53 protein-coding genes (1 of these 53 running past the window's edge) are annotated in these 57671 nt (G+C 62.8%); 23 read left to right on the forward strand and 30 right to left on the reverse strand.

Annotated elements, in window-relative coordinates; genetic code table 11:
- The first annotated feature begins 374 nt into the window (after positions 1-374).
- On the forward strand, positions 375-635 hold the full coding sequence (locus E4680_RS14630) for a ZIP family metal transporter (protein ID WP_422666676.1): 261 nt from the start codon (positions 375-377) through the stop codon (positions 633-635).
- Between the two features lie 337 nt (positions 636-972).
- Here E4680_RS14630 and E4680_RS10355 read toward each other — a convergent pair whose 3' ends face one another.
- Complete coding sequence (locus E4680_RS10355) at positions 973-1911, reverse strand: DUF72 domain-containing protein (RefSeq protein ID WP_135282340.1); 939 nt, start codon at positions 1909-1911, stop codon at positions 973-975.
- Between the two features lie 367 nt (positions 1912-2278).
- Between E4680_RS10355 and E4680_RS10360 the strand changes: the two genes are divergently transcribed.
- Positions 2279-3550 carry an APC family permease gene (locus E4680_RS10360; RefSeq protein ID WP_135282341.1) on the forward strand — a complete coding sequence of 424 codons (1272 nt, stop codon included), beginning with the start codon at positions 2279-2281 and terminating at the stop codon, positions 3548-3550.
- A gap of 159 nt (positions 3551-3709) precedes the next feature.
- Here E4680_RS10360 and E4680_RS10365 read toward each other — a convergent pair whose 3' ends face one another.
- The 3 genes from E4680_RS10365 to E4680_RS10375 are packed head-to-tail and all read right to left on the reverse strand — an operon-like array spanning position 3710 to position 7802.
- A complete protein-coding gene (locus E4680_RS10365) occupies positions 3710-6022 on the reverse strand; it encodes a putative bifunctional diguanylate cyclase/phosphodiesterase (protein ID WP_205688891.1) in 2313 nt (770 codons plus the stop codon).
- The gene (locus E4680_RS10370; protein WP_135282342.1) at positions 6019-6453 is read right to left on the reverse strand and encodes a type 2 periplasmic-binding domain-containing protein; all 435 of its coding nucleotides are present in this window, start codon (positions 6451-6453) and stop codon (positions 6019-6021) included. The genes E4680_RS10365 and E4680_RS10370 overlap by 4 nt, the downstream gene beginning before the upstream one ends.
- Before the next feature lie 14 nt (positions 6454-6467).
- Positions 6468-7802: a hypothetical protein gene (locus tag E4680_RS10375; RefSeq protein ID WP_135282343.1), complete on the reverse strand. Its 1335-nt coding sequence runs from the start codon at positions 7800-7802 to the stop codon at positions 6468-6470.
- 274 nt (positions 7803-8076) lie between these two features.
- Here E4680_RS10375 and E4680_RS10380 point away from each other — a divergent pair, with 274 nt between their 5' ends.
- The 5 genes from E4680_RS10380 to E4680_RS10400 all read left to right on the forward strand — a co-directional run bounded on the left by E4680_RS10380 (position 8077) and on the right by E4680_RS10400 (position 19074).
- A complete protein-coding gene (locus tag E4680_RS10380; protein WP_135282344.1) occupies positions 8077-9474 on the forward strand; it encodes an ATP-binding protein in 1398 nt (465 codons plus the stop codon).
- Entirely contained in the window at positions 9458-10786 is a 1329-nt protein-coding gene (gene nosR / locus E4680_RS10385; protein ID WP_135282345.1) for a response regulator c-di-GMP phosphodiesterase, NosR family, read from the forward strand. Before E4680_RS10380 ends, nosR begins: the two co-directional genes overlap by 17 nt.
- A 227-nt stretch (positions 10787-11013) precedes the next feature.
- Positions 11014-12624: a BCCT family transporter gene (locus E4680_RS10390; protein WP_135282346.1), complete on the forward strand. Its 1611-nt coding sequence runs from the start codon at positions 11014-11016 to the stop codon at positions 12622-12624.
- A 162-nt stretch (positions 12625-12786) separates the two neighbouring features.
- Positions 12787-18252: a GH36-type glycosyl hydrolase domain-containing protein gene (locus tag E4680_RS10395; RefSeq protein WP_135282347.1), complete on the forward strand. Its 5466-nt coding sequence runs from the start codon at positions 12787-12789 to the stop codon at positions 18250-18252.
- A 216-nt stretch (positions 18253-18468) separates the two neighbouring features.
- Complete coding sequence (locus tag E4680_RS10400) at positions 18469-19074, forward strand: hypothetical protein (RefSeq protein WP_135282348.1); 606 nt, start codon at positions 18469-18471, stop codon at positions 19072-19074.
- Between the two features lie 107 nt (positions 19075-19181).
- On the opposite strand, the gene E4680_RS10405 is transcribed toward E4680_RS10400, so the two are convergent.
- Positions 19182-19865, reverse strand: a complete 684-nt coding sequence (locus tag E4680_RS10405; protein WP_135282349.1) for a fumarylacetoacetate hydrolase family protein — start codon at positions 19863-19865, stop codon at positions 19182-19184.
- 354 nt (positions 19866-20219) lie between these two features.
- On the opposite strand from E4680_RS10405, the gene nifE reads away from it, so the two are divergent.
- The 9 genes from nifE (at position 20220) to E4680_RS10450 (ending at position 28126) form a co-directional block, all read left to right on the forward strand.
- Positions 20220-21668: a nitrogenase iron-molybdenum cofactor biosynthesis protein NifE gene (gene nifE, locus E4680_RS10410; protein ID WP_135282350.1), complete on the forward strand. Its 1449-nt coding sequence runs from the start codon at positions 20220-20222 to the stop codon at positions 21666-21668.
- A complete protein-coding gene (gene nifN / locus E4680_RS10415; protein WP_135282351.1) occupies positions 21668-23029 on the forward strand; it encodes a nitrogenase iron-molybdenum cofactor biosynthesis protein NifN in 1362 nt (453 codons plus the stop codon). Before nifE ends, nifN begins: the two co-directional genes overlap by 1 nt.
- A gap of 40 nt (positions 23030-23069) precedes the next feature.
- Positions 23070-23486 (forward strand): nitrogen fixation protein NifX, encoded by a 417-nt coding sequence (gene nifX, locus E4680_RS10420; protein WP_135282352.1) that lies wholly within the window; start codon positions 23070-23072, stop codon positions 23484-23486.
- On the forward strand, positions 23479-23958 hold the full coding sequence (locus E4680_RS10425; RefSeq protein ID WP_135282353.1) for a NifX-associated nitrogen fixation protein: 480 nt from the start codon (positions 23479-23481) through the stop codon (positions 23956-23958). The genes nifX and E4680_RS10425 overlap by 8 nt, the downstream gene beginning before the upstream one ends.
- A 117-nt stretch (positions 23959-24075) precedes the next feature.
- Entirely contained in the window at positions 24076-24270 is a 195-nt protein-coding gene (locus tag E4680_RS10430; protein ID WP_135282354.1) for a CCE_0567 family metalloprotein, read from the forward strand.
- Positions 24271-24285: 15 nt separating this feature from the next.
- Positions 24286-24603 (forward strand): ferredoxin III, nif-specific, encoded by a 318-nt coding sequence (gene fdxB / locus E4680_RS10435; RefSeq protein ID WP_135282355.1) that lies wholly within the window; start codon positions 24286-24288, stop codon positions 24601-24603.
- Positions 24603-25232 carry a nitrogen fixation protein NifQ gene (locus E4680_RS10440; RefSeq protein WP_135282356.1) on the forward strand — a complete coding sequence of 210 codons (630 nt, stop codon included), beginning with the start codon at positions 24603-24605 and terminating at the stop codon, positions 25230-25232. Before fdxB ends, E4680_RS10440 begins: the two co-directional genes overlap by 1 nt.
- 819 nt (positions 25233-26051) lie before the next feature.
- Positions 26052-26972 (forward strand): TIR domain-containing protein, encoded by a 921-nt coding sequence (locus tag E4680_RS10445; RefSeq protein WP_135282357.1) that lies wholly within the window; start codon positions 26052-26054, stop codon positions 26970-26972.
- 233 nt (positions 26973-27205) lie between these two features.
- Positions 27206-28126, forward strand: a complete 921-nt coding sequence (locus E4680_RS10450; protein ID WP_135282358.1) for an alpha/beta fold hydrolase — start codon at positions 27206-27208, stop codon at positions 28124-28126.
- Positions 28127-28383: 257 nt separating this feature from the next.
- Here E4680_RS10450 and E4680_RS10455 read toward each other — a convergent pair whose 3' ends face one another.
- From E4680_RS10455 to E4680_RS10505, 11 genes are all read right to left on the reverse strand, one after another.
- Positions 28384-28869, reverse strand: a complete 486-nt coding sequence (locus tag E4680_RS10455) for a flavin reductase family protein (RefSeq protein ID WP_167792473.1) — start codon at positions 28867-28869, stop codon at positions 28384-28386.
- Between the two features lie 97 nt (positions 28870-28966).
- Positions 28967-30280: a DUF1329 domain-containing protein gene (locus E4680_RS10460; protein WP_135282360.1), complete on the reverse strand. Its 1314-nt coding sequence runs from the start codon at positions 30278-30280 to the stop codon at positions 28967-28969.
- 42 nt (positions 30281-30322) lie between these two features.
- Positions 30323-31927 (reverse strand): DUF1302 family protein, encoded by a 1605-nt coding sequence (locus tag E4680_RS10465; RefSeq protein WP_135282361.1) that lies wholly within the window; start codon positions 31925-31927, stop codon positions 30323-30325.
- A gap of 56 nt (positions 31928-31983) precedes the next feature.
- Complete coding sequence (locus E4680_RS10470; protein ID WP_135282362.1) at positions 31984-34332, reverse strand: efflux RND transporter permease subunit; 2349 nt, start codon at positions 34330-34332, stop codon at positions 31984-31986.
- An 11-nt stretch (positions 34333-34343) separates the two neighbouring features.
- Positions 34344-35315 (reverse strand): WD40/YVTN/BNR-like repeat-containing protein, encoded by a 972-nt coding sequence (locus E4680_RS10475; RefSeq protein WP_167792474.1) that lies wholly within the window; start codon positions 35313-35315, stop codon positions 34344-34346.
- 212 nt (positions 35316-35527) lie between these two features.
- Positions 35528-36283, reverse strand: a complete 756-nt coding sequence (gene ribB / locus E4680_RS10480) for a 3,4-dihydroxy-2-butanone-4-phosphate synthase (protein WP_135282364.1) — start codon at positions 36281-36283, stop codon at positions 35528-35530.
- A gap of 87 nt (positions 36284-36370) precedes the next feature.
- Entirely contained in the window at positions 36371-36715 is a 345-nt protein-coding gene (locus E4680_RS10485) for a nuclear transport factor 2 family protein (protein WP_135282365.1), read from the reverse strand.
- A gap of 67 nt (positions 36716-36782) precedes the next feature.
- On the reverse strand, positions 36783-37994 hold the full coding sequence (locus E4680_RS10490) for an acyl-CoA dehydrogenase family protein (protein ID WP_167792475.1): 1212 nt from the start codon (positions 37992-37994) through the stop codon (positions 36783-36785).
- 37 nt (positions 37995-38031) lie between these two features.
- Positions 38032-38460, reverse strand: coding sequence for a Rid family hydrolase (locus E4680_RS10495; RefSeq protein ID WP_167792476.1), 429 nt, complete (start codon positions 38458-38460; stop codon positions 38032-38034).
- A gap of 67 nt (positions 38461-38527) precedes the next feature.
- Positions 38528-39643 carry an LLM class flavin-dependent oxidoreductase gene (locus E4680_RS10500; protein WP_135282368.1) on the reverse strand — a complete coding sequence of 372 codons (1116 nt, stop codon included), beginning with the start codon at positions 39641-39643 and terminating at the stop codon, positions 38528-38530.
- Positions 39644-39822: 179 nt separating this feature from the next.
- On the reverse strand, positions 39823-40236 hold the full coding sequence (locus E4680_RS10505) for a RidA family protein (protein ID WP_135282369.1): 414 nt from the start codon (positions 40234-40236) through the stop codon (positions 39823-39825).
- Between the two features lie 762 nt (positions 40237-40998).
- Here E4680_RS10505 and E4680_RS10510 point away from each other — a divergent pair.
- On the forward strand, positions 40999-41643 hold the full coding sequence (locus E4680_RS10510) for a TetR/AcrR family transcriptional regulator (protein WP_135282370.1): 645 nt from the start codon (positions 40999-41001) through the stop codon (positions 41641-41643).
- 171 nt (positions 41644-41814) lie between these two features.
- Here E4680_RS10510 and E4680_RS10515 read toward each other — a convergent pair whose 3' ends face one another.
- The 14 genes from E4680_RS10515 to nifA all read right to left on the reverse strand — a co-directional run bounded on the left by E4680_RS10515 (position 41815) and on the right by nifA (position 52154).
- The gene (locus tag E4680_RS10515; protein WP_135282371.1) at positions 41815-42684 is read right to left on the reverse strand and encodes an SIR2 family NAD-dependent protein deacylase; all 870 of its coding nucleotides are present in this window, start codon (positions 42682-42684) and stop codon (positions 41815-41817) included.
- On the reverse strand, positions 42681-42905 hold the full coding sequence (locus E4680_RS10520) for a hypothetical protein (RefSeq protein WP_135282372.1): 225 nt from the start codon (positions 42903-42905) through the stop codon (positions 42681-42683). The genes E4680_RS10515 and E4680_RS10520 overlap by 4 nt, the downstream gene beginning before the upstream one ends.
- A 30-nt stretch (positions 42906-42935) precedes the next feature.
- A complete protein-coding gene (locus E4680_RS10525; protein WP_205688893.1) occupies positions 42936-44093 on the reverse strand; it encodes a DegT/DnrJ/EryC1/StrS family aminotransferase in 1158 nt (385 codons plus the stop codon).
- Entirely contained in the window at positions 44090-44365 is a 276-nt protein-coding gene (locus E4680_RS10530; RefSeq protein WP_135282373.1) for a hypothetical protein, read from the reverse strand. Before E4680_RS10530 ends, E4680_RS10525 begins: the two co-directional genes overlap by 4 nt.
- A complete protein-coding gene (gene nifT, locus E4680_RS10535; RefSeq protein WP_135282374.1) occupies positions 44362-44571 on the reverse strand; it encodes a putative nitrogen fixation protein NifT in 210 nt (69 codons plus the stop codon). The genes E4680_RS10530 and nifT overlap by 4 nt, the downstream gene beginning before the upstream one ends.
- Positions 44572-44593: 22 nt before the next feature.
- Entirely contained in the window at positions 44594-45751 is a 1158-nt protein-coding gene (locus E4680_RS10540; RefSeq protein ID WP_135282375.1) for a cysteine desulfurase family protein, read from the reverse strand.
- A gap of 8 nt (positions 45752-45759) precedes the next feature.
- Positions 45760-46245, reverse strand: a complete 486-nt coding sequence (locus E4680_RS10545; protein WP_205688894.1) for a DUF3024 domain-containing protein — start codon at positions 46243-46245, stop codon at positions 45760-45762.
- A gap of 53 nt (positions 46246-46298) precedes the next feature.
- Positions 46299-46610: a nitrogen fixation protein NifZ gene (locus E4680_RS10550; RefSeq protein ID WP_135282376.1), complete on the reverse strand. Its 312-nt coding sequence runs from the start codon at positions 46608-46610 to the stop codon at positions 46299-46301.
- Between the two features lie 24 nt (positions 46611-46634).
- Positions 46635-47432 (reverse strand): 4Fe4S-binding leucine-rich repeat protein, encoded by a 798-nt coding sequence (locus tag E4680_RS10555; RefSeq protein ID WP_135282377.1) that lies wholly within the window; start codon positions 47430-47432, stop codon positions 46635-46637.
- Positions 47425-47985, reverse strand: coding sequence for a hypothetical protein (locus E4680_RS10560; protein WP_135282378.1), 561 nt, complete (start codon positions 47983-47985; stop codon positions 47425-47427). Before E4680_RS10560 ends, E4680_RS10555 begins: the two co-directional genes overlap by 8 nt.
- Positions 47986-48001: 16 nt before the next feature.
- A complete protein-coding gene (locus E4680_RS10565) occupies positions 48002-48385 on the reverse strand; it encodes a HesB/IscA family protein (RefSeq protein WP_135282379.1) in 384 nt (127 codons plus the stop codon).
- Positions 48386-48399: 14 nt separating this feature from the next.
- Complete coding sequence (locus E4680_RS10570) at positions 48400-48624, reverse strand: 4Fe-4S binding protein (RefSeq protein WP_135282380.1); 225 nt, start codon at positions 48622-48624, stop codon at positions 48400-48402.
- Positions 48625-48710: 86 nt separating this feature from the next.
- Positions 48711-50234 carry a nitrogenase cofactor biosynthesis protein NifB gene (gene nifB / locus E4680_RS10575; protein WP_240696188.1) on the reverse strand — a complete coding sequence of 508 codons (1524 nt, stop codon included), beginning with the start codon at positions 50232-50234 and terminating at the stop codon, positions 48711-48713.
- Between the two features lie 324 nt (positions 50235-50558).
- Entirely contained in the window at positions 50559-52154 is a 1596-nt protein-coding gene (nifA, locus tag E4680_RS10580; protein ID WP_240696189.1) for a nif-specific transcriptional activator NifA, read from the reverse strand.
- Positions 52155-52494: 340 nt separating this feature from the next.
- On the opposite strand from nifA, the gene nifV reads away from it, so the two are divergent.
- The 6 genes in view from nifV to E4680_RS10610 are tightly spaced (at most 15 nt apart) and all read left to right on the forward strand, a layout consistent with a single transcriptional unit that may run on beyond the window.
- Positions 52495-53628 carry a homocitrate synthase gene (gene nifV / locus E4680_RS10585; protein ID WP_135282383.1) on the forward strand — a complete coding sequence of 378 codons (1134 nt, stop codon included), beginning with the start codon at positions 52495-52497 and terminating at the stop codon, positions 53626-53628.
- The gene (cysE, locus tag E4680_RS10590) at positions 53610-54416 is read left to right on the forward strand and encodes a serine O-acetyltransferase (RefSeq protein ID WP_135282384.1); all 807 of its coding nucleotides are present in this window, start codon (positions 53610-53612) and stop codon (positions 54414-54416) included. The genes nifV and cysE overlap by 19 nt, the downstream gene beginning before the upstream one ends.
- Before the next feature lie 15 nt (positions 54417-54431).
- A complete protein-coding gene (gene nifW / locus E4680_RS10595; RefSeq protein WP_135282385.1) occupies positions 54432-54761 on the forward strand; it encodes a nitrogenase stabilizing/protective protein NifW in 330 nt (109 codons plus the stop codon).
- Positions 54762-54771: 10 nt separating this feature from the next.
- Positions 54772-55617: an electron transfer flavoprotein subunit beta/FixA family protein gene (locus E4680_RS10600; RefSeq protein WP_135282386.1), complete on the forward strand. Its 846-nt coding sequence runs from the start codon at positions 54772-54774 to the stop codon at positions 55615-55617.
- Between the two features lie 10 nt (positions 55618-55627).
- Positions 55628-56719: an electron transfer flavoprotein subunit alpha/FixB family protein gene (locus E4680_RS10605; protein WP_135282387.1), complete on the forward strand. Its 1092-nt coding sequence runs from the start codon at positions 55628-55630 to the stop codon at positions 56717-56719.
- 12 nt (positions 56720-56731) lie between these two features.
- Positions 56732-57671 carry the 5' portion of an FAD-dependent monooxygenase gene (locus tag E4680_RS10610; RefSeq protein ID WP_135282388.1) on the forward strand. Its footprint extends 359 nt past the window's final position, so 940 of the gene's 1299 nt are visible here — the first part of the coding sequence; the start codon lies at positions 56732-56734; the stop codon falls past the right edge of the window.

Raw genomic sequence — 57671 nt, forward strand, 5'->3', positions numbered from 1 at the left:
GGGCAAGATCGGTCGCCACCCGGGAGCCGAACCGGCCGAGCCCGATGACCACAAACGTTCGACGTGCCATAGCGAATGCGCTCTCCCCGTCAGTGAAGGCCTGGCCCCTGCCCGCGAGCCGTTTGGGTGCCGGATCCGGTCTGTTCGGCATGCGCCCGATTCACCGCCCAGCTTGGACGCATACCCCGGGCGGGGTATCGGGCGCCGCTTCGGCAACCGATTCCGTCGCACGCCGATCGCGGATCGCGTCGGGTTGCGCACACCGCGGATGGTGGCTCGAAGCCTATGGGGAATGACCCGCGAAAAGCAATAGGCCGCCGTGCGCTCTCCCCTGCCCGGCTCTGTCGGCGCGTGGTCGCCCCCAGGGGCCTTCGCTGCGGGTCGCAGACGGGGTTCACAATCTGCTCGGTGGTCGTGCCATTGGTGCGATCTTCGTTGTCGATCTGCGCGCCGGGATCGCGGCTTGGACCGCTGCCGCTTTACACGAGATCCCTCAGGAAATCGGCGACTTCGGGGCAATGCTCCATGCTGGCTATTCACGTCGGCAAGCGCTCTCTTTTGCCGGGAGGATTATCCATGGAAGCGTGAGTCTGCTTCGCTCCTTGTCGGTCGAGCGTTCCGTCGTCACAAGGTAGGTATATGGGTTTGGTGTCTGACGCGTGAATCGGGGCTGCAGAACGAGGCGCCGGAACAGTGTGTCTATTGACCAGAACGGCGGCGCCATTCGTTGCCAGGGTGGACGACTGCGAGATCTCGATGTCCGTGGTGCCCGAATACCCTCCCGACTACCGTTCGGTTCTCCCGTCCGTGCCCGATCGCTTCCACGCGCATGCGCCAGGGGCTATCCGCCAGCCATGCATCGCCGGCACGATGGCCTTGATGGGTTAGTACGATCGGGGCGCAACGATCCGGATTTCTTGGCGGTCGCGCATCGCGCACCGGCGGGGGTGTTGCACGAACAGGTCCGCGGCCCTACGCATTGCGCTCGGAGCGGCGTGCGAGATGGGGGCCATCTGCCGGCTCCCACCGCAGGCCGAGCCGGGCCATCAGCGCCTGGGCGTCGAACGGGGCGCGCACTTTCACGTCGTTGTCGAAGTAGCAATAGATGTTCCGGGTCGCAGCGGCCGGGGCCGGCCGCGAACTCACGCGGGCGGCATCGGCGGGCTCCCCGCCCGTTGCCCAGGCGCGGATTCGCTCCGCCCAGCGGTCCAGCGCCGCATCGGTATAACCACTGGCGTAGAGCACCTTATCCCCATGCAGGCGCAGATACATGAAGTCCGCGGTCACGTCTTCCAGATACGGCCAGCGCCCGGCGGTATCGGCCACGACCACGGCCACGTTGTGGCGCCGTGCGAGTTCGATGAACGCCGCGCAGGCGAAGCTGTCGTGCCGGACCTCGATTGCATGGCGCAGCCGGCGATTGCGGTCCGGCTCAAGGGACGGCGGCTCCCCCATGCGTGCCAGGCGATCATCGTGGTGGCGGGCGAGCGTTGCGGCGCTCTGCGTATCGTGTGGCAGGCCGGCGAGGAAGGCGTCGAACAGCGCGTCGTCGAACGCCAGGCTCGGTGGAAACTGCCAGAGGATGGGCCCGAGCTTTTCCCGCAGCTCGAACAGGCCGGAGGCGAAGAAGTTGGCGGACGCCGCGGTCGCCTGGCGCAGGCGCAGGATATGGGTAATGTAGCGGGAGGCCTTTACCGCGAACACGAAGTTCGGCGGGGTCTGCGCGTACCACTGCGCGTAGCGCGACGGGCGCTGCAGGCTGTAGAACGAGCCGTTGATCTCCAGGCTCGGCAGCCGGCTCGCGACATAGGCCAGCTCGGCCCGCTGCGGCAGCCCTTGCGGGTAGAACACACCGCGCCAGGGCGGATAGCGCCAGCCGGAGATGCCGATGTGAATCGGTATATTGTCCATCGCCCTCTGCCGTCCCAGTCAGTCCAATCCCCGCGCGCCCGGATCAGTCCGCTTCGCGCAAGACATGGCGCGGCACTGTCCCGGCGATCATGCGGTCCATTGCCGTTCGCCCCGGGCCGATGCGGAACCGAGCGTTCCGGTCATTGTCCCTTGACGATCGTGGCCGCCGATGGATCTGACGCCCGCGCATCGGGGAAGGTCCGGCATCGAACCCGGGATGTAGACGACCGTGCCTTCGGCGGACCAAAGTACGTTGGCGCGCCGCACCGGCCGGCACAGCCGGGGCAAGCATGTCGCCATGGCCCTGACTCGAAGGCTCTGGCATCGAGCGCACCGCGATCCACCGCAACCGCAAGGCGTATCTTCCATGAGCGAATCTGCCGGAAAACTGGGTTTCAATGCCACCTGGTCCATGGCCGTGGGCGGCATGATCGGTGGCGGAATCTTCTCCACGCTCGGGGTGGTGATCGCCATTGCCGGTGCATGGGCGTGGCTGAGCTTCGCGGCGGCCGGGTGCATTGCGCTTTGTGCCGGCTACAGCTACGTCAAGCTGGCCGAATACTACGGGGAAGGCGGCGGCGCCTTCACCTTTCTTCGGAAGAACCACGCACCGCAGTTCGCCGGCAGCCTGTCCTGGGTCCTGATCGTGGGCTATGTGCTCACCAACGCGGTCTACGCCTTCACATTCGGCCAGTATCTGGCACATGTGGTCGACCTGGGGCCCTGGTTCGCCCGGACGGCGGCGATTGCCATCATCGCGCTGTTCGTCGGGCTGAATCTGCGGGGCGCGGGCGAGGCTGGCGGGGTCGAGGTGTTTCTTGTGTGGTTCAAGCTGATCGTGCTGGTCGGGCTCGCGGGCTGGGGTTTGGCGGCGTGGAATCCGCCGCTGCTCTCGCAGGGCGTGCCCGAGGCAGGCATCGGCGCGGCGCTGTTCGGCGCTGCCTCGGTATTCATGGCCTACGAGGGCTTTCAGTTGCTCACCTATGACTACGACGACATCGCCTCGCCGAATCAGACGCTCGCCCGCGCCGTGCTCTCGGCGATCGTCATCGTCACCGGTGTCTACATCCTCGTGGCGCTTGGCACGGCGATGCTGATCGGGGCCGATCAGGTCGTCGAACACAAGGAAATCGCATTGGCCGTCGCCGGTCGGGAGGCGCTCGGTACGGCCGGACTGGTGATCGTGACGGTCGCCGCGGCGTTCTCGACCGGTTCGGCAATCAACTCGACGCTGTTCGCCACCGCGCGTCTCGCGCACGAGGTCGCTTCGAACGGGGAGCTGCCGGCTGCGTTCGATCACACCAACCGAGCCGGGGTGCCGGACCGGGCCGTCCTTGGGTTGGGTGCATTCGCGGCCGTACTTGCCGTCGTCGGCACGCTGTCGATGCTGGTCGAGGCGGCCAGCCTGGCGTTCCTGTTCACCTTTGCGGTGGTGTGCGCGCTGGCCTGTGCCCGGCGCACGGGGAGCCGTTGGGTGACCGGTCTGGGTGCCCTCCTCGCAACCGCGGCAACGGTGGCCCTGATCGTTCGGCTTGCGCGCAACGAACCGCTTGCCCTGGCGTTTCTGGGTGTTCTGGTTGCGCTCGCCATGTTCGCTCGGCCGGTGCTCTTGCGACACGTGAAAACCGAGCAACCCTGACGGGCTGGCGGGCCCAGGGTTCGTCTGTCCGGCTCCGGCGGGCCATCGGGTCTGGGGCAGTGCGGCGGTCGCGTCCACGATCCGCCCAGGGGGACGGCACCGCCCTCTCCCGTCGTCCGATCGATCGGGACGGGCGCCGCGGGGCGTCCGGGGCGCCGATCAGGCCGGTTCGACGGGTGGGTGCGGTGCTGGTCGCCCGAAATAGAAGCCTTGAACCTTGTCGCAATTGCGATCGCGCAGGAAGCGTGCCTGGGCTTCGGTTTCGACCCCTTCGGCGACGACGGTGAAGGCGAGATTCTTGCCCATGGCGATGGTGGCTTCCATCAGCTTCTGATCCTCCGGGCTATGCTCCGAGTTGCGGATCACGCTGCCGTCGATATTGACGGTATCGAAGCGGAAGCGATTGAGTGTGGACAGGGAGGAGTAACTGGCGCCGAAATTGTCGATGGCGATGCGAACGCCCAGCATGCGGATCTGCCCGAGAATCTTGATGGCCTCGCCCACATCCGCCAATAACGCGCTCTCGGCCACGCCCAGTTCGAGCAACTCCGGATCGATCCCCGTGACACGCACGATCCGCCCCAGGTCATGCGCGAGATTCGGATCCGTAAATTGCCGTGCAGACAGGTTGACGCACATGGTCAGCGGCTTGCCCGTCGCCTGTTGAATGGCCATGCATTCGCGGCACGCGGTTTCGATGACCCATTTGCCGATCGGGATGATGAGCCCGCTTTCCTCGGCGATCGGAAGGAACTGTCGGGGCAGGATTTCGCCCAGCTGGGGGTGGGTCCAGCGCAGCAAGGCTTCCATGCCAGTGATCTCACCGGTGGCCAAATCATGCTGCTCCTGGTAATGCAGGCTGAATTCCCCATGCTCCAGCGCCTGACGCAAGGCGACTTCCAGACTCATGCGCTCCAGGCTTAGCTGGCGGTCGGTCTGTTGGTAGAAGTGGAATTTGTTGCGACCTTTTTCCTTGGCGTGATACATGGCGACGTCGGCCGCCTTGAGCAGGGACTCCTCGTCTTCGGCGTTCTTGGGATAACGACTGATGCCCACACTGACGGTCACGCGGAATTCCTGGCCGAGCAGGTCATAGGGCTTGCCGACGGCAGACAGGATGCGATTGGCCACGATCGTCAGGTCGCCCTCATCACATTGCTCCGGCAGCAGGACCACAAACTCATCACCCGCCAGTCGGGCGACGATGTCGCTCTCACGCACCGATTCCTGCAGTCGTCGAGCGACCTCTTTCAGCAGGGCGTCGCCGGCGTCATGCCCCAGGGTGTCGTTGATCAGCTTGAAGTGATCCAGGTCCAGGAACAAGACCGCCAATGGGCGGTGATAACGCTTGGCCAGCGCCAGGAGCTTGGTCAGCATATGGCTGAAGAACGCACGATTGGGCAGCCCGGTCAGGATATCGTGCTGCGCCATGTACTCAATACGCTTGGCATGGGCGACCTGTTCGCGTGCGGCGCGCTGACGGCTTTGCTGGAGCTGCCAGCTGAGATAGCCAAGCAGGGTCAGAAGCGCAATCAGGGCAACGCTGGCGATGCTGCTGCGCGCGATATAGGTCCTGGCCTTTGCGGCTGCCGGGCTCAGCTGTTCGGCTTCGGAGAGGCCAGCCACGACCACCAGCGGAAACTCGTACAGCTTTCTGGCCGCCGTAAAGCGCTTGATGCCGTCCCAGGGGTTGATCATCGACGAAACCGGCGTCAATTCAAACTCCTCGTCCCCGGTCAGTGGACGGTAATCGGTCGTTCCGCCAGCCGTGATCGTCTCGCCGCTGCGCGCGGCGCGAAAGATTCCGTCGGTACCCAGCAGGCCGATGAATCCGGCCTGGCCAAACTTGGCCGGGTCGTAGCCGCTGACGAAATAGGATGCGGTGACCGAGATCGTGACGATTCCCTCAAAGCGGTTGTCCGGGCCGGAAAGGCGCCGGGCGAACGTCAGAGTGGAATCATCACCGCCGGTCTCGGGTGCGGGCGGACTGATGACGAGGATGTCCTGGGTCCGCAGCAGGTCGATGGTGGCGGTGTCAGGAATGCGGTCCGGCGGCGCGGGGGCGGTGCTTGCCTCGATGCGGCCATCGGCATCGGCGATGTGGACCGTGAACAGAAACGTCGGCAGCAGCAGATTCTCGGCCGACAATCGGGACAACACGGCCTCGGCCTCGCCCGGCCGGTGGGCATAGACCACCAGCTTCAAGGTGCGGTCGATTTCCCGCATGGCGCGGACGACCTGCGCTTCGTAGGTATCGGTCAGTTCACGGGTGCTGAGCGTGGCCGCGGCATCAGCATTGGTGTGCTCCACGCGTGCCAGGCTGATCGTTGCCATCCAGAGCGCCCCGAGCAACAGGACGGCCAGGCCGGGAAAGAGGATCAGCGGTTCGGTGATCCGGCTCAACAGGTGGCGCAGGCGGGAGGTCGGTGTGAGCGAATCCGGCGTCGCCGTTTCTGCATCGTGCGTTTTCATTGGATCTCCAGCACCTTGACGCGTGGATCGACGGATTTCCGGTCGATGTAGCCGATGGCCTGGGGTTTTCCGGCGAGAATCTCCTTGACCGCCTCATCGTCAGGCGCGACACGCGGGGGCTGTCCCCGACCGGTGAAGATCATTTTCGACCAGTAGGCCTTGATGTCGGCAGGCCGCCGGTTGGCGATGCTCCGGTAGAAGCCCTCATGGGTCGATGAGGAATCGGGTTGATCGATGGGGATCGCCGCCTGACCGTCGGGGAACCGGTTCGTCTTGCCGAGAAAAATGTTGGTGATTTCGTTTCGGGAGATCGCGGTCAGCGGGTTTTGGGACGAAACCACGGTCACGACGTCGGCCGTGGCGGAGAGGCTGCTGGTGATCAACAGCAGTGCCACAGCCCAACAGCGGTGGCGGATGTTCAGGATAGCCATTGCAAATCTCCGCCTCAAAACACGAAGTCAAAGGTCACGGACAGCAGATCCACCTCACCGCCTGGTTCGAACCCCGGCTGGATATTGCCGAGTCGGCCAGCGGATCGATCCCCGATGTCGATGTGCTGGTATTCGAACTTCAGTGCCGCCGAGTCCAGCACTTCCCAGCGCACACCCAGCGCGATGCTGTCCTGGGCCGGCGCTGATGCTTGCAAGGCAGCGGCCAGGGCCGCATTGAGTTCCGCGGCAGCCGGGCGCAGGTCGCCCGGCACGTCGGCCAGCGGAACGCCCGAGGGCGAACGTGCCTCGGAATCCAGCGTCGCGTAGGTGACATAGGGCATGACCTTGCGCATGCGGTAGCCCGCGGTGGCGTACCAGCCGGTCGTGCGCGGCAATAGTCCGGCATCGCTGATGCGTGCCCATTCGCCCAGAAACAGCCAGTTGCCCGGCGCGTAACGCGTGCCCAGGGAGATCATTTCGAGCCGCGTATCATCGACGGTGTAGCGGTCTGCAAGTGCGCTTGCGAGTTGGCCCGACGTGGTTGCGCCGGCGGTTGACAGGGTCGCACCCAGCGCGGAGAAGCCACCGAACAGGTGGTCCAGCTCCGTCGAGTCGAACGTCAGATCCACCGACAGGTACCCCAGACGCATCGCGAACGCGTCGTACTCGATGGTGTTGCTGAGTATCCAGAGCCGGTCGCCGGAAATCTCGGTGTCACCGACTGCATCGAAGGTATTGCCGCCAAAGCTGGCCTGAAAGGCATTGATCGCTCCGCCAAAGCCGGTGTTCCAAGTCAGGTCCACCCCATCGAGATAGGTAATGGGAACCATGCCGTAGATTTCCTGGGGACCTCGCACCCACGGATTGGCATAGCCGACATTGGCGGTATCCGAGAACATGAATGTGGGGCTCACGGTTCGCCCGGCGCGCAGCGCCAGACCGGGTTGGGGCACGTATTTCACGTTGGCCCACTCCACACCCGGCGTCCAGGAACCGTCATGACCCCGCTTCGATACGACCTGCACGACGCCGCTCAGGTCTGCGCTGATTCGCGCATCAACCTGGGCGCCGAGCTTACTGTCCACCCCGGCAGACCAGGTGTCGGTGTGGCCGGCGCCGTCGGGCTGCAGATAGACATTGGACACCACATCGGCCTGGTCCTCATTGGAGCCAACCACGCCCAGGGTGCCGAAGCCGTGCAATGAAAAAACCGAGGAAAGGGGTTCGGCGGCGCTGACCGGCGTGCACAGCATCGCGCCGAACACCGAGAGCGCGAGCGGGTGGCAGATCGTGCCTGTTCGCTGATGACAGGCTGCCGGGTGCCTGCGCCGTTTGATTCTTCGACTCATCGTTTTCCCCCTGATCGGTTCGTGTGTTCCGGTCTGATCCGAACCGCTGGGCGCGCCGGGCGTCTCGTGTTCGGTGATCTTGACTTCGCAACGTCAAATCCATCGGCAACACATTGAGTTGCTTTAACAAGCAGCCCGGGGATGTCAAGCGCACGATGTCGATTCAGGGATTGCGGGGAGGCGTCGATACAGCAAGAGTCCGATCCGTTGGGCATGGCTTACGAGACCATCGCCGAAACCGGTTCGATGCGCATCAAGGAGGCTCGGCGAGGCGATGTCCAACGGAAAACTGTCACACCTTCTTTCCGTGTCATGGATCTATGATCTCTATCGTCTGGGTCATGCGGCATTTGTCGACAGTTCGGGCGAGATTTATCAGAAGATCCTCGAGCACATCGTGAAGGGCTTTTCTGCTACCAGTGGCTCCCTGGCGCTGCGTGGCGATCCGGGAACCGATGAGCTGACCATCGTCGCCGGCATCGATCTGCCGAAACAGGCGATGGGCGCGACGGTGAAATTCGGCGAGGGTGTACTCGGCAAGGTGGCCCAGGAAGGCACGCCGCTGCTGCTCAATGGCGACATGTCCCGGGATACCCGCTTCAAGAACAAGCAGGCCCGAGCGGAAACGCGAACACCGCGGTCCGCGATGTGCTGGCCGTTGAAGGTGGACGAAGCGATCATCGGCGTGCTCAGCATCAACAACAACACCGGCGTGGAGTTTCAGGCCGAGCAACTGCATCAGGGCAGTGTGATCACCAATCTGGTGAGTGTCGTCATCGAGAATGCGAACTTACATAACGCGCAGAAGTCCTTGATCGCGCAGCTCAAGGAAGCCCAGGCGCAGCTCCTCCAGTCCGAAAAGATGGCGTCGGTCGGACAGTTGGCCGCCGGTATCGCGCATGAGATCAACAATCCGATCGGCTACATCAACTCCAACCTCGGCTCGTTGCAGCAGTATCTTCAGGATCTGCTGACGATCGTTGCGGCTTACCAGAAACTGGAAGCTCGCCTGCCCGTGGACGAGGAAATCCGGGGATTGCAAAAGCTCCGGCAGGATCTCGATCTGGATTTTCTGAAAGAAGACAGTCTGGCGCTGCTGTCCGAATCCTGCGAAGGCGTTCAGCGCGTGCGCAATATCGTCCAGGATCTCAAGGACTTTTCGCATGTGGATTCGGCTGAATGGCAGATGGTCGACCTGCACAAGGGGCTCGACAGCACCCTGAACATCGCCCACAACGAAATCAAGTACAAGGCCGAGATCGTTCGAGAATACGGTGACGTGCCCCTTGTCGAGTGCCTCCCCTCGCAGCTCAATCAAGTATTCATGAATATGTTTATAAATGCAGCCCATGCAATTGAAGAAAAAGGAAAAATAACCATAAGAACCGGCCGGGAGGACACCTCGGCCTGGATCGAGATCGCGGATACGGGCAAGGGGATCGCGCCCGAACATCTCAGTCGCATCTTCGATCCCTTCTTCACCACCAAGCCGGTCGGCAAGGGGACGGGGCTGGGGTTGTCCCTGTCCTACAGCATCATCCAGAAACACCAGGGACGCATCGCCGTCGACAGCTGTCCCGGCAAAGGCACGACCTTCCGCATCGTGATTCCACTCAAGCGCGTGTCCGAAACCGCGCCACAAGGAGGTCTTGAGGATGCAGAATCCACCTGAGCGTCCGGATGCGCCCGCTTCGATGCCGTGGACACTGCTGTTCGTAGATGACGAACAGAACATCCTTTCCGCGTTGAACCGCCTGTTTCGCAAGGCAGGCCACCGGATCCTGACGGCGACCAGCGGCGCGCGCGGACTGGAGATTCTCGAGCAGGAGCCGGTCGATCTGGTGATCTCGGATATGCGCATGCCGGAAATGGATGGCGCGGCGTTTCTCGAACAGGTCTACCGGCGCTGGCCCGACGTCACCCGGCTCCTGCTGACCGGCTATTCGGATATCGAGTCCACCATCGCCGCGGTGAACAAAGGCCAGATTTATCGATATCTGCAAAAGCCATGGGAGGAACACGATCTCCAGCTGACGGTTCATCATGCGCTCGAAGCCAAGCGGCTGGCGCGCGAACGGCAGAAGCTGGAGGCCTTGATCCGCAAGCAGAATCTCGAGCTCAAGGAACTGAATCAATCGCTTGAAGCAAAAGTCGCGGCGCGTACACAGGATCTGCAGCGCGCGGCGGAAAGACTGCAGGAAGCGCACGACACGCTCAAGAAAAGCTATACGGCGACCGTCGAGGTGTTCGCGAACCTCATCGAGATGCGCAAGACCGGGATTGCCACGGATGCGCGCCGGGTCGCCTCGCAGGCGCATGCGCTCGCCCTGCGCCTCGGAATGAGCGAGCGCGAAGCCCAGCATGTGCTGTTTGCCGGCCTGCTGCATGACATTGGCAAGATCGGCTTGCCGGATCATCTGATTGACAAGCCCTACAATGCGCTGACCGCCCCGGAGCGCGCCCAGGTGGCCCAGCATCCGGCGCTGTCCGAAACCCTGCTGATGGCGATCGCGCCTTTGCAGGACGCGGCGCGGATCATTCGGGCGCATCGCGAACGCCCTGACGGCAAGGGTTATCCTGACGGTCTGCAGGGCGATCAGATTCCGCCGGGCGCCCGGATCCTGGGCGTCGTCAATGACTATTACGAACTGCAGCTGGGATTGATCGCCCCCGAACGCTATACCGCCTCGCAGGCCCAGCAGTTCCTGCGGGAAAATCGCCAACGGCGCTACGCTGGGCCGGTCGTGGACGCCTTTCTCGAGTGGCTGGAAACAACCGCCGATCAGACCGCCACAGCGACCGAACAGTGTGTTCGAGTCACGGCGCTGCGGCCCGGGATGGTGCTGACGCGCGATGTGTATACCCGCGGCAAGCTGCTGTTGCTGGCCACGGGGCATACCCTGGATGAACCCATCATCGCCAAACTGTCGGCCATGGAAAACCGCGGGGAAGAGTGGCGGTTCTACGTCCGCATGCCCCCATAAACCGCGCGCGCTCACGTGCGTTTGTTTCATGCCATTCTGTGATCATTGTCGGGCCGGTGCGGGGTATTGGCTATAATCCAGCGCTTCATCCCGCCATCAGGCAGGAGCGCCGGTTCGACGATTGGCTGGCCTGGCCGCTCGGGATGATCCGCATGCCTTGTCCCAGAACCGGATCCGGCGCTGCGCAATCAGGATGAAATGTCGAAGCAAATGCCGCGGAGGAAGGGATGCTGGAGCGACTTGCGGATCGATTGGGGCTCAATGCCATTCCCCAAATCTTTTTTGTCTCGGCCGGACTGGCCATCGGATTCGTGGCCTGCGCGATTCCATTCAGTGCCCAGTTCGCCGGTTTTTTCGGCGCGCTCACCGAGGCCACCGTCGCCTATTTCGGCTGGTTCTACATCCTGAGCGTCAGCGGACTGCTCGGTTTTCTCATCTGGGTGGCCTTGTCCCGCTATGGACAGATCCGCCTCAGCGCGGATCATGAAACGCCCGAATACGGCACGCTGACCTGGTTCTGCATGCTGTTCGCGGCGGGTGTGGGGACCATCCTGATGTTTTGGGGTGTGGCCGAACCGATGTCGCACTTCGCCAATCCGCCGCTGCAGAGCGTTGATGCCGGGTCGGCCGAAGCGGCCAAGCTGGCGATTACCATCTCGCTGTATCATTTCGGTCTGCACACCTGGACCATCTTTACCCTGCCCGCTCTGGCGATCGGCTACTTCACCTACCGGCAGGGACTGCCCATGCGCGTCAGCAGCGTGTTCTATACCGTGCTGGGCGAACGGATTCATGGTCCCCTGGGCTGGATCATCGACATCATTGCCGTGCTCGGGACCCTGTTTGGCGTCGCCGTCTCGATTGGGCTGGGCACCTTGCAGCTCAGCAGCGGCCTGAGTTATCTCCTGCAGATCCCGGTCACTACCAGCCTGAAAATGACGATCGTCGCCTTGATCACCATCATTGCGACGCTCTCGGTGGCGCTCGGACTCGATCGCGGGATCAAGCGCCTGTCTCAGCTGAATATCGGTATGGCACTGATCATCCTGGCGTTCATCTGGCTGGCCGGACCCACGCTGTTCATTACCGCCGGCACGGTGCAGAACCTGGGTGAATATCTGCAGAATCTGACCTGGCTGTCGTTCTGGACCGAAACCTATCAGGGTACCCATTGGCAGCGGCACTGGACGGTGTTCTATTGGGCCTGGACGATTTCATGGGCGCCGTTCGTCGGGATCTTCATCGCGCGCATTTCCCGGGGACGGACCATTCGGCAGTTCGTCGGCGGCGCGCTGGGCGTGCCGCTCCTGTTCACCGTGGTGTGGTTTTCGGTATTCGGTCTGGCCGCCATCGATCTCGAAATGAACCACGGCGCCGGGCTGGCGCAACAGGTCCGGGACGATGTGCCGCTGGCGCTGTTTTCGTTTCTGTCGAACTATCCCTTTTCAAGCCTTACGGCCTTGTTGAGTGTCCTCATCATCGTGATCTTTCTGACCACATCCGCCGATTCCGCGGCGCTGGTGGTCGATCTCCTGTCACGCCGCGCCGACCGGGTCTCGCAGATGCGACAGCGCATCTTCTGGACGCTGCTGCTCGGTGCAATGGCCGCGGCGCTCCTGCTGGGCGGTGGACTCCCTGCGTTGCAGAACGTGATCACCACCTTGGGCTTTCCATTCTGCGTGCTCCTGGTGTTCATGGCCGTGTCCCTGACGCGCGCCCTGCACGCCGACTACCTCGGGTATTCGCTGGCGGATCTGGCCGCCGGTCGCACGCCACACCTCGATCCCATGGGGGCCGATCCGGGTGACCGCATCGATTCGGACCGGAATCGCCACTAATGGCGAATGGCGTCGATCCTCGCGCCGCGATGGGGAGCGGCCCGACGCCCGATGAATGTCATGAGCCGTGTCATCGCTGCCGATAGGATAGGGACAACAACAATTTCAGGTGCCGCGCCAGCGATTCGCTGATCGGCCCCGTGCCGATCTTCCGGGACTGCCATGAATTCACTCGAATCGCCCTTCGGAATCCGCGGCCGGGACGAACCGCACATGCCGCTGCGCCGGCTTCGCTCGGCGGTGGCCTGGGTGCTCGCCACTGCCTGCATCGTCTGGTTGGGGCGCGGCGACCTGACCCACACCGGTTTTCTGTACCCCGCCCTGCTCGCCTGGGCGGCGTTCGCGCTTGCCGGGGATGAGGCGATCGGACGTTCCAACCTCAGGCGCGCGCGCGACCGGTGGCGGGATGCAGCCATCGTGGCCGGTCTGGCTTGGGCGGCCGACCCGCAGGCCACACTCTGGGCCATGCCGAGCCGGCCGGCCGAGGTCTTTTCGCTCACGCAGGGCGCTGCGGCAACGCTCGCTGCGGCATTCGCACTGGCCAGCCTGCTGGCGCGCATGCGCCGCAACGCGCCGCTGCCCCCGGCAAGTGCCTTGGCGTTCCTGGCTGTACCGATCGGTTTCAACCTGCTGCTGTTGCTGGGTAACCGTCCGCTGCTGGCGTCCTGGGGGAGCATCGTGCTGGGCAGCACCGCGGCCGAGCCGCTGCAGGCAGCAGTGGCGCGCAGCGTCCTGCTGGGCGGGCTCAATCTTGCGGCATTCTGGGGCATGGGATGGTTGCTCGACGGTCGGGCGACGCGCGATGTGCGTCTGCTGGTGGGCGTGGCGCTGTGCGGGCTCTGGGCGGCCTGGACGCCGGTGGTGGCCGACTGGGGCAGCGGCGAAACCCTGGCCGGATGGCATCCGGCCGTGGGCCTTGCCGGCGTGATCGGTCTGGCGGCCGTGGCCCAGGGCGGGCTGTGGGCGCAAACCTTCCTGTCGACCGGGCTGTTGATGCAGGGCTTGCGCGGTCAGCGTCCGCAGTGGACGACCTTGTGGCCACAGGCGCGGGAGGGTGCGGCCAAAGGCGCGATGTATGGCGCCCTGTTCATGCTGATTCTGGGGCTGGCGGGTCTGGCTTACCGCAACCCGCTGCTGCGCCAATGGCTGGCGGCGGCGCCCGTGCTGGCCGGCGTCATCCTGGGTCCGCTGCTGTTCGGTCTGGCGCGGACCCTGATCGAAAGTTTCGATGGCAGCGCGCCGTTTCTGTGGCGCTTGCGGAACAATCTCCGGATGCCGCGCAACTACGGCCGCGGCGTCGTGCTGGGGCTGGGGCTGGTGTGGATCGTGGAATACGATCTGGTGTCTGCATCTGGCGGGCAGCGCTTCGCAGCCGGGTTCCTGGTCGGCGCCGTGGTCGGTGCCGGGGTGGACTGGATGGCGCACCTCATTGCGCGTTTGCGCGGCCAGCGGCGATGCCTGGACACCGGCCGCGCCTACCTGTTTGCCGGGCTGATGGGCGGCGGCGTGGGCGGCATGCTGGCCTGGTACTTCGATGCCGCGCAGCTGCAGACCGTGGGCGACAAGCTGCTGCGCTACGCGCTGATCCATGGCCCCGTCGTCGGCCAGCCGGTCTACGACTATGTCACCTATCCCCTGTTCAGCCGTTGGGGCGCCATTGATCTCGGCGCTGTATCCGGCGGTCTCAAACAGTTCTATTGCGACTCTCTGGCCGGGGTCATCAACTGGTCGATCGCCGCCCCGCTGTTCAGCATCAACCTGATCGTGCTGACGGCGATCTTCAATCGCAGTCTCGAGCCGCTGCGCCATCTGTTCACCCGCGACGGGCTGGCCGGTGTGGTGACCCAGGCGGTGCGGGTGCAACGCTGGGGTCTGTGGATGGCGCCCATCATTCAGACCTTCCTCAAGATGGCGCCGACGCCAGCCTGGTACAACCAGGACGGCGCGCTGCGCACGGGCCTGGCCACCGTGCAGAGCCTGCGCCTGGATGAGGCCGCCTATCGGGAATGGAGCCTGCAGACCTTTCTGGGCCTGATGGCCTACGGCTGGCTGCGGATCCTGATCTGGTTCGATCACATGGGTCTGCGGGTCGCCACCTTGGTCAACCTGTCTTTCATTGGCGTGGACCGGCTCGAAACGCGCCTGTCGCGCTGGCTGGGCCATGCCGCGCCCACGCCGGTGATCCCCGAAGGCATTCGCCGCTTCGGCACCTGGGCCCCGCTGCTGCTGCCGTTCTATATCCCGCGCGGCGGCGAGTGGGATTTCGTCTGGCAGGAGTCCGAGCGTCTGGTCGCCCTGTCCGACGCCGCACTGCTGCCCGCCGCCGGGCTCCTGCGGGGCGTTTACGGGGGCGCGGCGATCGCGGCCCTCGCTGGTCTGGTCTGGATCTTCTGGCGGCTGCATCAGACCCGGGAGATCCATGCCCGCCGGCTGGTGGAGATGAACAGCGGGCGCTTTCACTTGGAGATGGATGCCGACGGCAACAGCCGCTCGGCGGTCCACATGGCACAGGGCGCGATGCTCGATTTCTCGCGCCGGGCAGCGGATTGTGCGCTACCGCATGGACAGACGTTCTATCTGCAGGACCTGGAGCCGGATGCGGCGTGTTCCAGTCCCCCGGTCGACCTGCTGCGGGCTGGATTACCGGCGCAGCGGCGCATCTGGCGCAGCCCCGAAGGAAACGCGATCCTCACCCACGAGCGGCCCGATGGCCTGGCTGTCCAGATCGACGTGCAACCCTGCCTGCACGCCGAGGCCATGCGCTGGCGCATCCAGTTGCACCACAGCGGATCGCAGACCCGGCGGCTACGGCTTACCGGCTATCTGGAGTGGGCACTCAATCGGCCGGATGTCTATCTGCGCCGACCCGATTTCAATGCCATCCACGTCGGCGTGCGCTTTCTACGTGATCAGGCCGCCCTGCTGGCCCACAACCGCCTTTTCGACGGTGAAGGGCCCAAGCGGCATGTGCTGGGCTATGGTTTTCTGGCGGTCGCGCAGAACGACCGCGTCCGGTTGGTGGGGTATGAAGACGATCGCAGCCGCTTCCTGGGGCGCGGGACCGGCCAGGCGCCCGAGGCGCTCCTGACGGGCGAGTTGCGGAATCCGGACGACGAGGGGCTGCTCTACCCCTTCGATCCGGCTGCCGCCCTGCAGGTGGAGCTGGAACTCGCGCCGCAGGACACGCTGACCGTCTCATGGGTCCAGGGCTGGGCGGATACCGAATCGGCCGCGCTGGCCGCGATCGCCCCAGCATTGACCGGAAAGCCCGCTGCATCGGTGCCGCCCGGCGCGCCGCCGTGGCGCCGCATTCGGCCCCGGCCGGGCCTTGATCCCGCGGCCCGCTTCGAGGCGCAAGGCCGCGCCTTCGAGATGACGCCCGACACCCCCCGCCCGTGGACCCACATGCTGGCCAACCGCCAGGGGCACGGCGTGCTCATCGGCAACGACGGTGCCCAGTTCTCCTTTTCTGGTAACTCACAGCAAAACGGCCTGACCCCCTTCGTTCTGGACACCCTCCCCGCCCAGTCCTGCGCCCAGGCGATCTATGTCACCGATCTGGATACCGGCGCCATCCTCAGCCCGGGCTACACCCCGCTGCGGCAGGCGGCGGCACACCGGGTCCGTTTCGAACCGGGTCAGGCCGTGCTCAGCGCCACCCACCCTGATTTCGCTCTGGCGCTCACCATTGCGGTGCTGCCCGATGAGCCGCTCGAAATCCGCCTGCTGCGGGTCGAGAACCGCAGCGCGCAGGCCCGTACCCTGCGCCTGACCGCCTTCGCTCACCTCGCCCTGGCTGAGTTGCCCGAAGACAGCCATGGACAGATCGAGACTCGCTTCGATGCCGCGCTCGGCGCCTGTCTGTTCACGCGTCCCGGACAGCGCTTCCATGCCGGGACCGGATTTCTGGCCATCGACCTGCCGATCGAAGCCCATACCTTCAACCGCCGCGCCTTCTGGGGGGCGCAAGGCGACGCCACCTGCCCCGTGCTCGCGCGTACCGGCTGCCCGGAACACGACCAGCTCTCGGACGGCGCAACAGTGGCCGCCCTGAGCGGTGTGTTCCGGCTCGAACCCTTTGCCGTGCGTGACGTGGCGGTGCTGATGGGACAGGCGTCCACGGCGGCACAGGCCGAGCACCTGATCCGCGCTCATGGCAAGCCGGCCGCGGCACGCGGAGCGCTGGATCGTACCCGCGGGTACTGGGACGGCATCCTGAACCAGCTGCGCATCGAAACCGACGATCCGGCATTCGACCGGCTGGTGAACGACTGGCTGCCCTATCAGGTCCTCACCGCCCGGCTCTGGGGCCGGCTGGGCCCGAATCAGCGCAGCGGCGCGTACGGCTTTCGCGATCAATTGCAGGATGTGCTCCCGCTGATCTGGACCTGGCCGGAGCTGGCGCGCGAGCAGATCCTGCGCCATGCCGGCGTGCAATTCCGCGAAGGCGACGTGCTCAAGTGGTGGCATGGCGCCGCCCCCGGTGGCATCGGCCTGGGGCAACGCAGCCGCGCCAGCGACCCGCATCTGTGGCTACCCTATCTGACGGCGCACTACGTGTCGGCGACCGGCGATTGGGCGCTACTGGACACGCAGGTGCCCTATCTCGAAGGCCGCACGATCCCCAAGGGCTGGCCGGATTTCGCCTTCGTGCCGCGCATCGCGCGCGATCAGGACAGTCTCTACGTCCACTGCCGGCGCGCCATCGACCTGAGCCTCCGGCAACTCAGTCCGCGCGGCCTGCCGCTGATCGGTGCCGGGGACTGGAATGACGGCCTCGATCAGCTCGGCGTCCATGGGCGTGGGGAAAGCGTGTGGATGGCGCTGTTCCTGTTCGATGTCCTGCAGCGCTTCCTGCCCCTGACCGAGCGCATCGACGGCACTGCGGCCGCGCAGCGTGATCAGGCAGCAGCGGCGCGGCTGCGCGAGGCGATCGCCGGCTGCTGGCTGGGCGACCGCTTCCTGCGCGCCACCAGCGATGCCGGCGAAGCGTTTGCGCCCTTGAGCGCCTTGATGGCGTCCTGGCCGGCGATTTCCGGAGCGACCAGCGCCGAGCGCGCCGAAACCGCCTTGCGCGCGGGACTGGCCGGCCTTGAAACCCCGGCGCTCATCCGTCTGCTCGATACCGCCTTCGATGGCAACAGCCGTCCCTATCCGGGCCGTATCGCGCTCTATCCGCCCGGTGTGCGGGAAAACGGCGGCCAGTACACCCACGGGACGACCTGGCTGATCGATGCCGCGCTCTGTCTGTGTCGGGACGCCGAGCGCGCCGGAGATACCGCGCGGGCCGATCAGTGGCGCCGGCAGGCGTGGTCGATCTGGCGCAAGCTTTCGCCCCTGGACAAGGACCCGATGCCGTTCGGCCTGCCGCCCTACCAACAGGCTGCGGATGTGTACTGGGGGGCAGGACACGACGGACGTGGCGGCTGGACCGGCTATACCGGTGCGGCAGCGCGCATGCTGTGGACCGCCTACGACCTGCTTGGCCTGAGGCTGGAAAACGGCACGTTCCACGTCGATCCCGCTGCGTTCGTGCGCACCGGCGTTCCCCGGCTGAAGGCGGTGCATTATGGCGGGCGGTGCTACCGGCCGGGGGCGGATTCCGACGATCGGAGTGAGCCGTTGTGAAGCGCATCCGATGTTCTGCATGGAGCAAAAAAATGGGGTGGGCGGGTCAGTAAACAAGGTTTCTGGATCGTGACCAGACGGTGTCGATCACGGAACCTTTTTCCTGTGTGATCGCTCTGAAGTGGACGGCATTTGAAAAGTTTTCTTGATGCCGGCAATCGCGCCTTTTCATCAGGAAATTGAAACGTCCATCTTGGAGAACCAGGAGAAATCCTTATGTCCGAAAAACTGAATACCGACCAACTCCATGAACTGCTCTACCAGGCGCTGGAAACCGAAAATGGCGGCATCAAGATTTACGAAACAGCCATTTCTTGTGCCGTCAATTCGGATCTCAAAGAAGAATGGCAGGAGTATCTTGACGAGACCCGCCATCACCATCAGACCCTGCTGAATCTTTTCAAAAAAATCGGACTTGACCCAGAAAAGGAAACCCCCGGTCGCCAGGTGGTTTCCCACTTGGGTGATTCACTGGTCCATGCAATGGAAATGGCAAAGAAATCGGGAAATCCAGAGGCAGCGCAATTGGTTGCGGGAGAGTGTGTCACCCTCGCCGAGACGAAGGATAATCTTAACTGGGATCTCATCGAACTGCTTTCTGAAAAGGCAAGCGGAAAAATCCGCGACCTTCTCAAGGAAGCGCATGAAGAAATCGATGATCAGGAAGCCCATCACCTTTATCACACCCGCGGCTGGACGCGTGAACTGTGGATTGAAAGTCTTGGACTTCCGGCCGCATTGCCGCCACCCGAGGAAGCCAAGAGTGTAAAAACCGCCATTGGTGCTGAGCGGGCGAAGAATAAACGCGACGATATGACTTGACTGGCGTTGAGTTTTGACGGGTCATGCGCGTCATCGGTGTGAGTTTTCCCTGATGAGACCGTGACACAATACAGCGAAGGAAATGGCACGCACACCGGCTAACTTGTTCAACCGAGCGTAATGGCGAGCGGCTCGAGCCCAGCGATGGTCGCCTCGAGCCGGTCTCCTCGCCCAACGGGCCCGACGCCGGCCGGCGTGCCGGTGAAGATCAGGTCGCCCGGATGCAGCCCGACCAACCGCGACAGCGCGGCGATGATCTGCGGCGCCGTCCAGATCATCTGATCCAGATTGCCCGACTGGCGCGCCGCGCCGTTCACTTCAAGCGCGATCGCTCCGGATTCGAGATGGCCGCATGCCGCGACCGGCGTCAGCGCCCCGATGGGCGCCGCACCCTCGAAGCTTTTGCCCAGATCCCACGGCCGGCCGTGTTGCTTGGCCATGTGCTGCAGGTCGCGCCGGGTCATGTCCAGGCCCACGGCGTAGCCCAGGATGCAGTCGTGCGCGTCGATCTCGGGAATGTTCCGCCCACCGCCTCCGAGTGCCACCACCAGCTCCACTTCCGGCTGCAGGTCCGAGGTCGCCGGCGGGTATGGCAGCACCGCGCCGCTCGGCACGACCGACCAGGCCGGCTTCATGAAGAAAAACGGCGGCTCGCGGTCCGGATCGCCGCCCATCTCACGCGCATGGTCGGCGTAATTGCGCCCGACGCAATAGATCTGGCGCACCGGAAACAGCCCGCCCGATCGGACTGGGATCGTGACCGTGGGTGCGGGCGCAAGGACGAGCTTCATCGACAGACTCCGAATCATCGGTTGGATTTCCGGTGCGATTCACCGCGCGACATGAACCGCGCTCGCTGCGAGTGTAGCGTGCTGCGCATTGCGGGACGCCGCTGCGTGCCGGCGATCCGGGCCGCTAACCGGCTTGTGCGGCCCATCCGACAAACCCCACAGTGCTTTTGTCGCAAACCCGCCAATTGTCGTTCGGCAAACCCGACCGGGAAACCCGGCGATTATTTAAGTTATTGATCAGGAGATATAAAACATCGCTATCCGGGCTTTGGCCCGCTTCCTGCTGAGTAGCTGACAGACCCGCATGGCCGGTGCCCAGCATCCGGCCCCGCCACCGACCCCGGGAGGCCCGCGATGAGCAGTTTGTCCAGCACCGTCCAGGATGTCTTCAACGAGCCCGGTTGCGGCAAGAACCAGGGCAAGTCGGACAAGGCGCGCAAGAAGGGCTGCACCAAGCAGCTCCAGCCCGGCGCGGCGGCCGGCGGCTGCGCCTTTGACGGCGCCAAGATCGCCTTGCAGCCGGTCACGGACGTGGCGCACCTGGTGCACGGGCCGATCGCCTGCGAGGGCAATTCCTGGGACAACCGCGGCGCCAAGTCCTCGGGCTCGCTGCTCTACCGCACCGGCTTTACCACCGACATCAACGAGACCGACGTGGTGTTCGGCGGCGAGAAGCGGCTGTTCAAGGCCATCCGCGAGGTGATCGACAAGTACGACCCGCCGGCGGTGTTCGTCTACCAGACCTGCATTCCGGCACTGACCGGCGACGACATCGACGCGGTGTGCAAGGCGGCGCGCGAGAAGTTCGGCAAGCCGGTGATCCCCATCAACGCGCCGGGCTTCGTCGGCAGCAAGAACCTCGGCAACAAGCTGGCCGGCGAGGCGCTGCTGGAGCACGTGATCGGCACGGAAGAACCCGAATACACCACGCCCTACGACATCAACATCATCGGTGAGTACAACCTCTCGGGCGAGCTGTGGCAGGTGAGGCCGCTGCTGGACGAACTCGGCATCCGCATCCTGGCCTGCATCTCGGGCGATGCGAAGTACCGCGAGGTCGCCCAGTCGCACCGCGCGCGGGCGGCGATGATGGTCTGTTCCAAGGCCATGATCAACGTGACGCGCAAGATGGAAGAGCGCTACGGCATCCCGTTCTTCGAGGGCTCGTTCTACGGCATCGGCGACATGAGCGAGTCGCTGCGCGAGATCGCCCGCCTGCTCATCGAGCGCGGCGCGGACGCCGAGCTGATGGCGCGCACCGAAGCGCTGATCGCCCGCGAGGAGGCGCGCGCCTGGGCGGCCATCGCGCCCTACAAGGCATCGCTCGCCGGCAAGCGGGTGCTGCTGGTCACCGGCGGCGTCAAGTCCTGGTCGGTGGTGGCGGCGCTGCAGGAGATCGGCATGGAGGTGGTCGGCACCTCCACCAAGAAATCCACCGCCGAGGACAAGCAGCGCATCAAGGAGATCATGGGCGAGGAAGCGCACATGTTCGACGAGCTCTCCCCGCGCGAGATGTTCAGGATCCTGAAGGGCGCCCAGGCCGACATCATGCTCTCCGGCGGCCGCTCCCAGTTCGTGGCGCTGAAGGCCAAGATGCCCTGGATGGACGTGAACCAGGAAAAGCACCACGCCTACGCGGGTTACGTGGGCATGGTGGAGATGGTCAGGCAGCTGCATCTGGCGCTGACCAACCCCATCTGGGCGCAGGTGCGGCAACTTGCTCCCTGGGAAACCAGCACGCTGACGCTGGATTCGCCCGTCGCGGCCGACGCGGCATCCACCGCGCAGGTGGAGGCGGCCTGATGGCCACGGTGCGCCACGCCAAGAAGGCCTGCGCGGTCAACCCGCTCAAGATGAGCCAGCCCATCGGCGGCGCGCTGGCCTTCATGGGACTGGCCGACACCATGCCGATCCTGCACGGCTCGCAGGGCTGCACGGCGTTCGGCATGGTGCTGTTCGTGCGCCACTTCAAGGAATCGATTCCGCTGCAGACCACCGCCATGAGCGAGGTTGCCACCGTGCTGGGCGGCTTCGAGAACGTCGAGCAGGCGGTGATGAACATCTACACCAAGTCGCGCCCGGCCATCATCGGCATGTGCTCGACCGGACTCACCGAGACCAAGGGCGACGATGTGGAGGGCTATCTCAAGCTCACCCGCCAGCGCCACCCGGAGCTTGCAGACACCGCGCTGATCTACGTCTCGACGCCCGACTTCAAGGGCGCTTTCCAGGACGGTTGGGCGGCCACCGTGCTGCGCATCCTGCAGGTGCTGGTGGAAAAACCCGCCGCGCCGCGCGAGCCGGCCACGGTGGCGGTGCTGCCCGGCTGCCATCTGACCGTGGCGGACCTGGAGGAGCTGCGGGAAATCCTGGAAGCCTTCGGGCTCGATCCGGTGTTGGTGCCGGACCTGTCCGGCTCGCTCGACGGCCACGTGCCGGAGGATTTCAGCCCCACCACCATCGGCGGCACCCGGCGCGAGGCGATCGCCGCGCTTGGCACGGCGGGTCTGGTGCTCGCCGTCGGGGAGCAGATGCGCACGGCGGCTGAGTGGCTCGGCCAGCACATCGAGGCGCCGGTACAAATCTTCGACCGGCTGCTGGGCCTCGGCGCCACCGATCGGCTCATGGCCTTTCTCGCCGACTACAGCGGCCGGCCGGTGCCGGCCAAGTACCGCCGTCAGCGCAGCCAGCTGGTGGACGCCATGCTGGACGGCCACTTCTACACCGGCGGCTGCAAGGTCGCCATCGGCGCCGAGCCGGATCTTCTGCACGGCGTGGGCCGGTTCCTGGCCGAGCTCGGCTGCGAACTTGCCGCCACCGTCACCACCACCGACTCGCCCGTGCTGGCGCATCTGCCGGTCGAGGAAGTGTTGATCGGCGATCTCGAAGACCTGGAGGCGCGCGCGGCCGGCTGCGACCTGCTGATCACCCACGCCCACGGCCGGCAGATGGCGCAGCGGCTGGAGATTCCGTTTTTGCGCATGGGTCTGCCCATCTTCGACCGGCTCGGCGCCGCGCATCGCCTCGCGCTCGGCTACCGCGGCAGCCGGGATTTCATCTTCGAGGTGGCCAACGCACTGATTGCCCACGGCCACGAACCGCATCCCGACGAATGGAGTGTGAGCGATGCGCCCGAAGCCGGTGCGGCGGCTGCGTTTGCCTAGAAACCCGAATCACCAGCGTGCCAGCGCCCAAGGAGGCGTCATGAAAATCGCGTTTTGCACCCAGGACCTGCAGCGGGTCGACGCCCACTTCGGCTGGGCCAAGAACATCGCCATCTACGAGGTCAGCCCCACCAGCCACCAGTTCGTCGAGGCGATCCAGTTCGACGGTGACCTTCAGGAAGACGGCAACGAGGACAAGCTGGCCCCCAAGATCGAGGCGATCAGGGACTGCGCCATCCTGTATGTGGCCGCGATCGGGGGTTCCGGCGCGGCGCGGGTGGTGGCCAACAACATCCATCCGATCAAGGTGAACCAGCCCGAATCCATCGCCGAGATCCTGGACAAGCTGAAAGATGTGCTGAACGGCAATCCGCCGCCCTGGCTGCGCAAGGTCATGCGCAAGGGCCAGGAACAACGCTTCGATTTCGATGATGAGGAGGAACTGGAACATGGCTGAAACCGAGACCGCACCGGCAGCAACCGAAGCTGCCGGAATCGACGCGCCCTTCGCGATGGAGCTGATCAAGCAGCTGCGCGCCCACGACTCCTTTGGCACCTGGGACAACAAGAGCAACGTGCAGCTGCTCGATCCCTACATCCTGACCAAGGAAAAGCGGGCCGAGATTCCCATCATCGGCGATCCCGATCCCGAAATCCTGTGGCGGCTGGAGTTGTTCTACAACGCCATCGGGCTCGCCATCGAGCGCGCCACCGGCGTCATGGTGTCGCCCATGATGAAGATGTCGCACGAAGGCTTCGGCCGCATGGTGCTCATCGCCGGACGGCTGATCGCCGTGAACAAGCAGCTGCGCGACGTGCATCGCTTCGGCTTTCCCAGCATCGAAAAGCTGGCCGAGGAAGGTCAGAAGCTGGTCGATGCCGGCGTGGCCATGGTCGAACGTTTCCCGGAAGTCGCGAGGTACGGGTGATGGCACTACATATCAAACGCGGCGCGCTGAGCGCCGAACAGGCCCGATGGGTGTGGGCCGCCGCCGCCGGGCAGCGCGCCCATGTCGAAACAATGAAACACCGGATGGAAGGCAAGCATGGAAAACACAGACGACCTGAAAGCGGAAATCAAGCGACTGAACTCCAGGGCCACGGCCCTGAAGATGGATCTGCATGATCTGGCTGAAGATCTGCCCACGGGCTGGGAGCGCATCATGGAGGTGGCCGGACAGACCTTCACCACCTATGAGCAGCTCGCAGCCGCGAAATCCCGCCTCGCGCAGGCGGAGTGAACAGGAGAACGCATCATGAGCGGCGTGGTCACCGTTACGCTTCCCGATGGGCGCAGCTGGACGCCCAAGTTCGTCGCCGACATCAATGACGCAACCTGCATTGGCTGTGGCCGTTGCTTCCGCGTCTGCGGGCGCGACGTGCTGCAGATGGTCGGTGTGACCGAGGACGGCGAACAGATCGCCGTGGGCTCCGCCGGCGATGAGGACGACGACGAAGAATACGAACGCAAGATCATGACCATCGCCAACCAGATGAACTGCGTGGGCTGCGAGGCCTGCGCCAAGATCTGCCCCAAGAAGTGCTACACGCACGCACCGATGGAGGCGCCCTGATGGACGGCTTCGCGACCAACGGCACCCCCTTGTCCAGCGGCGGGCTGCATTTCCTGCTGCTTGGGTGTGCGTCCAACCCCGACCTGTCGGAAACCCGCGCCCTGGCCCGCGCCATCGCGCTGACCTGGGGTTGGCCGCTGGGCCCGTCCAGTGGCGTGCTGGGACTGGACGAAGCCGACAGCCGCCGCCTGTTCGACCGCTACTTTCCCGGTGCCCTCGCGCTGTTGACGGGTGTGCATGCCCTGGGCGCACCGGTGGCCAGCGATCCGCGCATCGACGAATTCGCCGATCTGGTCGATCTGCTCATGGGCTATCGCAAGGACCAGGATCCGGGCGGGGAATGGATCGCGCGCGCCGTGGCCGGCGGCTGCATGGGAGACAGTCACCTCTGGGAAGACCTGGGTTTGCTCAGCCGCGCCAGCCTCTCGGCCCTGCTCACGGACTACTTCCCGGCGCTGGTCGCCCACAACACGCACAACCTGCGCTGGAAGCGGTTCTTCTACCGCCAGCTCTGCCAGCGCGCCGAGATCAGTCTGTGCAAGGCACCCAGCTGCGGCGTGTGCAGCGATTACGCCGCCTGCTTCGGCGGCCACGACGACCATCTCTCCACATTCCGCAGCCTCGCCTGACGCGCTCGGCACGGGCTGCCCTCGCCTTGGGGCTTTCCCCGAACTATTTACGGCCTGCGGTGTACTTTGCAAACCCGGCCGGGGGCGAGAAATGTTTCGATCCGATGGTATTCTTCGAGCTCTTCCGGCGTCCGATAAATTGGATGAAGGGGGCACCCGCGACCGGCTTATCCGCTCGCATCGCGTCCGACGCTAGTTGACGTCGACCCCCATCATCCGCCGCCCCTCCTACCCCGCTTCGTCTGCCCTCTCCAGCGCCATCAGCGACTGTCGCCCGGTACCGCCCGATAACAGGACCAACAGTGTCGCCCGGCCCGTGCCATGTTGATTCCGGCACCCGCAGCTCGGTGGAAAAATTCAAGAATGCACCGCTTCCGCCGAAACCTATCTGCGGGATGTTGTCTTCTCAATCGACGCGCCAGGTCGAGCACGGTTCTTCGGTTCGATAGTGAAAATGCCGCTCCCGCAGCACCGCGCGCATACGGTCGAGGAGCTGCTTTGTCGGTGTGACAGAAGCAGCGTTATTCATCCCGATAGCTCTAGGTTATGCAGATCAGATGGCGAATTTTAACTAATTGTTTTAGAAGATATATCTTCTGATTTGGGCGCGCCCATAGGGCATGGTCAGGGTCGTCTAGTTAGGCTGCACCACAAGCAGTAGCGTTCCGCCACCTGCGAGTTGAACTCGCCGAGAATGCCGCCTAACCCTTCGCTACAGCCGACCTACTACGGCCGGCTTCGCCAGCCTCCGCAGGTGGTTGAGCTTGAACGTTAGAGCGCGCCTCCACATGGCACCACCGCAATTCTCCGCGAGGCCCAATGAACTGCTCCATCTGCAAGGTCGAATCTGAGCATGTGTCAGCCCAGTCGCTCGGCGGCACGCTAGAAGAAGTAGTCTGCCCGCGCTGCGGCAAGTATCAGATCACGTTCACTGCAAAGGCAGTCGCCAATGCTCGCGACGCAGACTTCAAGCTCTCTGCCTGGTTACGTTCTCGATCGGCAACATCGGCGATCCCGAAATTGGACATTACCAACCTCGAAGAAGTCTCCAAGAGCCTTCCGACATATCGCGTTGCCGAGAAGCAGCTGCTCTTCATGCGCGCACTTGAGGAAGCAACCAACTACGCTGGAAGGAAGGTGCACATAGTCCAAGACTTGGACTTTCCGCTGGCATGGTGTTCGTCGAGCGATGAACTGAACTACGTCATACGTGCGCTGATGGGACGCGACCTCATCGCGCTGGACACGTTTCCCGACCCCCAGGATTCGTTTTCCATAGAGCTGACGATAACGCCACGTGGATGGGATTACCTCGACGCCGCCGACAAGTCACCAAAGATCCGGGACCAAGTGTTTGTCGCCATGGCATTCGCTCCAGAGCTTCGGTCAGCGTGGGACGATGGCATCAAGCTTGCGCTATCGAATTCGAGATACAGGCCCTATCGCGTTGATGCAGAAGAGCACCTTGACCGAATTGACGCGAAGATCATTACTGAGATCCGTAACTCACGCTTCTTGGTCGCAGACGTGACCCTGCAGCGTCCAGGTGTTTACTTCGAGGCCGGATTTGCAATAGGCCTGGGTCTACCGGTGGTCTGGTGTGTTCGCAAAGATGACTTGAAGAATGTTCACTTCGACACTCGCCAGTACAACCATGTCGTCTGGGAAACCGAGGCCGAGCTTGCCAAGGAACTCTACCATAGGGTCGTGGCTACGCTTGGCCATGGAACTGCGGCCTAACAAGTCGTTCAACCGGAGCGTCGACGGCTGGCCACCTTGCCCGGTTAACTCTGCGTTAGCGCGCATGCGCACCCGTCGATCAGGGCTCGGATGACCTCGATCGGCACGGATCGTCCGGGGTCCGATTCGCCATGCCGCCCGCCCGGCGCTTAAAGTGATGGGAAACCCGGTTCACCACACCGGCGGCGCCAGGCAAGAATACGGACGTGAAGGAATACAGGAGGGAGCCAGTCTTGCGTCAGACGATGTCCGGGCCTTGGGATGCGGCCCTGAAGCGCGCTTCGACCCGATCCGGGCCCCTGGCCTATTACGAATTCGGCGCCGGGGACCGTGTGCTCCTGCTGCTCCATGGTTTTCCCGACACGCCGCGCACCTTCGAAAGTCTGGTCGAGGCGGCATCGCAGGCCGGTTATCGCTGCCTTGTGCCGTACATGCCGGGTTACGGGGATTCCGCCCTGCCGGATCCGGGCGGCGGTTCGATCCTGGCGGTCGGCCGCATGCTGAGTGATTTTCTGGATCAGGCGGCCGCACATCGGCGGGTCTGTATCGTCGGCCACGACTGGGGTTCCATCCTGGCTCAAATGCTCTGCGGCTTGCAGCAGGAAGTGCCCCCACCGACCTATCGCATCGACCGCGTCGTCCTGGCGTCGGTGCCGCCGCTGCGCACCTTTCTGCGGCGCATCAATCCGCGTCAGATGGTGCGATCGCGTTACATGGGCTATTTCCAGATTCCCGGTGTTTGCGAGCGGATCCGGCGGGACGATTTCGCCTACATCCGCACGCTGTGGCGTCGCTGGTCGCCGAGCCTCGACCCGCATCATCCGCAGCTGGACCGGGTCATCGACTGCCTGCGCCGACCCCACGGGCTGGAACAGGCAACCGACTATTACCGCGCCCTGATCAATCCGCTGCGACTGTTCGGTGCGCCCGAAGCCCTGCGCCAGTTGCGGCTGATGTTTTCCGCCAAACCCTGGCCGGCGCTCATCCTGGTCGGGAGCGAGGACGACTGCATCGGGCCGGGGATGTATCGCGGCGGGCCGCATGCGTTTCCCCATCCGGACAGCGCTCAGGAGGTATTGCCCGAGGCGGGTCACTTCCTGCATCTGGAACGGCCCGAAGTGTTCAATCGGCGGGTGCTGGCGTTTCTCGGCTGAGGCCGGTGTGGCGGCCTTTGGCGTGCTCGTGCGGTCGTCTTTCGGTGCTTGAACGCTCCGGTGCGGGGCCATCCGGTTGCGTCGCGCTCACCTCGGCCCGGCACCGTCCCCCCTCTCCCGCTCAGGCGCCGGTGCTCCGCGATCGGCGCGAATGTCTGCCCTCGTGTGCGGGCCTGGAAGGGACATGAAACGGTCTGCCGCTGCACCGATGGCGGGTGTGCCACACGGCGATGCTCATTCATGGCCGAGGTGGTCAGTCAGGCGGAGAGTTTATGAAACCGGCCGCTGAAGAAAGCCAGGGGCATGGTTGGAAGCGCGCCGTCGTTATGAAGCATCAGCCCCCGACCGACCAGGATATAGTGATCAGCCACTTCATAGGACTCGACCAGCTCCACCTCGACGCTTGCAATGCAACCATCCAGGATGGGCATGCCGAAGGTCCCCATGTGATAGGGCACATCAAGAAACTTGTCTGCGGTTTTGGATGCAAACGTTCGTGCCAGAAGATCCTGTTCTTCGCAGAGGATGTTTACACAGAACCGCTTGGTTCCCAGCAGGCTCTTGAGCGTTTCCGACTTGCGGTCGGCACAGATCAGCAACAGCGGCGGCTCAAGAGAGACCGAAGAAAAGGCATTCGCCGTGAGCCCAACTGGATTGCCATTTTTGTCCACGGTTGTGACAACATTGACGCCCGTAACGAATCGTCCCATGATGCTGCGCCATTGATCGACTTCGATGGTCATGTGCGGTATACCTCCGGCATGAGTTGTCGCGAACATCATGTCCCTTCTTATCCGAAGGACAAAAAGGGACATGATTCGACCTGTCGTTCCGCTGCTTCTATTGCGGCCGTACCGGCTCGCCTTTTCGAAGCACCTCAACATTGATGTGATTGCCGTTGATCCCCGGCGTGTTCATCATCTTGTTGTCGGGCTTGCCTGTGACATAGTTCGTCGCGTGCATCCGCTTGTAGTCGGCAATGACGCCCAACGATGGAAAGGCCAGATTCAGGTCCATTGCCGGATCGGCGTAGACCATCACCGGATGCATGCTTCCTTTCCAGTATTCATTCCGCTTGTCATAGATCTCACCCATGGGAATGGTATGGGTGGCCGCATCCATGTAGATGATTCGGCGTCCATACGGATGGTAAGACGGTGGCACGCCCTCGATGACGTAGGTTTCCCGCGGCTGCCAGACCACGAAGTCCGGATTCGGGTGCCAATAAGGCGCGGCACTCAGATCCATTGCGGGATACTCGTTCTTCTGGCTGCCGGCATCGGGCTTCCAGGTGAACAGTTCCATATCGGGATGAATGGGCAGAAGGATTTTCTTCTTTCCGAGCAGCTTCCAGGATGCATAGTTGGACGGCTTCGTCTGGAACCCGATGTCGTCTTCCTGAAGCAGGTCCGTACCCGGAATGGGTTCGCTCCAGCTGTTTCCGCTGATTCGCCGAATGCGTCGGAAACTACGGATGTAGGCCCACGCTTCATCAGGCCGCTCGTCAACGTATTCGTTGATGAAGGTTCCCACACCGCGGACGTCGTCCGGGTAGGTCGCGAACAGCAGCTTCCGATTCAGCAACTTGCTGTCCCCGATGATCGGCTCATCGCTCCAGGTGCGTCCCCACATCTTGTAGTACTGCAGCGCCCAGATCTGTTCCCGTTCGATGCCCGATTTCCCGTCAATGAACACGAACGCGAATTTCTCGAGATTCAAGAAGTCAAAACTTGAAGCATCTCCGGCAACATAGAAATTCCACATCAACTTGCTCGCCGCATCGGGCGCAGTCAGGTCGACGTTTGGAAACGGCATGCCCGCGGTCCAGTTGATGAGATGGCCATTCTCATTCAGTGAGACCGTGTTTTCATTGTCGTACTTCTTCGCCAGTTCCAGTGGCTTTTTCACGACCGGCATCGGCTTGCTCGCGGCCAGCTTGATGCGCAGGTTATGGTCCGTGATCAGCCATTGTGTTTTCTCGGGAATCATGTCCTTTACGGGTGTTCCCTCGAATGTTGCATCATCCAGCGACGAAAGATTGCTTTTGTCGATGATGAATCCCGGTTTTAGTTCTTCGCCGAAAACCGAAATGGATGTAATGAACAAGATGGCCCCAGTTAGCAAGGTCGTATGCTTTTTTGATGCAAACCGCATTTCAGCTCTCCTGAATTAGAGATGGCTACCAAAGTACCCGCTTCAGTACTGATAACTGACCCGGAGGTAGAGTTGATCCGAGTTGTTGAGTGTTCCGAACAGGTGCGTGTTGTTCAATTCATCGCCGTTTGGATAGAACAGATCCGCTTCTGCCCTGATCCGCCAGTGATCCCCATAAGCGAATGTGATGCTCGGAAGCAGGAAGTAGCCGCCGTAGGTAACGTCAAATCCCGAAGCAAGACCGACATTGATCCGGTCCAGGTCATAGTTGAGAAAAAGGCCTGCGGTGACGATTGTCGAGTGCTCGTCTTTTGTAGCCGAATAGGCCGGAAGGTCGACGATATCGTCGGATTCATCGAAGTCCATGATCCAGGTATCGAAAACCTGGACCGAGAACAGTGAAGGACGATTCGTCTTCAGATACTTCATCAGGTCAATGGTTGTTTCACCCCGGACCATGGTCCGCAACGTGTCCTTCTCGACCACGCCGTTGTAGCCGCCCAGAAGATAAAGATCGCGTGGCTGAAAGCTGTTGACGCTCAGGTCCAGCACATTGAGAAGCGGGCTCGATCCCGCGTTGTAGGGCTTGTCCGGTGTATAGGCGATTTCCGTTGCCCAGACGATGTCACCGAGGGGAACGTACCCATTGGCCGAGAGACCGAAGGTATCCACGATGGGATAGATCGCCTCGGCAATCGGCGATTCCGGTGCGGTCTTATAGGGCGCGAACCGGCTGTTGATGACGACTTCGGGCTGAAACTGGTGAAGCCACATCAGCTGATAGTTGATACTGCCCAGTGTGCTGCTCCAGCGCAGCGCACCGGTGAGGTCATCCTTGTCCCCTTCCGGGTGTTCGAGGTTGTAGGGTGCGCCAATGGTCTGGGACCCGAACACGTCGAAGGTCCGCAGTCCGTCCGGTGCCCATCGACCGCCGTTCAATCCGATTCGGGTACCGATGTCGTCCGCGTCATCAAGTCCAGGGCGGAGAACGACCTGAAGGGTGCCGTCGAGTGCCGGAACGTAGGTTTCCGAATTGAACAGGATCAGCGGCTGATAGAGTTCCTCGGGTTCCTCGAGAAAGTTTCTCCATCGCAGGTCCATCCCATGAAAGACGTCCAGCGCCTGGAAAAAGTCGGTCTCGCCGAAGGTCACGATCTGCTTGCCAACCCGGACCTTGGTGTTTTTCAGGGCCTGGAAGTCAAAGTATGCTTCCCGGATCTCGGCGTCTTCGTCGTAAATCGCGCTGAGATCCCCCTCTCGTGGCGAGCCGATCCCGAACTCGGAAATGATGGTGGAAAGCATGGCCTCGTTCCCTGCCCCACCTTCCTCCAGGCGAGAGAGGTAATCGGTCATCATCTCTCGGCTGAACCGGCCGACGACCGTGAAATCGACGTCGCTGATACGACCCGTGACATCCGCTCGGATGCTGGTCCGCGCCATGGATACATCGTACTTGTCATCTTTATCGTCACTGGGGCTGATCTTGGGATCGGCAAGATTGACGGAGATGCCTTCGCGAATGTAGCCACTGACACTCAGGTCCTCAATCAAGCCTGCATGGCCCGTTTGAGAAGAGGTCATGCCCAGGACGAGTGAGGCAGTCACTTTCGGCCAATTTGCCTTAACGGAGTGTTTAACATGTGCCATTACGAGTTCTTCCTTCTAAGAATGGACATTCCACGACACCCATCTCAATTCAGTTTCTAATTGATTAGTAAACTGCCTTCGAAAATTTCATTGTTTCTTTCTGTGAAGACGAATCGCGGCTTGAAGATATAGATCATGGCTGGTGTAAGAAGCAGTGCCGAAGATGCGGACACCACCATCCATAAGCCCATCAGTTGTCCCATCTCGGCCTGGAACCGTAGCGAGGAAAACTGCCAGAGAAGAACGCTGACGATCAGTACTGTGGCTGTAATGAGCACGCCCTGGCCCGCACTGGCCATCGCATCGATCATTGCCTTTTTTACGGTGCTTCCTGCTTCCCATTCCTCCTTGACGCGATCGGCGATATAGATCGCGTAATCGACACCCAGTCCGATACCGATTGCCGCTACCGGAACGGTGTTGACGGTCATGCCGATCCCTTGATAGGCCATGTAGCCGAAGGTGACCGTGTTCGACAGTGCAACCGGCGCCAGAAAGAACAGACCGGCGTGGGATGAGCGATAGACCATCGTGCACACCAGCATCAGGATCAGCAGCGCAACACCGATCGATTCGATCTGATCATCCAGGATCACTTCATTGACCGCTGCGAGCATTCCGATCACGCCGCCACCGATCTCCAGCGAAGCTGTTTTGATGTCGTGCGCCAGAGCGAATTCATTGAACCGGGCCAACGCGGTTCGAATGACGTCGCCTTCGCGGCTGTTCATGACGAACTGCACCGCGCTGTTTTCAAACATCGAATCGATAACGCTTTCCAGCTGTCCCGGCTGTGAATTTGCCCGAAGCTGATACATCAGCTCGCCATTGACGAATCGGTCGTCGGCCAGTTCCTGGAAGTGGGGATTGTCGTCATGCAGCAATCGGTTGATGGACACCATCATGTCTGCAACCGAAAAGCTCCGGACGATTTCGGGCTGCATCTCCATATAGCGCTGCAGTGCATGAACGGTTTCCAGTACCTCGGGATCCTTCTGCGCATCCGGCCCGTCGCCGCGTGCGACCACCATCAAGGTGTCGGTGCCGCCGAACTTCGAGTTGATCGCAGCCAGATCCTCATTGAATCGGGAGTCTTCGCGAAAGATCGGTGACCCGGCGCTCGAATCGCCGATCTGGAGGTTCATTGCCGAAAAAGAGGAGATGGCGAAAAGCGTCAGCGCCAGGCCCACCACCACATACCGTCCCGGCGACATCGCCAGATGACCCAGTGCAGCGAGCGCGGCGGTGATCCGTTGGCGAATCCAGTTCGGACGGGTATCCACATTCCGGTATCCCGCCAGGAACACCGGAGTGAGAACGCTTGCACTGATCGCGATCGTGCTGACCCAGATGACCGCGATGAGCGCGAGTTTCTGAAGAAATGGAATGCTGCTCAAACCCACCGCAGCGGCACAGAGCCCGTCGGTCGCAATGCCGAGCATCCCCGGGCGAAATAACTCGGCAAGGGTCCGGGTGGCACCCTCCGGGATGGTGACCCCGTCCTTGGACACTTCTTCATCGAAGCGAAGCACCATCTGCAACGAGTGGGATACGCCTCGGGCGAACAGCAGGATGATCACTGGTAACAACAGCGGATCAAGATTGATTCCGAAGGCTGCGCAGATGCCCAGTGTCCAGATACAGCTGAGGAAGCCGCTGAGAAGTGGAAAGACCACGGCCCGGACGGTTCCGACCATCAGATAGAGCAGAATCGCAATGGACCCCAGGACGCCCAGGACGATCAGGATCGTTTCGTTCAGCAGCGAGGCGACGTAGCCATAGATGATGGGTTCGCCGACCATGCGAAAAACGTGATTGGCGTCCTCCACTTGCGCTTGCAGCGCTGAAAGCTGGGCAAACAGCACATCGTAATCGCTGAAGTTTTCATAGAGATCGGCCGTGATCAGTGCCGATTTCAAGTCACCGGAGACGTAGCGTCCATAGGCCAATGGCGTTTGGATCACCGTGTCCTTCAAGGCGCGTGCGCCGGCTTCATCCGTGGGGATATCCGGCCACATGAGCGCTTCGGAGCGAATGCCTTCGGCCGATGCACTGATTCGCGCCATCTTGCTGGTGGCCAGCGAGGTGATCGTCAGTGAATCCACGCCGGCGGTCTGTTCGAGTGCACGGGTGATGTCGTGGATCTTCTCAAGCGTCGGCAGGGAAAAAATATCCCGATCGTCCGACACTTCTAATGCCAAGGCGATCTTGTTGGCGCCGCCGAACGACTCGGCAAATTCGCTTTGAAGTGCCGTGTAGGGATGGCCTTTGGGCAGGAAGTCGGTCTGGACGGTCGTGATGTCCAGCCGGGAAACCGCGAACAGGCAGAGCGCAGAAACAACCCAGACAGCGGCGGTAAAGGAACGCCGATATCGAACCGCCAGATATGCGATTTTATGTTCCATATCGAGATTTCCTATTGGAGGGATTGCTTCTGGAATGGCAGGAAGCTGCCGTCCTGGATGATCCCGGTGTCGCGACCGGAGACGTAAATCGCGCCATCTCGCAATGCGAGACCGGTGTGCCAGGACAGGTTCCGGTCGTCGATTCGTGATGTCGTCCAACTGGTCCAATCGCCATTGACGGTCCGGCTGATCACGCCCATGTTGCCGACGGCAATCCACTCATCCAGGCCGGCGTCCCACTCAACATCGAAAAGATGCTCGGTCGTTACAGCGGGCAGTTCACGCCAGTTCACGCCAGCGTCATCGGAGATGAGCACGGTGCCATTCTGTCCAACGATCACGGCCCGGCCATCGGCGGAAAACGCGACATCAAGCAATGTCAGCTCCGTCAGGTCGGGGAGATCCTGCCAGCTCGCGCCCCCGTCGCTGGTTCGTGCGATGGTTCCGAATTCGCCAACGACGATCCCGATTCGCTCATCCAGAAAATCGACGCTGTTGAAAATGATGTCTTTTACGGGTGAGGCTCGATTCCACGACACGCCGTAATCGGTGCTGTGAAAAATCGCGCCCATGTCGCCGACGGCCCAGGCCTCGCCTTGGCCCTGGACGGTGAGCCCGAGAAGTTTCGTCTTCTCACCGATGGTCGATTCACGAAGCGCCCATTGATCATTGGTCCGGGTACCCGTCACCACGGCGCCGTCGTTGCCGATGGCCAGAATATGGTCGTTGTCCCATGCCGCAATATCCTGAAGCGCAGCGCGGAGTTCGGCATCCAGCGGTGTCCAGCGCTGCCCGTTATCGTTCGAGGTCAGAATCTGTCCGTTCTGACCCGCGACGAACATCTCTCCGGCGGGCGTGATCGCGATCCCGAAAAAGTGATCGCGGGGCATGAAGATTTTTGGCTGGACCTGATCTTTCACGGGCGGCAGCTTGAGGGTCACCGATGCCAGTGCAAGCGCGCCGATCACAAGCCACGGGAGCATGGAGCCAGCCAAACGTACCAGTTGCGACAGCACTCGGCCGGATCCATGGGCGATGTCACCCAGGACATTGCTGGAATTCCAGCCCCTGAAGGTCTCACGATGAGACGCACGATTGAGATGGTCTGGTGATGTTTGAACTCGGTTGAGGTTCTGCATGGCGCGTACCGAATAGATGTGTTTGTTGAACTGGGATTACCATGGCCAAAGGTTTCCTAGATGCAGGAAGCCAGCGCCTTTTCCATGTATCGCGAATATGAAATCAGCGGATTTGCGTTCGTGAGATCGGGCATGAGATCACGGCCAAGCAGCGCCGAATCATGAGCCGCGCGATAGCGGATGAGCTGTTGAATGGTCAGCCGGAGAAGCCCGAATCGTGCTGCGAACCGGGCGACGCTCCTGCCTGTAATCGGGTTACCGTCCTGTCCGAGAATTTCGCAGATCACACCGGCCGCCGGCGCGTCGGCCAGGCGTGCCAGGTCAGTCGCGGCCTCCGTGTGCCCGGCACGACCCAGGACCCCGGCTGGATGGGCGATCAAGGGAAAGACATGGCCAGGACGGGTGAAGTCGCCGGCCGTGGCGTGCAAATCGGCCAAAGCCCGCAAGGTCCGGGCCCGCTCGGTCGCAGAGATGCCGGTTCGACACGATGCGGCGTCGACCGAGACCGTAAATTGCGTGCGATGGGGATCGGAATTGCCTTTCACCATGGGATCCAGGCGTAGACGTTCGGCAATTTCCCGGCTCACTGGCGCACACACCAGGCCTCGACCGTGGGTGATCATGAAATTGACGACATCCGGCGACACGCGATCTGCCAGTGCCACCAGATCGGCTTCATTTTCCCGGTCTTCTGCGTCCTGGACGATGATCGCCTTTCCGGCTCGAAGCTGCGTGATCGCACGAAGGACCGGTTCATCCGATTGTTCGGATGACGGGGACGGAGAATGCCAATCGGAAAGCTTCGTAATCATCACATACCTCTCACATGATGGAATCACGCACCAGCGACCGGAAAGAGAGGCGGCTTGGGTCGGTCCCCAAGCGCGCCGGTCGGTGACTCACGCGTCCAGGGCGAAGCCCATTTCCTGTGCCAGATCAAGTTGCCGTGATTCGTGATACCGAACGATTCGCCAGCTCTCGCCGCGCTTGATCAGTCCGTGCGTTGCACGAAGCTCACCTTCGAAAGGCTCGGGAAGCAGCTTGGACAGGAGCGCAGTCTGAAGCTTCGTGTAACCGAAGGCGGAACCACCGATCACCCGCGGACCGCCGTTTCCCTCGGACTGATCGGCCCGATCACCAGCCTCCGGATTGAACAACGACAGCATCAGTTCGATAGCCACGGTTCGCCGTGCGGTGCACCACGTTTCGTAGAGATCCTGAACGGATGAAAGGGCTTGGGTCATCGATGTTCTCCGGATGATCGTCTTGCGCATCGTTGCTGCCTGCGACCAGGCAGCCGGTCGGACTGGATCAGCCCAGGGGCGGCTGAATCTTTGTCATATCGAGATCCATGGCCCCGATGGCGGCCAGCTCTCGCTCTTGCCACATATGTGGGGGCATGACGGTCGCGACCATGGCATCCCGCATCAATCGTGGGAGCGGATTCTTGTTGTAAAGCGAGTTGGCCCCGCATGCGCTCGGAAGCGTTCTGACGGCTTCCATGAGCGCGTTGGTAATCGCCAGCTTTGCCTTGGCAAAGCCGTAGAAGGATTCCGGGATGTTTCCATGGGTGTCATAAGTCAATGACACCTGGCGGACGATCAGTCGTGCTTGGTCGAGGCGATCAATCAGCGCGCCGATCGTCTGCAAGCTTGAGGGGTGGTAAGCCATGGGCTGGGTGTAGCCGCGTGGAACCCGTGAAAGCAGATACTGCTGCGCCCAATCCAGCATTGCCGTCAGAATGCCCAGGTATACCGAAGAAAACGTGTGGTAGAACTCGGCGCTTGAGGTCTGGAGCAAGCTTTGAAAGAAGTCGCTTCCACGCAACAGGGTTTGCTCTTCGGGAATGAACAGCCCATCAAAGAACACGCTGTTGCTGCGGGTGGCGCGAAGACCCAGCGTATCCCAGGTATCTTCGACATTGACGCCCGGCATCTTGGTGTCGATCAGCAGGAACACGCTTTCGGTGGCATCCGGCGAATCCTTGATGTGAAACATCACCATCGAATAGCGCGATGCTTCAAAGTTCGTGCCGAACTGTTTGCGGCCGTAGAGCTTGTATCCGCCCTCCACGACCTCAACGTATGAGGTCGGGTTCAGCGTTGCATAGATCAGGGAGTTTCCACCGGGCTCCGAGGCGACGGCGGACATGAGGTTGTTGACCGTGAGATCGCACAGATACGCGAACTTGTCCTTGTTGACGGACTCGAGGCCGGCCCCCTTCATCAGACTCATGGACATCTGATGCATGTTGAAGGCCATGGACGTGCCGGAGCAGCCCTGCCCCAGCTGTTCCAGGATCAGACTGTACTCGAACATCCCCAGTCCCAGGCCTCCATATGCCTTCGGAACCAGTGCGCCGTAGAATCCGGCAGATTTGATGGCGTCCCAGTTCTCGGATGGAACCCACCGTTCACGGTCGGCCTGGTCAGCATTTTTCTTCAATACCTGTGCGACTTCCCGGGCGGATTCTTGAAGTTTCTTCTGTTCCGGGCTGAGATCCAGTAATCCAGTCGGCTTCATCATTGTTCTCCAGATGACGTGAGGTATGGGTCCGCGTTCAGGCGCTGACGACCGCTTCAACCTGGATTTCGAGCATGAGGCCGGGCAAGGCAAGATGCGTGACGCCCATGGCGCTACCGGTCGGGATCGCGTCAGGAAGCAGTTCCCGCTTGATCTCGAAAATCTTCATCACCTTGTCCGCAAAGGGAATGTCTGGCGCCTCGCTGTGAACGATGAATTGCTCGATCTGAACGATGTCTTTGGGTGCACCGCCGGCCGCTTCCAGCACGTTCTTGATGTTCAACCACGTCTGGCGCACCTGTTCCTCGTAGGTGGGCAACACCTCGAAGTCTTCCATGGTTTGCCCCCATTTCACGCCGACCTGCCCTGAAATGAAGATGTGATTACCAACCCGCTTCGCGTCGCAGGCGTGAATCGCCTTGCAGAAATCCCCGCTTCCCGGCACATAGATATTGGTTGCGTTCATTGTTCGGCTCCTGATGTTGGAACGGTGGGTGATATACTGATCAATTAATAAGTCGACAGGTAAAAATTTAGGGCAGGAATTTAGTCCCCTCGGCAAATGGGCTTCCGGTGACGACATTGCGTGGGGACGCAAAGTGTGGAATGACGTGATTTCCAATCAGATCCACCGCTTCCATGATCTGGCGGTGGGTCATGTCCCCGTCGACACGGAGAATGACTTCGTCATATCCCGCTTCCTTGAGGCGTGAAATCTGCTCAACGAAATACTCCGGCGTTCCGCAGAGCACCCCGGGCGTGTGCTCAAGCAGTACTTCAATATCGTCAAGCATCGCATTGATCATCTTCGACTCCGCCATGTAGGCATAGTCGGGTGAAGCTTCGGCGAGCTGGTCGTATGCCTGAACGACAATACGAAGGAAATTGATGACGGTCGGTCCGCCTTCCGCGATCGCTCTTTCGTGCGTCTTGGCACAATAGGCGGGCAGCACCAGGAAGGAGAGCGTATCGTTGACAACCTTTCCGACCTGCTGCGATGGATGGGTGATGGCATTCTTATAGAGCTTGGCGGCATCTTCTACGCGGCCCCAACCCAGATAGTTGTCGAAGCCCATGCAGCCGATTCCTTTCTCGCCCGCGATCTGATGCATTTCCATGCTTGAGGCCGCGACGGAGAGCGGGGGGTGCGGTTCCTGCAGAGGCTTGGGCGTCAGGAAACACGGCGGTATCTCCCAGTACTTCCCTTTGTGTTCTACCCAGTCCTCGGAAATCGCCTTGGCGATGATGTCCAGCGATTCGTTCCACTGCGCGCGTGTTTCGGTGGGACTGACCCCAAAGGCATTCAGAGCGATCAGGGAATTCGATCGTCCTGTCCCCAGTTCGGCCCTGCCGTTGGAGATGAGGTCGAGGGTCGCCAGCTGTTCCGCGATGCGCAACGGATGATTGAACTTCAACAGCAGACGGATCATGTGCCGCAAGCGAATGCGGGTGGTCTTTGCTGCGACCGCCGCGTACATCACTTCAGTGGCGGACATGCCAATGTTCCCCATGAAGTGCTGCTCGGATGCACCCCAGAAGTCGAATCCCGCTTCTTCTGCGTACACTGCTTCACTGATCATCTGCTGATACCGGCGGTGTTGGGTCAACCCAACCGGAACATTTGCTTCAACGATAAGGCCGAATTTCATGTCGTTCTCCTGTCGTTCCCTGAAGCGGGCATATTGAGGATCTGAATCGTTCTTTCGGGATTACACATCGCGTTGTGTTCGACGGTGTATGGGCTTCCGCGGAATCTTTCACCTTGAGACGCTTTGGAAGTCATCGGAAGTTTCTCTTCCGGGTCGTTCAGTCGCGATGTCAAACTTGGCTATTTCATGGCAACGACCTGAATCTCGACCTGGAGATCCGGCAGCGCCAGATCACTCACGCCGATGGTTGTTCCGGTTGGTGTCGAATCGGGGAGTATTTCGTTCTTGATTTCAAAGATCTTCATGGTTTTTTCGCTGAAGGTTCCTTCAGAATCATCAGCGTGTACAATCATCATGAGGATTTGTACGATGTGTTCGCTCTCATAGCCCGCTGCATCGAGTGCAGTCTTGATATTGACCCAGGTTTTTCGGGTCTGGGCTTCGAAGGTCGGAAGCAATGTCATGTTGTCGGTCCAATCGACACCGCCTTGCCCGGAGATGAAAAGCTTTTCTCCGACCACGGTGGCATCACAAGCGCCGATGTCTCTACAGAACTCGCCGCTTCCGGGTAAAAAAAGATCACGCTTGGTCATGTCGGACGCCCCTTATCAATCGATCAGTTACCACCGAGCAGAGAGCGTGCCAATTTTTTGTTTTCCCAAGGAATGAACTCGTAAGTCATTGTCGGATCAGTGAATAATCGAAGCGTAATGTATGAGGGTCCGGCCTGATCCGGTATCGAATGGTTGCGGCGCGCCGCGCATGATCCGCACTACGATGGGGCTTCTCGCAGGGGACTGCACTACCGTGACGCGCGGGAAGGATGCTTGGGGATCGAAATCCGTCGTGTCTGCACGCTGGATGTCTGCATCTCTCCGATGCGCCTGATCGAATGGGGCTCGCCTGCTGACAGGATGCGGTGAGCCCGGGATGGGATTGCGTGAGGGGTGACGCCCCCTCATCTGGCCGATCCGATCACGGCGTCGCGCCATGAGTGGATCGCTGTCTGCTGGAATAAAGCGCGCTTCGGAATGATGCCACTGTCGGGCGGAATCCTGCGGCGTGCTTCTTCGCAGCCGGTCTTGTCACCCTTAAGGTCAGCGGTACGGGCGTTCCGCAGTTTCGGGCGGGAGTCTCGTCGAGAACTGGCGCTGTCCCGGACAGTTGACTGGCCGATCAGTAAGGGATGGCGCTTTCGCAAGGTCCACGGTAAACTTCAGTAACGGACCAAGCGGCCTTTTGCCCGGCAACTGAGCGGATTGGCTCGTGTCGAGTGAGCCACCCGGCCGGACGGCGTTCGGTGTCCTTCGAGCAAGGTTCTGCTGGAAATGTAACAGGATGTTTAGGCAGTGAACGTGGATAGAAAAAAAAGTGCACAGTTTGATAAGAAAACGGAAATTCTGGCGGTTTCGGTGCCAATGTTTGCCGCCTATGGGTATAACAAGGTTACCATTCGGGACATCGGTGCAGCGGCTGGAATGACTTCCGCGGCGCTTTATTACCATTTTCAGGACAAGCAGACGCTGTATCGCGAAGCGCTGAAATTCTCGTTTCAGTCCAAGGCCGAAATCACGCACGCGATCCTCTCATCGCAAGGAACGCCGGAAGAGCGTCTGGCCGCCTTCATCGAACGGTACACCCAGCTGCTCGCCGATGATCCGGATTTTCGGCGTGTGATGCAGCGGGAACTGCTGGACGGAGATGAAGAAAGCGTGGGAATGCTCAGCGAGCTGTTCCAACAACCGTTTGACGAGCTCGCGGCAATCGTCGAGGTGCTCGCGCCCGCCACCGACATTCACATGGTCATCATGTCCATCATCGCCATGATTCTCTACCACTACGAAGTCGGACCCTTGCGGCGGCTGCTGCCCGGCGCGAAGCCCGAACACGAGGATTACCGGACCCTGGCAACGCATATCAAACGGCTCATTTTCTCCATGCTGGAGAAAGAGGTACCGGCCGACTTGCCGCCGACCACGGTGCCCACTGCGCTGGGGTGACGGACACCCCGGTATCCATCACGTCTTGCCTGGGCGGTCTGTGCCACTCCAGGTGGCCGGGCCGCCCTCTCCCTTCACGATGTCGACATTTGTGATGTCGGCGCTGAGCGCTCCGTTTCTGGAGCGCCCGGGCGGCGCTCCGGTGGGGTACGCCGACCTTTGCTGCGGATGTCAGGCGGTGCGTGACAACGCCTCGGTCCGGCCGGCGGTGAGCTGCGCCTGCAGGGCATCGGCGAACGCCGCGAGCGGCAGTTCCAGCCGGGTGATGCCGTGCTGTTCCAGGAAACGGGCTTCGTTGCGCGTCGGTTCGGCGGCGAGCACGGCGTAGTGCGTTTCCGAGGAGCGTTTGCTGATCTGGTGGGCAAAGATGCGTTCGGTCTGGCTGGTGAAACGGCAGCCGAGAAACAGGAACGCGCGGTCGCGGCGGCGTTCCTGCACCAGCGGCGGAATCGGCGTCTGGATGTCGATCTCGGTCAGCACCTCGACGAAATCGGCATCGGACACGAGGAAATTCGGCCGCGGCTCGACCGCGCCCCACGGCTGGTAGAGCACCAGCGTCCGCTCGGCGAGCGCGGTGAGCTCGAGATCGGTGCCGTCCGCCGCCATGGCCTGGTACCAGGTGCCGAAATGCTCGGACTGGCTCAACCCCTGGATCAGCCCGAAGTCGGGCCAACCGGCCAGCGCGGTGCGCATGACATCGTCGTACCAGAGCTGGACGATGAGCGGAATGGACGGCAGCGCCGCCAGCGTCCGGTGCAACGGTGAGGGGGTGAGCGTCGGCGCAAACGCTTGACGCATCAGGTCCACCAGCGTCTTGCGGTGCTTGAAGTTCTCGATGTACTGGGCGCTGGCACCAAGATTTCCCCGAGCGCGGCCCGGCACGGTGACCTTGCTGCCCAGAAAAATGGCCAGCGCTTCCAGGGAGGCGGGAACGGTGCCTGCTTCGGGGCACAGATCCACCATGCCGGGACCCAGATAGGGAATCATGCGACCGGCGCTCAGGCCGCTGGCGATGACTTCCAGATGATTCGTATCGTTCATGCTGCGACCTCGGCAACGGCTTGTTCGTGCAGCCCGCCCATGGCGTCGGGTGCGATGCGAAACACAGCCCGCCCGCCGGAGAGCGTGAGATAGGACAGGCCGCTCTGGCGGGTCAGGAAGTTGAACCACTGCTGCGCGGTGCAGCCCGCTGGCCGCTCGCCGATTTCCATCACGGTGCCATCGGGGGCGAAACGGACGTGGATCATGACATCGGTACTCATGGCGCTCTCCTCGGCGATGGCAATCGCCGGTTACAGATAGATGGCGGACCCCGCCCCCACGTTGATGGAAGCGTCCTTGGCGGTCTGGACGATGAAGCTGACTTCCTCGGCGTCGAGACGGCTGTGAAACGGCAGCGCCAGTGCGCGATCGGCCAGCTTGTCGGTCACCCACAAGTCCTGGCGCGGGCGCTGCTTGTCGAAATAGCGCGCCTGGCGATGCAGCGGCAGGCAATAGGCCGCCGCCTCCACCCCGGCGGTGGCCAGATCGTCGACGATGTCGTCGCGGCTGCTGCGGCTGAAACGGGTGCCCAGGTGTACCAGTGACAGGAACCAATGCACCTCGTCCACATCCGGCGCCGCATAGGGTGGCTTGATCCCCTCGAAGGACTGGATGACATCGAGGTAATGGGCCTCGATGGTCTTGCGTTGACTCAAGACTTCATCGAGCCGGGTCCACTGTGCCAAGCCGAGCCCCGCGTTGAGCTCGCCCATCGCGAGACCCGCAACCGGCAATCCCCCCGCCACCACCGAGCCGCGATCGGACAGGCGCCGATCGCGCAGCAGCCGCAACCGACTGGCCAGATCGATGTCGTCGGTCACGATCACCGCGCCCGCGCCGCAGGCGATGGCCCCCGGCTGGGTGAAATCGAAAATGGCGCAGTCGCCGAAGCTGCCGACGGCCCGGCCCTGGTAGACCGAACCGACCGCCTCGGTGGAATCCTCGATCAGCAGCAATCCATGAACGCTCGCCAGTTCCCGCAGCTCGGCCCACGGGGCCGGATGGCCGTTGGCATTGGCTACCACGAGTGCGCGGGTCTGGGGAGTCAGGCGCGCCGCAATTTTTTCCGCGGTCAGACAGCCCGACCAGTAGTCGACATCGGCAAACACGACGCCGACCCCGGCGAAGACTGCGCCATCGGCGAGCTGGCGCCACCCATACGAGGGCGCCACCACGTCGCTGCCCGGTCCGATGCCGGCGGCCCGCAGGATCAGCCACAGCGCCAGGGTGGAACTGCTCAGGCACAGCGCGTGGCGACGTCCGAGACGTTCCGCCACCGCCGCTTCCAGGCGTTCGGTGAGCGGGCCGGCAGTGATGTACGGCGAACCCATCACCGCGGCCACCATCTGCCGCTCCAGGTCGCTGAAGTCCGGCTCGCTGAGCAGGATGTCGTAGTCGGCGGGTTTCACGATGCGGCCCTGCGACGACGCTGGGCGACCACCAGCGCGGTGGCCACCGCCGGATCCTGTGTGAGCTGCCAGCAATGCCCCGAGCCGTCCACCAGATAGACCTCGAATTCCGGGTACGCCCGATAGGGTCGGCCCTCGGTCATGTCGGCGGCATCGCAGACCGTGATCGACCGGCCGGGCAGCTCGCGACGCAGCCGCGCCAGCCAATCCGGCGGCGCCTCGGTGCTGAACACGTCTTCCAGACAGGCGAGATCGGCGGCATCCATGGTCATTCCCCCAGCCGGCGTGCGTCGACCGTCAACGGCAGCCGCGTGTCAGCGGCCATCGCCGGCAACTCGAGCCGCCAGCCGTTGGCCAGGGTGACCACCCCGCCCCACATATCGGGGTTGTCCATGGAGACGATGGGCTCTTCAAGGTCTTTCTTGGGCACATAGGCCGACAGCGCACCGGCGGCATCGCGGCGAATCATGACTTTCATGCGGCATTCCCCTGTTGAATGTTCAGCCGCCCTGGGCAGCGGCGGCCTCGGGGGCCAGGGTGGAAAGAACCGTCGCCAGTGCGGCGAGCGCCTGTTCCACCTCGGCCATGGTGTTGTAGCGTGAGAAGGAAAAACGCACCGCGCTGTTGGCCAGCGCTTCGTCCTTGTGCATGGCCATCAGCACATGCGAGGCCTGGCTGCCGCCGGCGACGCAGGCGGCGCCGTTGGCTGTGGCAATGCCGGCCCGGTCCAGCCGCTGCACGATGGCCTCGCCGTCATAACCGGGAAAGCTGATGTTGCTGGTGCCGGCCAGGCGCTCGGCCGCGGCGCCGTTGATCCGGGCCGCGGGATACAGCGCGCGTACCCCGGCTTCGAGCCGGTCGCGCAGTCCGGCGATCGTGTTCGACGGCGCCTTCAGGGCCTCGCCCGCCAGGCGGCAGGCCTCGCCCAGCCCGGCGATGGCCGGCACGTTCAGGCTGCCGCCGCGCCGGCCGCGTTCCTGGGTGCCGAAGAACAGGGGGGGCAGGTTGATCTCGCTGCGAATGTAGAGCGCGCCGATGCCTTTGGGCGCGTGCAGCTTGTGTCCCGAAAACGACAGCAGGTCGATCGGAACGCGCGAAAGGTCCAACGGCTGCTTGCCGGCGGTCTGCGCGGCATCGACATGCAGCAGCACCGCGCGCGCGCGGGTCAGCGCCGCGATTTCCTCGACCGGGAACAACACGCCGGTTTCGTTGTTGGCGGCCATCAGCGAGACCAGCGCCGTGTCGGGCCGCAGCGCCGCTTCCAGATAGTGGACGCGCAGCCGTCCCTCACGGTCGACCGGCAGATAGGTGACCGCCACGCCCTGCTGTTCCAGATGGCGACACAGCTTCAGCACCGCCGGATGTTCCACGGCGCTGGTGATGAGGTGACGGCGCTCAGGATGCAGGGCGAGCGCACCCTGGATCGCCCAATGGATGCTTTCCGTGGCCCCGCTGGTGAAATGGATCGTTTTGGCCGGCACATTGAACAGTGCGGCGACCTGCGCCCGCGCGCTGCGCACCGCCGTGGCGGGTGCCTCGGCCAGTTGGTGCGGGCTCGAGGGATTCCCGAACGCCTCACGCAGATAGGGCAACATGACGTCCAGAGCTTCGGGCGCCAGCGGTGTGGTTGCGTTGTGGTCAAAGTAGATCAGCGACATGGCACACCTCAGGGCCAGAACAGCCGATCGGGATCCTCACCCAGCACCGCCAGCGCGGCGCCGAGCGAAGGAAAGAATCCGTGCGTGACCCAGCACTGCTGCGCGTGATCCCGATACTGCAGCAGCCATTGCCCGTTATGGGGCGCTTGCAGCAGCCGGGCGATGTCGATCAGGCCGCCGGCGGGATCGATGTTGCGTGAGCAACACGGGCTTTCGATGCGGTAGCCGCCCGCGATGCCGATCACCTGCGGCTCGACGTAGCGGTAGCGGCGCCGATTTTCCAGCGTGCGGCGGATGCGGCGCACATCCAGTTCGTTGGGATGCGCGCTGACCGGCTGCGCGGGGCTGGGCGGGACGATTGTGCTGGACATGCCTGGTTCTCCCATCCGCCATTGGCTGCATGCATCCACGCAGGCGGCCATCCAGACAGCCAGGGTTCGCATCAACCTTGCGCGCCAGCCGGACTCTGCGGTGCGGGCCGCATTGCCGCCCATCGGGACCTCCGGCGCAGAGGTGCGGTCGGCCTCGGGCCGCGCGTGGACACGATTCATCGTCCGTTCTCGTCGGCGGGCGCGAGCTTGGCATCGGCTTCGGGCAACCGGTCCAGCGACACGAGCTCCTTGGCTTTCATGCCGACCCGATGACCGGTTTCCAGGAAGTCCACACCGTAGATGTAGAACTGCTGAAGAAAGGTGCCGATGTGGCTGACGTAGCCGAGATCACCCTTGCGCACCAGGATTTCGCCGATCTCCTTGCCGACGTAGGTGCCGTCGTTGCGGATGGTCTTGCGCGAGCGCACTTTCTCGCCAAAGCGGAAGACGGGTTCGTCGTCCAGTTCACTGGGTACGCCATCACTCATGGGAACCTCCTTCGGGAAGTGTGCTCATGAAACACAGCGGGACGGACCCGCTTCATCAAGGGCCGCGTCGCAGCGCAGCTGCGCCATGCGGCGCACCTCGGCGTCGTCGTCGCTGAGCAGCGCGCCGAGCGCATCGACTGGAATCCGGCGGGCAATTTCGTAGCGGACCCGCCAATCCGGATCGCTGCGCAGCGCAACCAGCTGGGCCGGGGGCAGGCGCTCGATCGTCACCAGGCGCACGGCCGGATCGGGGTCACGGGCCATGCGCGGCAGCAGCGTGGAATCGGCCCGATGGGCCACCACCTTGCGCACTTCGGCTTCCGGATCCGCGGCCATCAGGGGCAGCAGGCCCGGCGCCAATCGTTTGGCCACGATCTGGCGCACGTAGTAATCGGGGTCATGGATCATCGCGAACAGATCCCCCGCACGGATGCGCGAGGCAACCCGGATGCGAACCTCGCGGTCCGGGTCGTGGCTGAGCTTGTGCAGCTGGGTGATGGGCAGACGCTGCGCCACGCTCCAGCGCACGGTCTCGTCCGGGTCGCTCAGAAGACGGGCGAGATGGAACAAGTCCGCATGCCGGGCGGCCACCGCCCGCACCTCGAAATAGGAATGTGTCAGGGCGTCGTTCGCGCATTCCGGATTCAGGGCAAAGAAGCGATCGATGCGGGGCGCATAGCGATCCTGCATGCACGACCAGCTCGGGCCGCAGCGTTGCGATGCCAGTCGTTCCCGATGAGGACAGGCCGCGCAGTCGATGGGTCGCCCGGTCCAGTCCAGGGTCTCGGTGATCACGCCTGTGGAGGCTTGCGGCTCAGTCATCGTCCTCCCTCCCCTGCCGGTCCAGAACCTGGAGCAGGACACGGCCGCCCAGCCGATCATCGGGATCGAGCTGACCCAGTTTTTCCAGCATCGGCCGCCCAGCTTCGGGCTCGCCGAGGCGCAGATGCAGATAGCCGCAGCCCTTGAGACAAAACAGATAGAAACGCGGCAGCGCCGCGGCGTAATCGCCGAACCGCGCATCGCCGGCCTGCACCGATCGCCAGTCCGCAGCCAGGCCTGCCATGGCGGCGGCCCACGCCAGACAGCGCATGCCGACGGCGAGGCTCTCGCGCAGCCGACCGCCGTAGAAGTGGAAGCGGTAAAAGCCGATCAGTACGGCCGGATGGTCCGGTGCCAGACGCTGGGCTTCGGTCAGATGGGCCCGACAGGCCGCCTCGTCACTGTAGTCGCGCCCGGCCGCCTCGAGGGCGATGCGCGCACGGTCGGGCAGTCCGGCGGCGCAGCAGATCACGGCGGTCGGATCGAGCGTGTCCAGCCATGCCCCTGTCGATTCAGAGGCCTCGTGCGCGATGCGCCGGCTGCGGATGTTCATGGCAATCGCCTGCCGCTCAGGCTTCGCCGGACGGCGGAGTGCGCCGCTCGATGGAACTCACCGATACCGTTGCCGGGCCCATGGTGCTGGCACTGCTGCAGGCACACGGACCTTTGCCGGCAGTCTGGAAAACCAGCCCGCTGGTGGTGGCCGTGTCGACGAAATCCATGGTGGCCCCGTCGAGCAGCTCGGCGCTCGGAGCCGGCAGGAACAGCCGCAGTCCCCCGTGTTCGAAGACGACTTCGCCGTTCTGCGGCGCCGGCTCGACGCTGAATTCGCTGCTCAGGCCGGAGCATCCACCCGGCGTCACCACCAGGCGGAAGCCGCATTGCTCACCACCGCCGAAGCGCACCATGCGCCGGATGAATTTTTCCGCGGCCGGCAGAATGGAAAGTTCCATGAGCGGGATCTCCTTCAGGCCTGCGGCTGGTAGCGTGGCTGGGCGGGATCGATGATGCAGGTCTTGTCCACGGGGCAGACCGCCTCACATTGCGCCTCATCGAAATACCCGATGCATTCGGTGCATTTCTTCGGGTTGATGGCGAAGATCCCGTCTTTTTCGTAGATCGCCACATTGGGGCATACGGGTTCGCAGGCCGAGCAGCCCGTGCATTGGGAACCAACGATTTTGTAGGACATGACAACCTCCTGGGGTCTCAAAAAAATGGGGGCGGGATACGCCGAGGCTGACCGCCCCGCCCCCATCACGTGTCGACCGCCTCCGATCAAGCGGCGACATACGCTCCCTGGCGAATGGCGGCATCACCCTTGGGTTGATGCACGATGGCGCCGCTCTCGACTTGTTCGAGATAGTTCTTGAAATAGGCGATCACCGAGCGCTCGATGAACTCCTGGGCATACGCGTCCACAGGCTCGATGCCGGCCTGCTTGAGCGTGTCCTTGGGACAGCCGCCGATCTTGGCGACGAAGACGGCGTGGCAGTCGTTGATGGCCCGGATGACGGTGTCGAGCGCGTCCTCTTCGCCATAGCCGCCCTGGCAGTACAGATCGACGCGGCGATGGCCGACGAACTTGGCGCCGTCCACACTGGTTTCGTAGATCTGGAACTCCGATGCGTGGCCGAAGTGCTCGTTGATCTTGCCGCCGCCCTTGGTGGCCACGGCGACCAGCATCTTGATGTCGCTGTGCAGCCCGGCCAGCTCGGACAGCTCGTCGCGCTTGGCGGCGACCTGCTCCTGGCGCTTGCGCTCCACTTCCGCCTGATAGGCCTTGCGGGTGTCGCCGTCGTAGTTCACCTCCATGGCCATGATCTTGTCGGTGGTGAATTCGGCCGAGCGGTCCTCGCCGAGCAGGCCCACGGCGTCGGCGCGGCACTGGCGGCAGTGACGCATCATGTTCATTTCGCCCGAGCAGGCATCCTGAAGGGCCTTGAGCTCCTGCGCGGTGGGACCGCGCTGGCCGTTCAGGCCGAATACGGTGCCGTGCTCCGGGGAGGAGATGAGCGGCATGATGTTGTGCAGGAAGGCCCCGCGCGACTTCACGGCCCGGTTCACGTCCACCAGATGCTTGTCGTTGATGCCGGGAATCATCACCGAGTTGATCTTGGTGAGGATGCCACGGGCGGTGAGCATCTCCAGACCCTGGAGCTGGCGATCGGTGAGGATCTGCGCGGCATCACGGCCCTTGTAGCGCTTGTTGTTGTAGTAGATCCACGGATAGATCTCGGCGCCCACATCGGCATCGATCATGTTGATGGTGATGGTCACGTGATCGACGTTGAAATTGGCGATGGTGTCGATGTGATCCGGCAAGGCCAGACCATTGGTCGACAGGCACAGCTTGATGTCCGGCGCGGTTTTCGCGATGAGCTCGAAGGTCTTGAAGGTCTTCTCGGGATTGGCGAGCGGATCACCGGGGCCGGCGATGCCGAGCACCGTCATCTGGGGGATGGTCGAGGCCACCGCCAGTACCTTCTTGGCGGCCTGTTCGGGGGTCAGCTTTTCGCTCACCACGCCGGGGCGGGACTCGTTCGCGCAGTCGTACTTGCGGTTGCAGTAGTTGCACTGGATGTTGCAGGCCGGGGCCACCGCCACGTGCATGCGCGCGTAGTGATGGTGTGCCTCTTCGCTGTAGCAGGGATGGTTCTTGACCTTCTCCCAGATCTCCGGTGCCAGATCGCCGGCACCGGCCCCCGAGCCGCAGCTCGACTTGCCGCTGCCGCCCGAGGTGCCGCAGCCGTTGTGATCCTCTGCAATCTTTGCGGCGATCTCGCTGGCCGAGCCGGCCACCGCAACGCTGATCTGACCCAGCTTGTCATTGATCCCGATTCGTTCTTGCATGACGCCCTCCGGCATGTGTCCTTTTCGCATCGGGACGGCGCGTCCCAACGCTGGCCATCACTTCCCAGCAACAGCTATGCCATTTGACAACTCACTGAAAATGAAGGAGTTTCTTTTGGGTCGTCGGCGTGGATGTCGCGCACCCGACATGCCGGGAGCAGGTGGGGAATCAAATGTTCGGTATGCGACACGGGGCCCGGCGTCGAGGGGCGCCGGGTGCGTGGACGGGGGATGGGGAGAAATCGGTTCGGGGAGGCGCCGGCGGGCGGGGTGTCAGAAGCGCTTCACTTCGATGCCATGCTTGCGGATCGCATAGCCAATCTGCCGCGGGGTGAGCGACAGCAACCGGGCGGCCTTGGCCTGGACCCAACCGGACTGTTCGAGCGCCTGAATCAGCCGCTCCCGGTCGGGCAGTCCGGATCGACCCAGCTCGTCGGCGCCGAATTCGTCCAACGGCCCGATCCGGTCGGGCGCGGCTGTGGATGGGATGGGTGCCGGCACCACCTCGATCGGAAACGGCCGCGGCGCCGTGCCGTAGGATTGCAGGACCAGGGAAAAGCAGCGATTGTGCTGGCAGGCCAGGGTGGGCGCGCGCACGATGTCGCCCTGGGTCATGGTGGCGGCGCGTTCCACGCAGTTTTCCAGTTCGCGCACATTGCCGGGCCAGTTGCACTCGAGCATGATCTTGAGCGCTTCCGGGCTCAGCATCAGCCCGCGATCGTTCTCGCGGTTGAATTTTTCCAGAAAATGCTGGCTCAGCAGCGGAATGTCCTCACGCCGATCGCGCAGTGGCGGCAGGAAGATCGTCACCACATTGATGCGGAAATACAGGTCGGCGCGAAACTCGCCCTTGCTGACCGCTTCTTCGAGGTTCTTGTTGGTGGCGCAGATCAGTCGCACATCGACATGGATCGGCTTGGTCCCGCCGACACGTTCGAATTCCCGCTCCTGCAGCACCCGCAGCAATTTGGTCTGGAAGGCGGGGGAAATCTCGCCGATCTCGTCGAGAAACAGGGTTCCGCCATGGGCCAGCTCGAAGCGGCCCTTGCGTTCGGTGGTGGCGCCCGTGAACGAACCTTTTTCGTGTCCGAACAGCTCCGATTCGAGCAGGGTTTCGGACAGCGCGGCGCAATTCAGGGACACGAACGGCCGTTCGCGCCGGGGGCTGAGGTAGTGAACAGCCCGGGCGATGACCTCCTTGCCGGTCCCGCTTTCGCCGCGCAGCAGCACCGTGGAACGGCTGGCCGCCACTTGGTGGACCTCGGAAAACACCTCCTGCATCGCCTTGGACACGCCAATGACGTTGTCGAGCCGGTATTTGCCCTGGAGCTGTTTCTGCAGCCGGTTGCGGTCGGCCATGAGCGAGGCGCGCTCGGCGCCGATGTGCTGGTGCAGGTGGGCGGTCTGGCCGATCAGGTTGGCCGCCATCTTGAGCAGACGCACGATGCGCTCGTAACGCACCGAGACATTGCGCGCCGCGCCGCGCGCGATGCTGAGCACGCCGATCGCGTCGCGCCCCACCAGGATGGGCACGCCGATGAACGCGACGACCTCATCGGTCTGGCCCTGGTGGGCGCCGGTGCGATGCAGGAAAAGCGGTTCCAGGGAAATATCCGGCACCACCATCGGCATGGCGCTGGTCATGATCTTGCCGGTGATGCCCTCCCCGAGCTTGAACCGGCCGCGCGCTTTCTCCTCCGCGGTCAGCCCGGAGGCTTCCAGGATCTGCAGGTCTCCGGATTCCTGCAACAGGCTGACCATGGCCCGCCCGCCGAGATGGGTGGACAGGATAGTGACCACCTCACGCACGGTGCGCTGCAGGTCGAGTGAGGAACCCAGGACTTTGCTGATTTCATAAATCGTCAGCAAATCAGATTCTTCGGTGTGCGATGCGAGAGCAACCATGGGGCATACCTTAAGCTCGGTAGCGGCTGATCTTTGCCAGAGTCAATAACATTCACCTCCTTCCCGTCGGGTTTGTCAATGCCTCTGGGCCGCAAATCGCGCTGACGGCCATGTCGCAAACCCGACATGTTCGGCCGATGTCGGGTTTGCACCGGCATCCGGCGCCGTCCTCTTCCCGCCCGCTGCACTCGTTTCCACATAAATTCGCTGACGGATCAGATGGATAGGCGTTTTTTCGGGCTCTGGCATCAAAGTTGCGCTAGTTCGCACAAGCGAGCCTTTTCGCTGTGTGAGGACGTGAGCCATGGCTGCTCTGACCATTCAGGACACCACATTGCGTGACGGTGAACAGACCGCGGGGGTGGCGTTCACCCTCGAGGAAAAACTCGCCATCGCCCAGGCCCTGGTCCGCATGGGAGTGCCGGAGCTGGAGATCGGGATCCCGGTGATGGGCAGCGAGGAACAGGAGGTGGTTCGCGCCCTGTTGGCGCTGCAGCTGCCCGCGCGCCTGGTGGTCTGGGGACGCGCCCACGGCGACGATCTCGCAGCGGCCCATCGCTGTGGGGCGCCCTGCCTGCATCTGTCGATTCCGGCCTCGGATCTGCAGATCCAACGCAAGCTGGGCCGCGACCGGGCGTTCGTGCTGACGGCCATCCACCGGCATGTGTGCGCCGCGCGCGATCTCGGCATGGAGGTGAGCGTGGGCGCCGAGGATGCCTCACGCGCCGATCCCGATTTTCTGCTGCGCCTGGCCGAACAGGCCCAGGCCAGCGGCGCACGGCGTCTGCGCTACGCCGACACGCTCGGGGTGATGGACCCCTTCACCACCCGCGAGTCCATCGCGAGCCTGCGCCGCCATGTCGATCTGGAACTGGAGATGCACGCCCACAACGATCTGGGTCTGGCCACGGCCAACACGCTGGCAGCGGTGCTGGCCGGCGCCACCCACGTCAACACCACGGTCAACGGCCTGGGTGAACGGGCCGGCAACGCGCCGCTGGAAGAGGTGGTCATGGCGTTGCGGCATCTGTGCAATCGCGAAACCGGCATCGACACCCGCCAGCTGCCCGCCGTTTCCCGTCTGGTCGTCGCCGCTTCCGGCCGGGCGGTGGCCGACAACAAGTGCGTGGTCGGCGACGGCGTGTTCACGCACGAATCGGGCATCCACGTCGACGGCCTGCTCAAGAATCCGCTCAATTACCAGGGCTTCGATCCGGCCGAAGTCGGCCGCGCGCATCGTCTGGTGCTGGGGAAACACTCTGGCGCGCATGGGGTGAGTGCCGCCTACCGCGCTCTGGGCATCGAGCTCAGTCCGCTGGAGGCCCAGCAGATCCTGGCGCGCATACGCCAGCACGCCGTGAGCGAGAAACGGGCGCCGCAGGATGACGAGCTCAAGCGCTTTCATGAGGAGATCGGGCAATGGCCAGTCGCGTGCTGAGCGGGACATCGCGCCCAGGCGGTTCCACCGGCCTGTGGGGTCGAATCCGCGGCGATGTGGATTGCGTGTTCCAGCGCGATCCGGCCGCACGGACCCGCTTCGAGGTGATCACGGCCTATCCGGGCGTGCACGCGGTCATCGGTCATCGGCTGGCCCACGCCCTGTGGCAGCATGGCTGGCGCTATCCGGCACGGCTGCTGAGCCATCTGTGCCGCATGGTGACCCACATCGACATCCACCCCGGCGCCCGCATCGGTGCGCGCTTTTTCATCGATCACGGCTGCGGCGTGGTGATCGGGGAAACCGCCGAGATCGGCGATGACGTCACCCTCTACCACGGCGTCACGCTGGGGGGCACGTCCTGGAATCCCGGCAAGCGTCACCCCACCGTCGGCGATGGCGTCGTCATCGGTGCCGGCGCCAAGATCCTGGGTCCGATCCGCATCGGTGCCGGCGTCCGCATCGGCGCCAACTCGGTGGTCATCCAGGATGTGGCACCCGACATGACGGTCGTCGGCATTCCCGGCCGCGAAGTGCTGCCTCTGAATCAGCGCCGCATCACGCCGCAAGGCATCGATCTGGATCACCACCTGATGCCCGACCCGGTCGGCAAGGCGCTGGCCTGCCTGTTGGATCGCGTCCATACCCTGGAGGCGCGCCTGGAAATGGCCTCGCCGTCCCCCGGCGAAGACCCCGAATGCCGGTCGTGTGTCGACGAGTGCGTCAGTCTGCAGGGCAGCGACATGGCGCCGGGACGTGCACCGGACCTGCAGAAAACGACTCACTGAACAAGAGAGCGTGTCATGAGCAAGCTACTGGATCAACTGGGAAAATTTTCCGACGCCGAGGAATTTCTGGTGTTTCTGGACGTACCGTTCGAACCGGCCGTGGTGCAGGTCAACCGCCTGCACATCCTCAAACGCTTCAGCCAGTATCTGGCGCGCGCGCGCCTCGACGAGCTGGACGAAGCGGCGCAGCGGGACAGCTGCCGGGCCTTGATGATCCAGGCCTACGAGGATTTCGTCCATTCCACTGCGGCGCAGGAAAAGGTGTTCAAGGTGTTCCAGGATGCCGACGGCCAACGCGTCAGCCTGGACAGCCTGCGCGCCAGCCTCCCCTCGCAACGGACCTGAGGACTCAGCCATGCATATCGTCGTCTGTATCAAACAGGTCCCGGACAGCTCGCAGATTCGCGTTCATCCGGTCACCAACACCATCATGCGCCAGGGTGTCCCGGCAGTCGTCAATCCCTACGACCTGTTCGCCCTGGAAGAAGCCCTGCGTCTGAAGGACCTGCATGGCGCCCACGTCACGGTGCTGTGCATGGGTCCGCCCCAGGCCGAGGCGGCGCTGCGCAAGGCGATTTCCTTCGGCGCTGATGACGCCATTCTGGTCACCGACCGCGCCTTCGCCGGTTCCGACACTCTGGCGACCAGCTTCGCGCTGGGCAGCGCCATTCGTCAGATTGACCGCAACATGGCGGTGGACGTGGTGTTCTGCGGCAAGCAGACCATCGACGGCGACACCGCTCAGGTCGGCCCCGGCATTGCCAAGCGTCTCGACCTGCAGTTGCTCACCTATGTTGCCCAAGTCGACAGCGTCGATCCGGAGCAGCGCCAGATCGTCGTTCAGCGCCGCGCCGAAGGCGGCGTTCAGGTGCTGCAGACCCGCCTGCCCTGCCTGATCACCATGCTCGAGGGCACCAATGAGATGCGCTTCGCCAGTCAGGCCGGCATCTTCCGCGCTGCCCGGCACCCCTTGAAGGTGTGGGACAAGACCGCCGCCGGGATCGAGGATCCCGCCAAGGTCGGCCTCAAGGGCTCACCCACCGTGGTCAGCAAGGTGTTCGCGCCCAAGCCCAAGACGGCGAAGGCCGAGATCGTCACCTGCGAGAGCAATACCCCCAAGGATCTGGCCGTGACCCTGATCGCCAAGCTGATGACGCAGAACCCACAGCTCGAAAGCGCGATCGGCCAGAGTGCCCGCTAGGAGATTCGTCATGAGTGAAAGCAACACCCCCGCCAAACGCCCGGCCGGCCGCAAGGTCGAACTGGATCCGCGTCTGGCAGACTACAAGGGCGTCTGGGTCTTCGTCGAGCACGAGCGCGGCCATGCGCACACCGTGTCCTGGGAGCTGATGGGCGAAGGCCGCAAGCTCGCCGATGGACTGGGTGTGCCGCTCTCCGGTGTGGTGATGGGCGCCCCGGGCGAGGACACCCGCCGCTTCTGCGCCGAGGCGTTCCGCTACGGCGCCGATCGCTGCTATCTGATGGAAGACCCGGTGCTGGCCGATTACCGCAACCAGTCCTTCACCAAGGGGCTGACCGATCTGGTCAACGCCTATCAGCCGGAAATCCTCCTGCTGGGCGCGACCACGCTCGGCCGCGACCTCGCCGGTTCGGTGGCCACCACGCTGCAGACCGGACTCACCGCCGACTGCACCGAGCTCAACATCGACCCGGAAAATCGCAGTCTGGCTGCCTCACGCCCGACCTTCGGTGGCAGCCTGTTGTGCACCATCCTGACCCTGAACTATCGCCCGCAGATGGCCACGGTGCGGCCGCGCGTGATGCCCATGGCCGGCTACGACGAGACCCGCAGCGGACCGATCATCGAGCACCCCCTGAATCTGGTGGAAACCGACATCGTCACCAAGGTGCTCGACTACATCCCCGACAACTGCCAGGACAAGCCGCAGCTGCCTTTCGCCGACATCATCGTCTCTGGCGGCCGCGGCCTGAAACAGCCGGAGAACTTCCAGCTGGTGTGGGATCTGGCGCGCGTGCTCGGCGCCGAGGTCGGCGCTTCGCGTCCGGTGGTCCAGGCCGGCTGGGTGGATCTGGAACGCCAGGTCGGCCAGTCCGGCAAGACGGTCCGGCCCAAGCTCTACATCGCCGCCGGTATTTCGGGGGCGGTCCAGCATCGGGTGGGCATGGAAGGATCGGATGTGATCATCGCGATCAACAACGATCCGAACGCGCCCATTTTCGATTTCGCCACCTACGGCATCGTGGGCAATGCCCTGCAGGTCTTGCCGGCACTTACCGAAGCCTTCCGCCAGCATCTGGCCGTGGCTCAGAAAGCGGGATAAAGGAGAAACGCCATGCGCGAAAAATTCGATGCCATCGTGGTGGGCGCAGGTCCTGCCGGCAATGCCGCCGCCTACACCATGGCGAGCGCCGGCTTGTCGGTGCTGCAGATCGAGCGCGGCGAGACGCCGGGCTCCAAGAATGTCCAGGGTGCAATCCTCTACGCCGATGCCCTGGAACGCATCATCCCGGACTTTCGCGACGACGCGCCGCTGGAGCGTTACCTCATCGAGCAGCGCTTCTGGATGCTGAGCGAGGACGCCTATGTCGGCAGCAACTACCGCTCCGAGGCTTTCAACCGTCCGCCCTACAACCGTTACACCATTGTCCGCGCTCAGTTCGACAAGTGGTTTTCGAAGAAAGTGCAGGATGCCGGCGGCCTCGTCATCTGCGAGACCACGGTGCGTGAGTTGATCTTCGACGACGAGCGGGTGGCCGGCGTGATGACCGACCGCGAAGGTGGCGCCATCTATGCCGATCTGGTGGTGCTGGCCGACGGCGTGAATTCCACCCTGGCGCGCAAGGCGGGCTTCCACCCCGAACTCAAGCCCAAGGATGTCGCGCTGGCGGTCAAGGAAACCCTGTTTCTGGCCCCCGAGATCATCGATCAGCGCTTCAACCTCAAGGGCGAGGAAGGCGTGGCCATCGAAATGGGCGGTGCCATCACGCATGGCATGGTCGGGACCGGTTTCCTTTATACCAACAAGGAAACCCTCACCATCGGCGTGGGCTGCCTGCTGTCCGATTTCACGCGCGAGAAGATCCCGCCCTATGTCCTGCTCGAGCGCATGAAGGCCCATCCGGCCATTGCGCCCCTGATCGAAGGGGCCGAGCTCAAGGAGTACGTCGCCCACCTCATTCCCGAGGGCGGCTACAACGCTGTTCCCAAGCTCTACGGCAACGGCTGGATGATCGTCGGCGACTCGGCCGGACTGGTCAATTCGGTGCATCGCG

The sequence above is a fragment of the Candidatus Macondimonas diazotrophica genome (genome assembly GCF_004684205.1).
GTDB classification, from domain to species: domain Bacteria; phylum Pseudomonadota; class Gammaproteobacteria; order UBA5335; family UBA5335; genus Macondimonas; species Macondimonas diazotrophica.

Coding starts and splice junctions, on each gene's coding strand:
- E4680_RS10395 (WP_135282347.1), top strand. CDS start 12,787: ATGAATTCACTCGAATCGCCCTTCGGAATCCGCGGCCGGGACGAACCG.
- E4680_RS10555 (WP_135282377.1), bottom strand. CDS start 47,432: ATGACTGAGCCGCAAGCCTCCACAGGCGTGATCACCGAGACCCTGGAC.
- E4680_RS10505 (WP_135282369.1), bottom strand. CDS start 40,236: ATGACCAAGCGTGATCTTTTTTTACCCGGAAGCGGCGAGTTCTGTAGA.
- E4680_RS10495 (WP_167792476.1), bottom strand. CDS start 38,460: ATGAACGCAACCAATATCTATGTGCCGGGAAGCGGGGATTTCTGCAAG.
- E4680_RS10400 (WP_135282348.1), top strand. CDS start 18,469: ATGTCCGAAAAACTGAATACCGACCAACTCCATGAACTGCTCTACCAG.
- E4680_RS10485 (WP_135282365.1), bottom strand. CDS start 36,715: ATGACCCAAGCCCTTTCATCCGTTCAGGATCTCTACGAAACGTGGTGC.
- E4680_RS10390 (WP_135282346.1), top strand. CDS start 11,014: ATGCTGGAGCGACTTGCGGATCGATTGGGGCTCAATGCCATTCCCCAA.
- E4680_RS10365 (WP_205688891.1), bottom strand. CDS start 6,022: ATGAAAACGCACGATGCAGAAACGGCGACGCCGGATTCGCTCACACCG.
- nosR (WP_135282345.1), top strand. CDS start 9,458: ATGCAGAATCCACCTGAGCGTCCGGATGCGCCCGCTTCGATGCCGTGG.
- fdxB (WP_135282355.1), top strand. CDS start 24,286: ATGAGCGGCGTGGTCACCGTTACGCTTCCCGATGGGCGCAGCTGGACG.
- E4680_RS10425 (WP_135282353.1), top strand. CDS start 23,479: ATGGCTGAAACCGAGACCGCACCGGCAGCAACCGAAGCTGCCGGAATC.
- nifV (WP_135282383.1), top strand. CDS start 52,495: ATGGCTGCTCTGACCATTCAGGACACCACATTGCGTGACGGTGAACAG.
- E4680_RS10560 (WP_135282378.1), bottom strand. CDS start 47,985: ATGAACATCCGCAGCCGGCGCATCGCGCACGAGGCCTCTGAATCGACA.
- nifW (WP_135282385.1), top strand. CDS start 54,432: ATGAGCAAGCTACTGGATCAACTGGGAAAATTTTCCGACGCCGAGGAA.
- ribB (WP_135282364.1), bottom strand. CDS start 36,283: ATGATTACGAAGCTTTCCGATTGGCATTCTCCGTCCCCGTCATCCGAA.
- nifX (WP_135282352.1), top strand. CDS start 23,070: ATGAAAATCGCGTTTTGCACCCAGGACCTGCAGCGGGTCGACGCCCAC.
- E4680_RS10490 (WP_167792475.1), bottom strand. CDS start 37,994: ATGAAGCCGACTGGATTACTGGATCTCAGCCCGGAACAGAAGAAACTT.
- E4680_RS10530 (WP_135282373.1), bottom strand. CDS start 44,365: ATGACCATGGATGCCGCCGATCTCGCCTGTCTGGAAGACGTGTTCAGC.
- nifE (WP_135282350.1), top strand. CDS start 20,220: ATGAGCAGTTTGTCCAGCACCGTCCAGGATGTCTTCAACGAGCCCGGT.
- E4680_RS10360 (WP_135282341.1), top strand. CDS start 2,279: ATGAGCGAATCTGCCGGAAAACTGGGTTTCAATGCCACCTGGTCCATG.
- E4680_RS10470 (WP_135282362.1), bottom strand. CDS start 34,332: ATGGAACATAAAATCGCATATCTGGCGGTTCGATATCGGCGTTCCTTT.
- nifT (WP_135282374.1), bottom strand. CDS start 44,571: ATGAAAGTCATGATTCGCCGCGATGCCGCCGGTGCGCTGTCGGCCTAT.
- E4680_RS10440 (WP_135282356.1), top strand. CDS start 24,603: ATGGACGGCTTCGCGACCAACGGCACCCCCTTGTCCAGCGGCGGGCTG.
- E4680_RS10380 (WP_135282344.1), top strand. CDS start 8,077: ATGTCCAACGGAAAACTGTCACACCTTCTTTCCGTGTCATGGATCTAT.
- E4680_RS10515 (WP_135282371.1), bottom strand. CDS start 42,684: ATGAACGATACGAATCATCTGGAAGTCATCGCCAGCGGCCTGAGCGCC.
- E4680_RS10520 (WP_135282372.1), bottom strand. CDS start 42,905: ATGAGTACCGATGTCATGATCCACGTCCGTTTCGCCCCCGATGGCACC.
- E4680_RS10570 (WP_135282380.1), bottom strand. CDS start 48,624: ATGTCCTACAAAATCGTTGGTTCCCAATGCACGGGCTGCTCGGCCTGC.
- E4680_RS10355 (WP_135282340.1), bottom strand. CDS start 1,911: ATGGACAATATACCGATTCACATCGGCATCTCCGGCTGGCGCTATCCG.
- E4680_RS10375 (WP_135282343.1), bottom strand. CDS start 7,802: ATGAGTCGAAGAATCAAACGGCGCAGGCACCCGGCAGCCTGTCATCAG.
- E4680_RS10500 (WP_135282368.1), bottom strand. CDS start 39,643: ATGAAATTCGGCCTTATCGTTGAAGCAAATGTTCCGGTTGGGTTGACC.
- E4680_RS10605 (WP_135282387.1), top strand. CDS start 55,628: ATGAGTGAAAGCAACACCCCCGCCAAACGCCCGGCCGGCCGCAAGGTC.
- E4680_RS10430 (WP_135282354.1), top strand. CDS start 24,076: ATGGAAAACACAGACGACCTGAAAGCGGAAATCAAGCGACTGAACTCC.
- E4680_RS10465 (WP_135282361.1), bottom strand. CDS start 31,927: ATGGCACATGTTAAACACTCCGTTAAGGCAAATTGGCCGAAAGTGACT.
- cysE (WP_135282384.1), top strand. CDS start 53,610: ATGGCCAGTCGCGTGCTGAGCGGGACATCGCGCCCAGGCGGTTCCACC.
- E4680_RS10565 (WP_135282379.1), bottom strand. CDS start 48,385: ATGGAACTTTCCATTCTGCCGGCCGCGGAAAAATTCATCCGGCGCATG.
- E4680_RS10370 (WP_135282342.1), bottom strand. CDS start 6,453: ATGGCTATCCTGAACATCCGCCACCGCTGTTGGGCTGTGGCACTGCTG.
- nifN (WP_135282351.1), top strand. CDS start 21,668: ATGGCCACGGTGCGCCACGCCAAGAAGGCCTGCGCGGTCAACCCGCTC.
- E4680_RS10550 (WP_135282376.1), bottom strand. CDS start 46,610: ATGAGTGATGGCGTACCCAGTGAACTGGACGACGAACCCGTCTTCCGC.
- E4680_RS10545 (WP_205688894.1), bottom strand. CDS start 46,245: ATGGGCGGCAATGCGGCCCGCACCGCAGAGTCCGGCTGGCGCGCAAGG.
- E4680_RS10600 (WP_135282386.1), top strand. CDS start 54,772: ATGCATATCGTCGTCTGTATCAAACAGGTCCCGGACAGCTCGCAGATT.
- E4680_RS10540 (WP_135282375.1), bottom strand. CDS start 45,751: ATGTCGCTGATCTACTTTGACCACAACGCAACCACACCGCTGGCGCCC.
- E4680_RS10455 (WP_167792473.1), bottom strand. CDS start 28,869: ATGACCATCGAAGTCGATCAATGGCGCAGCATCATGGGACGATTCGTT.
- E4680_RS10445 (WP_135282357.1), top strand. CDS start 26,052: ATGAACTGCTCCATCTGCAAGGTCGAATCTGAGCATGTGTCAGCCCAG.
- E4680_RS10405 (WP_135282349.1), bottom strand. CDS start 19,865: ATGAAGCTCGTCCTTGCGCCCGCACCCACGGTCACGATCCCAGTCCGA.
- E4680_RS10475 (WP_167792474.1), bottom strand. CDS start 35,315: ATGCTCCCGTGGCTTGTGATCGGCGCGCTTGCACTGGCATCGGTGACC.
- E4680_RS10460 (WP_135282360.1), bottom strand. CDS start 30,280: ATGCGGTTTGCATCAAAAAAGCATACGACCTTGCTAACTGGGGCCATC.